The organism is Natronorubrum sediminis (genome assembly GCF_900108095.1).
Taxonomy (GTDB): Archaea; Halobacteriota; Halobacteria; order Halobacteriales; family Natrialbaceae; genus Natronorubrum; species Natronorubrum sediminis.
In genome coordinates this window covers 168748-224431 of sequence record NZ_FNWL01000002.1, presented here as the reverse complement: position 1 = coordinate 224431, position 55684 = coordinate 168748, and the positions used below count along the sequence as shown (strand labels likewise).

The window sequence follows — 55684 nt, the reverse complement described above, 5'->3', positions numbered from 1 at the left end:
CTTGGACGGGGAATTACACACCGAAGATCTACGGAGCAATTGATTAATGTATTCAAATCATCCTCTATCTAATCAGGCCCTCTCTACAGAGATTTAAATTATTAGAAGGTTAGGCCGAGTCCGAATTCTGATTATCTATTCGTCGAATTCTTCCTCGAATTCATGCGTTGTTAGCGTCGTTCCATCATCTCCGTCTTGCCAGATTATGGATATTTCGTCTCCTTCATCCACACTATCCTGAGTTCCACTAACCGTTATTGATTCACCCGCTCCAATTTCGTCATCTGATGCTTCATACGTTAGATCGTCAACATCACCTGTCGCATGGATACTGGAGTTGTCAAAGGAGTCTCCACTGTCAACACTAAACACGACAAGTTCATCATCCTCATAGTCCCCATCATTAAGAACCTCGTCAGAACTAAAACTAGTAGTTGGTGAATCGCTGCCCATATCGTCACCCATGTCCATCACGAATGCGGCGATTACAGCTGCGAGAATGACGGTGATGGCAACCATGAGCACAACGCCTATCACTGGCGATACAGCACGTTCTTCTTCCGATCCGACGAGTTTGTTACGGTATTTTTTCAAATCCATTGCTTGTCACGCACCCGTGAACGGCCAGGAAGGACGTATCGCAGGTTGAGGCCCACAATTGACGCTAGGAAAGACGACCCCACGCCGTCCCGCGCCATCAATCCGAAACCGTTTGAACTGGATGCTATCTGAGTGTGGAAACTATGGGTACAAATACATACAGGATAGTGATAATCACTAAATTAGTACAGTTATCAATATTGGTAATTAGGTTCCCATAGAAATAGCTCAATGCCCTCTTGAAAGAGTGTTTTACAGGTCGATCCGGCTATATCGTACCGAGAGAGAATTTGTTATCTATGACTCAGTAGTGTGGTGAACAACAACGTTGCTCCCAACTTCGTGAGTGGTCAAGGTTGAGCCGCTATCACCGGCGTCCCAAATGAGTGAAATTTCTTCCCCTTCAGTTAGTGCAGGAGTATCGGAGTTACTACCTTCTTCGTCATAAGCACCCCAACCACCAACATCTGTGTATGCGATCTCAACAGATCCCCCTGCAGAGATGTCTTCCCCGCTATCAACATCCAATTCGAGATTCTCAGTATCACCAGCTATCTCAAGATTCCCGGCATCGACTGATTCACCACTATCATGGTTGAATTCGAGAACAACTACATTTCCATCGCCATCGTATTCGATATCGTCAGAGGTAGACGCTTCCCAAGCCGCGTTTGGTGCATCACTACCGCCCATACTGTCACCCATATCCATCACAAACGCCGCAATGACTGCGGCGAGAATGACGGTGATGGCAACCATGAGCACAACCCCGATTACGGGGGAGACTGCACGTTCTTCTTCCGATCCAACGAGTTTGCTACGGTAGTATTTCAAATCCATTTTATTAGGCACGCTAAATTGGAACGGCAGTCAACACAAATCAAGAGGACGACTATTAACACTGAGTAAGACGTCCTTCGTTAATCATTGTGTCGGAACTTCTAACCGACTAATTTGGTGCTGAGAAACAGACTGTCTTACTAGGATATATATGTATCCAATAGTAACTGAGGAGTAAATTGTTGTCGTATAGATATTAATTTGGAGCGTTAATTAGAGGTAATCGCTATCAAGAAGAACCTGTTTCCACAATATCAATATCTTCATCAATTTCGTGAGTATCTAACGTGGTACCGCTACCATCACCTTCCCAAATTAGAGATATTTCTTCATTTTCCAAGTCTTCGCTAGCATCAAGATCCTCGTCATCGACTATAGTAACTTCAACAGTTTCACCGATACCCATTTCATAATCGCTTAATTCAAAGTCATTCTCTGCGGTAGTAGATACTCCCAAATTGTCTAATGAATCTCCACTATCTAGTGTGAACTCAACTACTGTGTTGTTGTCATCTTCATCAGTTTCCAGTTCACCCATTTCCGCAACAGAATCATTCAATTCGGAACTTAAGCTGGCTGTTGGCGCGTCGTCACCCATGTCATCACCCATATCCATCACGAACGCAGCGATGACTGCCGCGAGAATGACGGTGATGGCAACCATGAGCACGACTCCGATCACTGGCGATACAGCACGTTCCTCTTCCGATCCGACGAGCTTGTTACGGTATTTTTTTAAATCCATTGGTTGTCACGCATCGCCCAATGGCCGGAACGCTTTATATCGGCAGTGTCGAGGTACTACATGGCGCTGCAGTAAGACGACCCCACGCCGTCCCACGCCACCGATCCGATTCCATTGGTATTTGATGCTGGTTCTATCTGGAAATCATGGACACTAAAACATACGGGATAGTGAAATTCTTTAAATTTGATAAGGTTTTCAGACCTGATAATTAGGGGAGTGTAGAATACTTCCAACGACCCCTTGAACTCAACGATAGCACCGATTCTATCACTGTTCACAACAAAAGCGAGAACGGTTATATCGTCTCGACACAATCCCAAACCGATGCCAAACCGCGGCCCCGTCTCCGAACGTGCCCTCGCTCGAACCTACAGCAGTCCCTCATACAGCGACGCGTACGAAACGGTCGAAGAATACCGACGGGTAATGAGCTACGCGAGTCGGTATCCAAACAAGGGCTCGTCGGCCGTAGCCTCGAACTTTGATCTCCCACGGGGCCGCGTCCGCCCCTGGATCGAACACACCTCAATCCCAGACCCCGTTCGGGCGATCGACACTGCACGTGAGTACGGGTGGCTAGAGGCCGATCTCGGAAGCCCGACGTTCGGAGCGTTGAGCACACTCGTTGCGAACGTGTTCTCGGGCGGCTCAATCGCCGAATCCAACTATACCCCGACGTTCGCGTTGAACCACCGCGGCGAAGACTCACACGTGATCGACGCGCTCGACCTCGCTGGAATCGAATACGATGTTCTCGAGCGAGACGGACGGGCCGACGAAGCCCGGCCAACATCCGACGGGCGGGTTTTGGGACGGGTTCTCTCGGTCCTTGGTGCCCCTGTGGGCTCGAAAGCCGACCAGCATCTCACACTTCCATCGTATCTCGACAGTGCACCTCGAGACGTTCGCGAACAGTTTGCCCTCTCGTATCTCGAAAACCGAGCTGTGGAACACGAGCAGAAAGACACGCTGACGATTCGCGAGGCTCGAAACAGGCAGTATCTGACCGACCTCTCGAATCTCTTAGACTCGGTGATCGACGGCCGTGTTGAACTTGGCGAGGAGAATATCGTTATTTCGGCTGAGGCAGCACGGTCACTCGGAACAGTTCGCTAACGGACTCACCGCATGATATCGTCCATCAACTCGAGAGTCCATTCTCCGTCGTCGACGTGACGAATGTGGACGTGATGATCGCCTTTGAGTTCGCCGTTCTCGTCGATAAGCCCCTCAACGCGCATGTCGTCTTTGGGGAGCGTGATACCGACTGAATCGCTGTCCAACTCGCGAATTTTGTTCAGTGCCATATCTGGCGGGCAACCCCACTTCTCTTAAAACTTGGTGAACCTCTGAATCACCAAGGGATTCCCGAGGTATTCCTAGGTATTTTGTCAAATCGGGTGAAGCGGGTGGTCGTATGGCACTGACCCTACCACAGCAGTATGTCCCCGACACGATTCGTCGAGAGGACGGTATCGACCTGACAGACGCCTTTCTCGCGCCGGTGTTCGTACTGGCGTCGGTCGTGACGGCTGGCGTCTTCACAATCGAGATGCTGGCCCCCTTCACGATCGGGATGGACGACGCGCTCTATTCCGCGCACGGGACCGACATCACCTACTCGTTCATCATTGGGATGTCCGTGATCGTCGCAGCGTGGCTCACGAACGAACAGACACCTGAGGAGTGGACTGAAATCGAGACCGTCGTGATGTTGCTGGCGGTGATCCTCAACATCCTCGGCGAACTGGTGCCACTGGTTTCGATCACCATGGAGAGCTACTGGCCACTCGGCTGGATGCTGGTCATGCTCAACGGCGCAGCGTTCTACATCATCGCGTACAAGTAACGAGGTCAATTCATGGATTTCAACGTTTTCAGCGGTTCGAACGGTGGTATCGACTTCAGAACGTGTTGCGTCGCCAGTGGCGTGGGGGTGGTCTAAATGGCAGCTTCGGATAGCGGCCCAAAGCCCATGCCCACGGCCCACGAGGTCAAGTCCGGCTGCTCGCTTCCCGGTCGGCGTCGGTTCCTGAAGCAATCCGCTGGAGCGGTCGCCACGATCGCGACGGCCGGAGCTGCCTCGAGTACGGCACTCGCAGACGATGACGACGAAGGCGACGACCTGCCACAACCTGGCGTTGGGGGCTCAAGTCCGCGTCACGACCTCGGTGACATCACGTCTGGAATCTCCTCGCTCGTCGGTGGCATCTTCGGCGATGACACTGACGAAATCATGGAAGAAGAAGCGAACGAACTCCATGATGAGACCTACGCTTATGCTCTCGATCGAGAGCCTGATGATGAGGACGCACTCGACTCCATGCAAGCGAACGCCGATCTCCTCTCACAGGAGATTTACCGAAACGTCTCATTCGTCGTTGCAGAACAGGCCGAAATGGGAGAAGACGAAGACGACGTTCTCGATGCTGCGGAAGATGAAATCGCTGACACAGTCGCGAATTATCAAGAAAACCTAGCCCAACGTTGGGAAAGACATCTAACATCTATCGGAAATTACTACAGCTTAGTAGAAGACGAAGACGAGTTAGATCTTGAAGATGTCTTCACCGGATTAGACGAAGATGGTTCCAGTGTCAGCGGTGAAACCGTTGATGCTCTCGAAGAAGCAAGCCGAGACGACCCACGGACCGACGAAATAACATTCGTTAATGGCTCTCAAACAGATCTCCCGTTCGGCTACTCGAGCGGTTCTACTGCCTCGGATAGTAATACAACAATTCACATCAAGGAAGAAATATACGGAGACTATGAAAGCGGCGACGACGGTACAACTCAGGTAGGAGTCCGTAATCGCGAAGATGGCGGCTACGCAACCATCTTTGATTATGGGCATTACATGGACGTGTGGGAAGATCTCGAGGACCTCTACGAAGATGAACTCGAGCAAGCCGAAACGATCGTTGACCTGCTCTATGATGCCATCCAAGACGGCGAGGTCGACGCACACGACATCGCGTCGGGGCGCGACATCGCCGAAGCGGGCGAAGACATGGAACACGCAAACCACGCGGCTGCAACGTTCCGTGCGATCTCACTTCCCGAAGCCCAGGAACAAGTCGCAATAGAGGTAGGCGACACCACAGCCGAAGGATTCCTCTTCTGGTCTAACCCGTCCGACGACGGCTTGCCAGTCGGCGAGACGATCGACCCAGGCGACGAAATTGGCCAATTCCACGCGGGACTCGAGATCGTTGACTATCCCGACGTGGAAAACGGAGACGACAACGGCGATGATGACAACGGGAACGAGGTTGTCGTAACACAACTCTCAGACGAGTTCGAAATCATCGAGACCGAGGACGGTAGCGACACGGTCTACTTCGATGAGGCCGACCTCCTCGAGCCCGACGACGACGACAACCATGAGGCGTACATCGAAGACCTGCAGAATGCTTACGAAACCCGTGAGGAGACTCGAGAAGAACGCCAAGAGGTTATTATCGAAAGCCAAGGTGTCGATCTACCTGGAATGCCCGATGTCGGAGAAATGGGCGAAGGCGCTGGCTTGCTCGGACTCGGACTTATCGGCATCGTCGTTCTCGCTGTAATCGGCTTCGTGACCGACCTCATTCCTGGGCTGGGGAACTGACCATGCAGCGGATTTGTTTCGTGACTATCGTTGCAGCGGTCACGCTGGCGATGGGCATGGGCGTTATGGGCGGCACCGCGATTGCCGACGACAACACTAGCGACGACCTCGAGGGCGTCAATGCCAGCGAGGTAGAACAGACGGTCGACTCCGAGACCGTCATCACCGACTGGGAGTTTGACGACGACCAGAGGCAATTCACCGTCCAGTTCTACGCCGAAGACGAGACAGCGTTAACGGTCGCCGAATCGGGAAGCTTCGAGGAAGGCAGTGGTGACTTCGCGTACTACACGCGCGAGATCCCGGCCGGGGAATCCGTCGAGACCTTCCAGGTCACCGAGGCTGACGGTGCCGCACTCACGATGGCAACCCCACTGTCCCAAGAGGAAGAACGTGGCGCGGTCATCAGCACCGGCGCTGCAGAATCTGACGCCGAATCAGAGCCATTCCAGCACTTCGGCGGGGAGAGTGGACTGTTCTCGGGTGTCGCAATGACAGTCGGACTCGCCGGGCTCGGGACGGTAATCGTACTCCGACAAGAGGAAAGCGGAGTGATCGAAGCATGAGCAAGCGAAAGACGAGCGGTACGTTCGGCTCATGGTCGGACCGACTGACGTACATCGCCGCCGAGGGCCAGCTGGTCGTACTCGGTGCGATGGTCTCGCTCGGTGTGCTCTTAATCTGGATTCGACCGACGCTGCCGGGCGTTCCGCCAATCGTCTACGGCTGGTTCGCGGCACTCCTGCTCTTGGGGCCGCCACTCCTGGCGCTGTTCGTTACGGGTGCACGGAAACTCCGGAACCGCCACATGGTGATTGTCCACCACATCAACGGCGTCACTGATGAACGGGAGAAGTACTACGTCTCGCCTGAGGTGTGGTCCGAGAAGACGATCGAAGGACCATCACCGTACTCGGTCAACGACGGCGACGCCTTCGAAGTCCGCGAGTTCCGCTATCACGAGGAGACCGGCGACCTCGTGGTCAGAGGAACGTACTTCAGCCAAATGGCCGACTCGAAACTCGTGACCGTCCAGGCCATGCTCGAGGACATCCACGGCGACCTCGTGGACGCCTTCCTCGAGTACAACCGACTTCGGGGCCGGATCAGCAAAATGGGACTCGAGATTCAATCCGATGTAATCAACGAGGAGGCTGAAGCCGACGAACGCGGGTTGATGAACCCACGCACGGCCGTGAAAGATCGATTCGATGAGGCGAAACAGGACGCCGAAGACGCGGACATCGATCAAATACAGGACGTAACCGAGTACGTCGAGGACTACAGCGACGAACACGGTATCCAGACGACCGACGGACTCCCACAGACGCGCGCACAGGCTGCCGAACAAGCCGCTACAACCGATGGAGGAACTGAACGATGAGATACATCCACGACGGCGAACTTCGAGACAAGACGACCGATGTTCCGCCAGTGTTCGTTTTCGACGAGGCGAACACTCACGGAACCGGGCGAACAGACACGGCGCTCAGAACGGCGGCGGCACTCGGGCCGCAGTTGACCAAACTGCGAAAGACAGAGACAACGCCGCTGGTCATTGGTCACGGCGAGGACCGGTGGAGGTGGACCGATGAGTGACGAGCAGGACAACTACACCGTCGGCGGATTCACCGAGTACCAGCACGGAAACCTTGCTCGAGAGGCCGACAAGGTGCTCGAGCACACGGGGTTCGTACGGGACGAACAGATCGACCGGCAAATGACCGTGCGCGCGTTGCACCACGATCCCGACCGCTGGACCGGCAAGGCTGCAGCGACGTACATGGACGTGGGGAAGAACCGCCGAATCGTGCAGGGCGAAGGCAGCCACACTGCCCGTGACGCACTCGACAACGGCGATACGCTCACGCTCAAACACTACATCGGCGACCCGTCCCAAGAGGCCAGCCTGTCGGGTATCAAAGCGATCACCCGCCTACAGGAGATCGTCGCCGGACCCGCACCCGTGATTGTGATCCTCGGTGAGATGGGGGCGGGCAAAACGAACCTCGCGTGCCTGATTGCACAGCTGCGTGATCGGTGGGTCGACGGTGATCTACTCGTCGGGTCGAACATCCGCACGCTGCCGCGGAACGACGACTGGGTAACTCCTTCCGGCGACGTCGAGGACGGCTGGATTCCCCACTACCCGCTCCTCGAGGAGTGGGTCGGCAAGGACGGCGACCCCGTCGAGAATCCCCAGCAACCGAAGTTGTTCATCGGAGACGAGTTCTCGACGAACGCGAGCGGGACCGGCGAGGACGGCCAGAAAGTTCGAAAGTTGATGGGGCCGCTGGTGTTCAAAATCCGCAAATACAACGGCGCGTTGATCTACATCGGTCACGACGAGAGTTCGATCCATCCGATGCTCTGGCGTGTCGGGACGATTCTGAAAAAGCCGGACCGGAACGACCAGGGGAAGGCGATTAAGGCTGAACGAATCTCTGGCGGGAAGCTACAGGACATCGACCCGCGGCCGTTCACGGGGATTCCACCAGCCGACTGGGAACCGCATACGAACGACGAGGCCGACTGGTCGTGGAACGCACCGACAAGCGACGATACCGGGCCAGCAATCGCTGAAGACGAGGTGAAACAGGTTGCTGCCTGGACGATGGAAGCCTGCCGAGAGCAAGGAATGTCGGCCCGCGAAACCGCCGAATTCGTTCCGTACACGCACGCTACCGTCTCAAACTGGTGGAACGACATCGACGAAGGGGGCGAGAAGCGCGAATGGGTTAACACAGTCGAGCAGGTAATCGCATGACGGCGCTCCGATGTCAACGTGTAAAGCGCAACCTGCCCCCCTTTAGTATAGCGTCAGCCCAAAGCCCACCGCGCTCCCTCCAGGGAGGGAGCGACGCGAGCGATGGGCGAGCACGCACAGCAACAGCGGAGGTGTATATATTACCACGCGTGGGGCGCGTACATAGTGGCAAGAAACAGACATTTTTTGGAGTCGGTTTCAAAAAATCGCGACGCGCGCGAAGGGGGCGATCGGCGTGACGGTGACGCTCCAGTATCTGGCAGATGCCGTTCGGTTCACTCTCGTCGATCTCGCTCACGAACTCCGGCGAGACTACGAACGTGGGGTGTTCTCGAGACAAACCCTCGCAATGGTCGGTCTCTCAGGCGCTGGTGCGCTATTCTCACTGGGGCGTGGCCAGTGGGGTCTGTCGCTGTCGCTCGTTGGATTTGCCGCGCTAATCACCTACAGCCCCGCTCGAGCAGACCGACGCTGGCGAGACCGTCGGAGGAATGATCCATGAATCGATCGAAGCGAGCGAACCACTTCGGAACAGCCTGCGAAAAGCGAATGGCTCGGAAGCGCCGATTCGAACTCGAGCGGGCCAGTTGGCACGACGCGCGGTTTCAGAACGGGACGCCAGTGGAAATCAAATCGACGATGATCGAACACAGCAACGGCCAGCCGGGCAATTTCAAGGTCTACAAAGCCTATCACGAGAAGCTTCGCCGGGCGGACGGGTGGTACTGCTTCGTCGTGTACCGACCACACGGACGCTCGGGGTGCACGATCGTCACCGACAAGATGGTCAAAGCGTCGAATCTGCCACTGCTCCGGTGGCATGGTGGCGGCGACCACCGTGGAACCGAACAGGCAAAGATCGCTATCTCGGATATTTTCTAATCCCGGTCGACGGTCACCGACTGCTCAATTTCGAAGGTCGTTACTCTCGTCGAGAGTGTCTCGGCGATTTCTTGGCGTTGTTCGTGGGTAAGGTCATCGCGCTCGAGGACCTGGCGGGCAGCTGCAATCAGGTGGGGCACGTCGTCGCAGGCACTCACCACGGCTTTCGTCTTGTTACAGTCGTAGAAGCGGGCTGCGCGTTCAATAGCGTCCATTCGGTGTGCGTAATCACCGTCGGTTCGGATTCGCATACTCGTACACACGACCCCTCGAATCCTAGTTTTTTCGACTCACTCAACCGCGCCCATAGCCCATAATCGGGGGTCATCTGTCACGCAACCCGAGTGGTCGACGGGGCCGTCGGGCCGATCGGCGCGCAATATGCACACGGTGTTTCTGGTCTCGTGTGCATATTCGGGAAACGGGATTTGGCGACGTGCAACCCCAGGGGGATGAGAGATCTGAGAACCAACACCTAGAACATCGATGATTACCTCAGAGATTTGATTTCACTTTCTACATCACTTATCTCTCCTTCAATATCGTCCAGTTCGTCCACAATATCATCTAAATAGTCCTCTATTGTTTCATTACCTGGTGCCCAACCGGGTTGATTAGCGTGTTTTTGGAAGTCATAAGTGTCACTAATACTTTGTTCTTCACCAGTAACATCTTCACACGTTCCTTTGACAGTGATCTGACCAAATTCGTCAAATCGATCTTTCTCTAATTTCACCTCTTCAAAGGGTTCTGGGACAGGAATACTATTCCCCGGAGCTACATTGGGATATGTAATTGTCCGATTCTCCTTCTCAGACTGTAATTCAATATTCACTTCCACGTTTTGTGCCGGACCATTTCCAATATTCTTTAGCGCAATTCCATAATGACCTAAATAAAACCCCTTCAGTTCTAGTTTGAATACTGGCATTATTTCTTGTTGTCGGGCTCGCCGCTCTTCACTAAGAAGAACGAGGGTCAATGTTACCGACACTGCGGTTACTAACACTAATGCAGCGGTTGCAACTGCAGAAACGAGCATCGGTTCAACAATACCGGTATAGGAAGCATAAATGAATACTCCTAAAGATACTATAATAACTGCTAATATTCCACCAACGATCGCTTTGATCTTCTGCATACTTTCCAATGAGGTGTCAGCTTGAAGTGAATTTCCCTTATAGAGAATGAGAACCACCTCTATTTCATGTGCTTCAACTGGAGATTGGCGCACGAAGGCGGGGCGGTGTAATTTTTTGGCGCTGTCCCCTTGGGGACGCTATCTACTCGAGCTGACGAATTGCATCGCTTACTTCCAGTCCGTGTTGATCTGCAATCTCGGCCGCGAGGTTCAATGCCCAGTCTTCTTTCTCTGTTCCTTTGTGCTCCTGGGCGAGCAGTGACAGTGCGTAGACGATCAGTAGATCGTCTTGTGGGTGTCGCATTAGGTCACGTTTGGCTGCGGCTTCACTGATAAACCCTCGTAGGCATAATCATCTCGTGTGCATATTCGGGAAACAGATTCTGGTAACGTGTAACCAGGGGTGTGGGGAAGAGCAGTGTGAGTGACCGCAGGTATACAGGAAAGCTATCAGTAGTAGGTTTTTAATGGATGAGTTATATGAAATACTAGAGATGGGGAATGACGATGGATTTATCGTAGAGATTGATCCTGGTACAGTTGTAGAGGACAAAGTAATCATTGAGGAACCAGAGATAGGTAACAAAGACACAGACGAACTCCTCAATGAGTTCATATTATCTGGAAAAAACGTAGGTGAGTATGAGAAGGCAAGAGTCAACTACTATCGATTTAAAAACTGGTTTCCTATCATAGTAATTTTTGGATACTTACTATCTATAATTCTATATGCCTGGGGTGAGGAAGGTGGAATTCTGGAGATGTTTGCTCCGTTTTTACTCATTATCTCGCTGATTATTGGTGGACTTGTCTTTATACTCAGACATATATTCAAAAATAGAGCCGAGAACCAAGATATAACCCCCGAAGAAGCCACATATCATAGGTTAGCTACTGCGATAATGAAATACCGAGACGAAAGTAGTGATATAGATCAGGTGGAAAGCAATTTGAGATCTGTAAGAAATCTCCTAAGTCAAGGGCGGAACCAACCCTTCAATACACCTATGAATGATGACATGATATCATATTTAGAGAATATTGAGAAGTCTGAATCGGACGCTGTTCTAAGAAATTCATTTCCAGTACTTGCAAATAAAATGATCCGGTATCTGTCCGTATTACAAAAGGACCCAATTGACGAATTTCTTCAATCTTATTTAGAATCTGAAATACAGTCCGGAGAACCTACTACTAAGCGAATGGTCGAATCCTATTTCAGAGATTTGCTCGATAATCGCATTCTAAAAATATCATCTCCATTCATATTGTCGGCACCGTTACTATTGATGATCTATATTTATGTGGGACAAACGGCGGCTCAATTCGTATTATTAGCAGTTATTGCAATTTCCCAAATATACTATAACATCTCAGACGACTCTTAAGAACTCAATGTGAGCCAGACAACCCATCAAGATGAATAATATTAAGAAACCATTCCCATTCCGAAATAAGCATTAATTCTTTCCTTAAACTGTGGGGTGACTTTGATCGTTGTAGAAGACCAAGTAGCACTACTCAGATAGGTATCTTCCTAAGGCAGTTCAATTGATTTGCCGTATTAAACGCCCCCGTTTCCTGTCCATCAAGTGGAGACCGGCGAAAGCGGGGCGGAGGTCCACCGAATGCACTTCTCGGGTATCTGGCGGGTCTAAGGCCGCCGAATTTTCGGCGCAGCGGTGCTGTGCGGGGCGGTGTATATTTTGATTTTGTGTCGTTAGACACACTCGCTAAGGGGATGTTGGCAGCGGGCGGGAACGTCGACTGAGTTGCACCCTGCTGGTGCTGGAAGAAAGTAGTTCCACTCGAAACGCGTTCTCCACGAGAAAGGGTGCTTCGGGGTGAATATCACGGATACTTATAAAAGAACGAGACGAGACCGAGCGTTGCCACTATCGAACGGGCTTGTTCAGCCCGGCGCGTACTTCGAAATCAACAGCCGCGCTTTGTTCGCAACCGTGGTTCCCTCGGGATCGTCGAAGACAACCGTCGCATTCTCGAAGACAGCCGGATCACGGCCTGCTTTGATCCACGAGATTTTACCGTACTCGAGGATTTCACCGATGTTCTCGTACGAATCGGATTTGTATACAGAGAGGATCTCTCGAAGGCGAATTTTCGCGTTCTCGCTGGGTTGCTCACCGTCACGAACCAATTCGGCACCGTAGCGGGTCAGCCAGTTCTGCCAGGCACGACCCTGGCGCTCGAGGTCGCGTGGATCGACCCGAAGCGTGTCTTCTATAATTCGTGTGGTAGCTTCAACCGTCTCGTCGAGCTGGCTGACGAGTTCACGAACGCGATCGCGAATCTTCGCCGAGATGAACGAGACGTTTCCGTTCTCGTTCTCGAGCAGGTCGTCGAGTTTTCGAAGCGCTCGGTAAATCGTCGACGTCGACCACTCGGTTTCGGTCGCGATCTCGCCGACGTGCAGCCCGCCGTCCGTTCGTACGACTCGCTCGAGTACGTCGGTGTCCCGGTCGGAGAGACGGGTCAACGTCGAGATTAAGACCGATTCCTGACTGGCCTCCACTGCTGGCGTCGGATCTTCGAACAGTGCTACGTCTTGCTCCGATCGGCTGTTCGCGTCGAAGTGCCAATCCGAGATGAACGACGTTGAGCCCTTTGTCGGGATGTCCGCCCATTCGAGCACGTTGACCAGCGTCTCCTCGAGTTCCTGGGTTAGGTCGTCGATCTCGTGCCAGCGGATCGATTCGTCGTTGAGCCCCTTCTTGAACAACGCACCGAGTTTCGGGTGGTACAGCGGGTCTGTCTCCCCGTCGTCGGTTTTCTCGTCTTTCCGAACGTGCTCGGGGTGGTAGTGTTTCAGCTGCATTCCGTGGCGCGTGCCGTCCGGAAACATATCGGAAACCGCGCGAGTCGGTAGCTGCAACTGGTGGTTGTATCCAACGACATCCCGATTGTCGGCTGAGAAGACGATCTTCGAGCCTTCCTGGTCGGCGAGTAGATGGAACAGTCGGTGAAAGATTCCGTCGCTGTTGACGATCTTCCGCCCGAATTCGCGCATCACGCGAAGGTAGCGCTCGTACTGTGTGACGGACGAATACTCGTGCGGTGTGCCGGTGAAATAGTTCGGGTGCCAGTCGACACCCGCCTTCTCGGCGATCAACCGCAACACACGCGGGATGAGGTCTTCAATCTCCGCGGGCTCGAGGTTCACGCACTGCTCGAGTTTGACGTTCGTCGCGAGCCCAAGGTCGGCCGGGACCGACTGGGGGCGGCGTTCGGCGTCCCAGTCGAGTCGGGGCTGAATCAACAGTGGTAGTTTGCGCTCCTCCTCGCCGTGTGCGGTGACGCGGTACTCGCGAAGGTTCCCGTCGATCGGATCGGACGGGCGGGGCTCGAGGCCACCGTTCTGGTAGCCAACCGAGACGACCCACCGTTCACCGTCGAGCTCGAGGTTGATGTCTTTCCGGCCGCCGTCGAATGCGGCGACGACCTTTCCCCACTGCCAGTACGGCGAATCGCCGTAGTCGCTGTAGGTGAGATAGCCGCGAATCTCGTGTGCCGCGGTCGCCGGGTGATCGGCGTTCACTCTTGCTCACCCCCTTCGGACTCGAGCAGTCCGGTCAGGACCGCAACCGGATTCCACCACGTCGCGCTCTGACAGCGGTGGCAGACGTGCTTGAACGACGTGAGGTCACTCGCCTCGAGGTCGGTCGGATCGACGTGAACCGGCTGATCCATCTCCGCGGGACGAGCGCGTTTGACGCGCGTCCGCCCACAGCCCACGCAAATCGCGTCGACAGGGATACCGACCTGTCCAGCGGACGCGCTCGCTAACTCACCCTCGAGATTCCGGTCGGCGTCGGTACTCACGGCGACCACCCGACGGTGACCGACGGATCAACGCCGGTCGGATCGATCACGTGCGACCAGGCGAGTTTCGCAACCTCCTGCTCGGAACGTGAGCCGCCGACCGCGTACCACCGTCCGGCCAGCAACTCGTCGACCAGGCTCGCCGGCACCAGTGCTCGCGCGACCTGAGGGAGTCCCGGCCGCGGGAGGTAGACGACGAACAGGTACATCCCGGCCGCCTCGAGCAGTTGCTCGTGTGCCTCGCGCTTGACGTAGAAGCGGCCGCGTGTCGATCGGTCGCCGTTGCTCGTTTCGATCTGGCAGCCTTTGATTTCGATCGGCGTCTCGGGCTCGACGAGCACGATCCCGTAGAACGGGAGCGCCCGACTCGCGTCGAGGACAGCTGTTGTCCTCGCGTCGTGCCAGGTGGCCGTTCGATCACCGACGTACTCGAGGCCGTCGACGACCTGGACCAACTCGGCTTCGAGGAATTCGCCGCTCGCTTTCGAACTCTCGAGTTCCGACGTGCGTGAACTCACAGCGGACCACCTCGAGCACGGCGGACCTCTCGAGCACAGTCACTGCACAGGCGATGGGTGGCGTCGACCGTCGCGTCACACCGCTCGCACTCGTCGGACTCGACGACTCGAGTCATTGTTCACCCCGCTGGCGGTCAGCATCCGTGCCGTGTGTGCGATTGCACTCGGGGCAAACCAGCCCGTTCACGAGGTTCACTTCAAACGACTCGCCACAGTCGCAATAGACGGACTGCAGTTCTAACGGGAGTTGGCCGAGACTGTAACCGAGTTCGCGGTTGATGATCGACTCGAGTTCTTCAACACGCTCCTCGAGTTCGTCGCATCGGCAAGTATCGCGCTCAGACACCGCCGACCACCACGATTAGACTCAAAACCGCAGCTGCGCCAGCGCACGCACCGGCAAGAAACACGTAGCCGTGATGAACCCCACACGGGGTGTCCCAGCGATTAGTATCCCTCGAGTCGGTGCCACCGTCGGTACAGACCTCCCGATCTCCTTCGGCCTCGAGCGCACGCTTCACGTCGGCGTCGGTCGCTTGATGGGCTGGATGGGCTATGGGCGTCCCACTCTCGACATGATAGAGTTCGCTGGCCGGGACGAAGTGGGTCATCGTGAACCACCGTCCTCGGTCGTCAGGGCCTCTTTTGCAGCCGTGAGACGCTGGAATTCAGCCGAACTCCCGCCGTTGTCGGGATGGGCGTCTTTGACCTGCTCGCGGAAGGCACGCCGAACCTCGGAAGCACTCGCGTTCGAATCGACGTCCAAAATTTCGTGTGGTGGTTCGCGAGCCGCAATCGGTTCGTCGTCGGCCGGTGGGAGTCGCGCGTTCGCGAACTCGGACTCGCCGGTGACGACTGGCCGCTGTTCCATCTTACGCTTCTCGCGGACGTACAGCCCGACGGTGCGCACGTTGTCGCGGAGCCGCGAGAACCGGTCACAGGCAACGGCGTACTGCTCGCCGCTCATACTCCAGCGAAGCACAAACGCAGGACTGTCGGGGTTCGCTCGCGAGTACGGCCGCTGGTCGCTCTTTCGCTGGTTGGCGTCGAACGAGTAGCGGAAACTGTCGACCTCGAGGCGCGAGAGTTCCGCCTCGAGATCGTCGAACGCCTGCGACAGCGAGACATCGAAGTTCCGATTCCGTGTTTGGTCGTCCGTCGGCGTTCGCTCGAATCCGGCAGGCCACTCGAGGCGCTCAGACATCCGACCCACCCCCGTGGTGGCCGGGTGTCGTCTCTGGATCTGGAACGCCGACCGCTATCCCAGCTGCAGAGCCGCGCTGGATGCGCCGGTAGGAATCGCAGTGGCGACAGCGGTGAACGCGATCGTCGCCGTCACCGAACACACGGCCGAATTGGTCGGTGACGTACGACCCGCAATGGCGGCACGTCGACTCAGTTCCAGTCGACGGCCAGGGCGCGGTCGTCACGCAGACCACCCGCTAAGGAAGAAGTGTCGAAATGGCGAGAGAGAACGGCTCTCGCCTTTTATTTCACATGGGGTCGGAGGGATTTGAACCCCCGATCGACTGATATCTCCGGTGCGCCTCGGAACTCCAGAGGGTCATCACACGGACACTGATCAGGTGTCCGATCAGTATATCAGTTCTGGAGTGTCGTCCCGGGCGCCGTAGCCTCTGGAGTCAGTCGCCATCCCTGGCTTGGCCACGACCCCTCGAGTCTCAGTTGGGCTATCCTGCCTAAAGTGGTTTCGATTCGATTAGAGCCACGGGGCGCGCCCGTTGGTGTCGGTCGAGTCGTCTCCGGGGTAGGGGCCGGGGTCCGAGTCACCGTCGTCCTCGTTCGCTTCCGTCTCGAGATCGAACTCCGAATCCGAGTCGCCGCCGTCGGTGAGCGCACCCAGACTCGAGGTCGGTGAATCACCGTCGGTGGCATCGTTCGCGTCGTCGCTCGAGTCGAGTGGGAGGTCGATGGCGAATACGCCCGCGACGATGAGGGCGGCCAGCGGGGCCTGTCCGAAGGCCATCCCGAGCATCGAGAGGGGGAGCAAGCCGAGTGCGACGGCGCTACCGAAGCGGAAGCGATCGATGTCCATGCACTCGCGCAGGTACGGGCCGCTGAGGGCGATGGCGAGTGCGAACGCCACGCCGACGACCGCAGCGAGGGTGGCGTTTGCGACGAGTGCAGGGTCGTCCATGACGGTGAATGCGGCCCCGTTTGGATCGATACTGGCGACGAGTCCGAGGCCGATGATGACCATCGGGTTCGGGAGGTAGTCACCGATCGTCGCGCTCGCCGTCTTGGCTGCGATGGCGACGATGACGAGTGCTGCGAATCGCTCGAAGATGACGATGTCGAGGACGCTTCCGATCGCCGGCGCGAGGGCCGCCTGTATTGCCGCGAGCACGATGAGTGGGATGCCCACCAGCAGGACGATCATCGCTTGCTCGCGGGGTCCGCCGGTCATCTCGGCGAGAATGACGGCGACCGTTGCACTTCCGCCGAAGATCAACAGACCGACCTGGACGGCTCCTAACGGATCGTCGAGTGCACCCGCAAGGATTAACGCCGGAAACACCCCGTCGATGAGCGGGAGCATCATTACGAGCGCTAATAAGCGGGTGTCACCACCGACGAATCCCTCGAGGCGAAGGGCAACCGGGTGTCGTGAGGTACTCATTGGTCAGGGCTGGTGGCCATGACCCGAGGCCGGCGGGTAATAGGGGAGTCGGTCCCGTACGGACTGGTGTGGAAGGAACCAGCGCACTGGATTAGGGCCTCGTGCTGTGAGTTTTGGTGTAAATTTACCGAACTGGAATTTGGCGGCGTCACAGTCGACGCTCGTCAGGCCAGCGGTTCGGTTTTCACTGAAACTCACAGTGTACATACTGGATCGGACGACCGGATTCTCAATAAACGTTGTGTGAGAACCCGTTTCACAACCCGTCACTATCTCACCACTGGGGTGCAGACCCGGAGCAGAATGCACACATCTGGGATTTACTTTGTGTACTAAATCGACGGTATTTTAGACAAATCGGAACTTGGCCACACTATCGGACACCCTCTCCCTCACAGCGCGAGGCGAGTGCAGACTCGAGGGCGACCGAATCGTTCAGGGCAGCCATCTCGCAACGTTTTTGCGTCGCGGCTTCCGACGGTTTACATGGCGAACGACATCCCTGAGCAGGAGCCTTATTCTGAAAAATTACGGGTACCGGAGGCGCTAACGTTCGACGATGTCCTCTTGCGGCCCAAAGAGAGTCGTGTCGAACCAGACGACGCGGACCTCACCGCACACGTTTCGAGGAACGTCGAGGTGTCGGTGCCGATTCTCTCGGCGGCCATGGACACCGTCACGGAAAGTGGCATGGCCATCGCGATGGCTCGACACGGCGGACTCGGCGTCCTCCACCGGAACATGAACGTCGACCAGATGGTCGAAGAGATCGAGCGCGTCAAGAGCGCGGATGAACTCATCATCCCCCTCGATTCGGTCGTCACCGCGGACCCAGAGATGACGGTCCGTGAAGTCGACGAACGGATGGCACGAGAGGGCGTCGGCGGCGCACCGGTCGTGAACACGAACGGCGAAGTGTTGGGAATCATCTCGAGTACGGACATCCGGCCCCACCTCGAGGTCAACGAGGACGACGAAGTCACGGCGGCGATGACCGACGAGGTCATCACGGCGTCTGACGATATCGATCCACGCGACGCGTTCGACCTGATGTACGAACACAAGATCGAGCGCGTCCCAGTCGTCGACGACGAGAACCTTCTCGTCGGCCTCGTGACGATGCAGGGAATCCTCCAGCGCCGGGAGTACCAGGAAGCGGTCCGCGACGACGACGGCCGACTCCGCTGTGGCGTCGCCGTCAGTCCCTTCGAGCACGAACGGGCGACCGCCGCGGACGAGGCGGGTGCGGACGTGTTGTTCATCGACACTGCCCATGCGCACAACCTGAACGTCATCGACGGCGCTCGAGAGATCAAGGAGTCCGTCGACGCGGACGTCGTCGTCGGGAACGTCGGGACGCGCGAAGCGGCGGCGGACCTCGTCGACTTCGCGGACGGAATCAAAGTCGGCATCGGACCGGGGTCGATCTGTACGACGCGAGTCGTCTCCGGTTCGGGGATGCCCCAGATCACGGCGGTCGCACAGGTCGCAGACGTGGCGAGTGAACACGACATTCCGGTGATCGCCGACGGCGGTATCCGCTACTCCGGCGACGCCATTAAAGCGATTGCCGCCGGCGCGAACGCCGTCATGCTCGGCTCGTACTTCGCGGGGACCGACGAGGCCCCTGGACGCGTCGTGACGATGAACGGCAAGAAGTACAAACAGTACCGCGGCATGGGCAGCGTCGGCGCGATGAAATCCGGCGACAGCGACCGATACCTCAAGGACGAACCGGACGAAGACGACGAGTACGTGCCGGAGGGTGTCGAGGCCGCGACGCCGTACAAGGGCACGCTCAAGTCCGAACTCCACCAACTTGCAGGCGGGATGCAATCGGGTATGGGTTACGTTGGTGCGGCGACGATTCCCGAGTTCAAACAACGCAGCGAGTTCGTCCGCGTCTCCTCGGCCGGGCAGGCCGAGAGCCACGCCCACGACGTCGTTATCACCGACGAAGCCCCGAACTACTCGCCCGACAGCGACTGATCGGGCCAACTCGAGTTTCGCGTTTTCGTTCCGATTCCATCTTCCGAACTCGTGGGTTCACCTCGTTCGTTGGCAAAACTCACGGGTTCACGTTCTTCGGTAGCCGACCTCACGGGTTCGCGCCCTCGGGTAGCGGGCCTCACGGATTCACGTCCGGCGTCGAAAATGCCCCTTCGTCGGCATCCGGATCGTACTCTTCGATCGCCGTCCGGACGAGTTCGAAGACGCCGCGTTTACTCCAGCGCGCCGTGTTGATGTTGAGATCGTAGAGTTCGCGGTCGTCGATATCGATTTCGTAGTACGACTGATACCGGCCGGCTTCGCTGACCTCGCGTACCCGCATCTCGGCTTCGGTTTCGACGCGGTCGGCGATTCGCTCGAGGCGAACCGCTTCTGGTGCGTCGAGCCAGATGCGGAGGTCGGCGCGTTCGCCGGCGAGCCAGCCCGCGAGGCGGGACTCGAGGATGAACGGTTTGTTCGCCATGCCCCACTTTTCGGCGATCTGCTGGAGGCGCTGATCGATCGCGCGGTCGATGTCCGCGGAGGTGTCGGCCTGGGCCGTCAACTGGTTGAGGCTCAGCTCCCGATCGTCCGCGAGTTCGCGGAAGATATCGCCGCCGGAGACGTACGGACAGCCCATCGCGTCCGCGAGACGCTCACAGAGCGTCGTCGCGCCACACCCCGGCGGCCCAGAGACCGTGATGAAGAGTGTCGTCTCGATCTCGTCCGAGGTGGATGTATCCGTGGCCATACGTGCCCGGTCATCGCTCAGCGTGAAAAACCGTCTGGCCGAGGCGCGTCAGCGAAGCGACCACCGGTGGTCGGCGAGATCGATCGTAACGTCCTTGAGTCGCGGATCGTCCGCGAGGTCGGCAACGACGTCCCGCTGTGACTCGGCGGCACTGGTGCTGACGAGCGTCAGATCCCCATCGTAGCCGGTCGGGTCGCCGTCGGATTCCGTCCACTCGAGTTCGAGACGGGCGCGGCGAAATCGGGTCCCTTCGACGTGGCGGATCGACTCGAGGGCCTCGAGTGACACCGAGAAGTTCTGGTCGGCGAGTGACTCGAGGTCCTCGATCGGGGCGTCCGCGACGGTGGCGCGCTCGCGTTCGCCCATGTCCGCACGCAGTAGCATCGAGCGATACGACTGGCCGACGTAACAACAGACGAGTCGCTCGTCGGTAACCACGAGTTCCCAGAACTCGATGGAGTTCGGGCGCTGGCGAAGCCATCTCGTGAGTCTGGCGATCGGTTCGTCCGTTGTGGTCATCAGCATCGTCATCGTTCGAAGAGTGCGTGAAGGTCGTCCGGAAGCTGTCGTTCGGGCTCCGTGAACTGCTGTGCGAGTATCGAGACGAAGATGAAGACGGGCATCGCGACGAGCAACGAGATCGCTTCGGCCGGGACCTCCGGCGGGAACGGGTAGGTCGCCATGACCACGTTCTCGTTGAGCCACACGATGAACCCACCGCCAATGATGTCTGCCGCCTCCGGAATCACGTTGTAGACGACGTTAAACAGCATACCGACGACGAGCGCGGCGATCGCACCCCACTTCGAAGCCCCCTTCCAATTGAGCCCTAACACGACGATTGGGACGAACGCGGCCGCGAAGAACCCCCAGCTAATCGCGCCGAGAATGCCAACCAGCGCGTCGGAGAAGTAGACGACGACCGTCGAGAGGACCGTCAGCCCGGCCAACGCCCCCTGCGTGACTCTGAGTTCGGTCTTGCTGTCGGTGATCGGCCGTCCGAGTGCGCGGGGAATGTCCCTCGAGATGGCCGCCGCGCCGATGTTGAGGAACGAGTCGCTCGTCGACATGATCGCCGCGAGCAACGCGGCAAGGATCAGTCCGGCGATAACGCTTGGCGTGTACTCGAGGACGAAGACGGGGCCGACCTCACTGGCGCTGAAGAACGTCTCGACCTCGCCGGCTTCGACCATGGCTCGCATCGAGAGGCCCGCCGAAAAGGCGATCAGGCTCGAGATCGCGTAGGAAATCGCGGCGATCGGGGCTCCCCATTTGAGAATCGTCATGTCCCGACTCATGTAGAACTTCGTGATGAGGTGAGGTTGTCCGGCCGCGCCGACGGAGAACAGGACCCACCACGCGATGGCGACGAGAACGGCGGTCTCTGCGCCACCCATCGCGCCGAACGGCGAGACGAGTGCGGGATCCGTACTCGCGAGATTCTGCGAGATGTTCTCCATGCCACCGCCGAAGGAGAGCGCGTACGCGAAGACGAATCCGGCACCGACGATCATCGTGATCGCCTGCAGGAAGTCGGTCCAGACGCCGGCGATCATCCCGCCGAGCATGCTGTAGAGCAACAGGATGAGGGCCCCGCCGAGCAGGCCCCAGATAACTGGAATACCGAAAATCGCTCGCATCACGAACTGGAGTGCGGCCAGATTGACGGCGAGGTAGGCGACCACGCCGAGGGCAACGGCGACGCCGCTTAGCCCGCGCACCCACTCGCTCTCGTAGCGAACGTACATCGCGTCTGGGAGCGTCAACACGTTTCGAATGTCCGCGAGCAATCGCATTCGTTTCCCGAGCACGATCCACGTGATCAGGAAGCCAAGCGGTGCGGTGAAGAAGATCCACAGCGCAGTCGTCCCGAACTCGTAGACCAGTTCGGGGCCGCCGACGAAGCCGAACCCGGACTGAATCACCGAGAACGCGGTCAACGCGAGCACCCACGTCCCAATACTCTTGCCCGTGATCAGGAAGTCTTTCGTCGAGTCCGTCTGCATCCACCCCCAGACACCGATCGCGAGAACGATGAGCAGGTACGCTGCCCCGAACGCGATGATGACGGGATCGTCAGCGATGGGGATTCCCTCCTCCTGTAACGGCAGTGGTGTGAGCGCGAGTGGCGACTTCATTTGGTCTCACCTCCATCAGCCATGCCGGTGGCGTCGACCACTTCACTCTCACCGTCCGCGTCGCTCGCCTGTCGTGGCTGCTTGGGTGCCAATGGAAACGATTCCTCGCGCTGTCTCGCTCGAGCGGACTCAAGGATGTCGTCGACGATCTCGTCGCTCGCGATTCGATCGAAGATCAACGAGTAGTAGATTGCGGCGGTCAGCGGTAACAACCAGATGAACCCGAAGTAGATCAGCGTTGGCACCGGCACGCCGAGGACGTAATTGTACTCCGTAACGGAGGGATCCCACGTGAGCCAGATCCCACCGAGTCCGAGGAAGAAGAACACCGCGAGGCCCGCGATTAACCCCGTGTAGGGTGCAAACGCCGGATCGCTGTCGCTTCGTTCGATCGTCGCGGAGGCGATCACCGCGAGGATAATCATTGCTCCGACGATCGAGAACGCTCGATACCACCCGAAACTCGCCGTTGCGAGCGCGATCAGTGATAATGCACCAATCGCACCCATCGTCGTATTTCGTGCCATAGTGTGTGCTTTCCCGCATCGATCGTGTGTCATCGCCCGCTGAACCGTCCCTGTCGTCCCCATCCTGACGGAACACCTCGAGGCCGGTGACGGCTGTTGGGACGGAGTGACAGCGGACGTTGGGTCGCGATCGCTGTGGATCTCTGCCACGGTAGTATTTACCACGAACTAGACTCCCGAGAATGTACTTGTTAACATGTCAATAGTCCGCGCGTGAGCGTCCCCGTCTTCGGGTTGAACGCACGGACGACATCAAACGGACTCGAAAAGAGACACGTCGGAGATTCAGTTGGCCGTGAACGCGTTGTCACAGTCCGTACAACGCATTTCGAACGCCCCCGCATCCGTGAGGTTTACGCCGTGAGCGACGGTTTCCTCACACGCTCTGCAGTACACCATCGATTCGATCTCGTCCCAGTCGTGTTTCGCACCCGGTGCACCGAAGGCGAATCCGACGACCGTCTCGTCACCGTCGTTGTAGCCGTGCTGGAACTCGCCCGGTCCAAAGCGGATCACTTCGCCGGCCCCGACGGCGACGTCGCCGTCTTCCGTCTCGAACGTCGCCTCACCGTCCTCGACGTAGAACACTTCCTCCTGATCGTAGTGGGTGTGGTACCCACCGGAAAACGATTCGTCTGGCTCGAGTTCGAAGTAGTTCATCGCGAAGTCACTGAACTCGAGAGCCTGTGAAATCGGTCGTCGAATCGAGTGGACGTCCATCGGATTCGGTTGGGTGTCGACCTCGTCAATCGCAACTTTCTCCATATGAGTGTGTGTCTGTTCGACACGACATAAATACACACGGTTGCGAAAGCCACGCTATCGGCGGCTGGCTCCCAAACAGTAACGCCTACGGTCGTCGGTTCCCGACAATAGCGTGTGAACCGCCGTACGTTACTCCAGTCCGCCGGCGTCGCCGCCACTGTCGGGCTCGCAGGTTGTGTCGACGGCGTCCGCGAGCACTTCGGGTTACAGGGAATCGTCCCGATCGAAATTCACAGCGAGGCCGAGGAGAGCCGAAGCATCGTCCTCGAGGCTCGAGAGCGAGAGACCGGCCGTGAGAGCTACGACCAGAGCATCACCGTCGGTCCGAACGAAACCGTCGGCCCGCCGAATCTCAATCGAAACGAACAGAGCTTACGCATCGCCGAAATCCACGATGACGAGGAAGGCGAGGTCCTCGAGGCGTCGATCACGGAAGACTCCCAACTCGTCGTCATCGAAATCACCGACGACGAGATGACGGTGGAAGTCGACGAAGGCGATGATGCCGATAACCACACCGTCGAAGACGACTCGAATGGGGTGGACGATTCGGACGAAGACGACGATTCAGACGACTCCGAGACCACCGACGAAGACGACGCCGACGACTAACCAACCCCGAACGACGTATACGGAAAATCACGCCCGTGTGAGAGTCCGTGCGCTTGTGTTCTGGCGATGACGTCTTAGATTACGGATACGGATGATACTCCCGCTCGAGTCGCGACTCGAAGCCCAGATCCGCCGGAACGGTCTCCGCGCGTTCACCGAAGAACGGGTCACCGGTAAACAGTGGCTGTGCACCCGGCACGACGACGCGAACGGCCTCGAAGCCGATCTGAGAGACGTCCCGCGTCGTCACTCGCGTCGCATACGGCGTGAGTCCGACATCGGTCGTTCGCGAGACGAGTTCCTCGAGGGCGACACGGCCCGTCGGTGGTGAGTCGGGACCGACGCTGTCGGCGGGAATCGTCCGATCGACGTCGACGAACGACTGAACCACCTCGGGAAGCGCCGCGTACGCTCCGATCGATCCGGAGGCGTCGTCGGCGTCTTCGGGGCCGAGCCCGCGTAGTTCCATCCAGTTTTGCAGCGCCTCCTCGAGCGCCGAGCGTGCAACAGCGGTTGCGTCGAGTCCCGCGGCCGAGCCGACGGCGAACGCGGGCCACTCCTCCCCCTGGGGATCGACCGGCGTCTCGAGGGCGTCTGGATCGCGGTGGACGGCGACGGCGACGACGGGAACGTCGATATCCTGCGTGACGAGCAACGGCGTGACGGTCAACCCCTCACTTCGTGCGCGACGCTCGAGGACGTCGTACGTCTCGTCGTCGACGGCCAGTCCTAACGGGTCGAACGTCGAGTACCACCCGAGCATGGTCGCGTCGCGTTCGATGACCTCCGTGAGCCCCGACAGCAGGGCGTCGACGGTCGACGAGCCGAGTCCCAGTCCTGTGGTGATCGGCGGAAAGAGTCGCTCTCCGGGCTGTGGAAAGTGAACGGCACTCGCGTGTACGTTCGCGTTCGCTCCCGTCTCGAGGTTCTCGCCGGGAACCCACCGCGAGTCCGCACTCGAGTCGAACGCCGGCGCGTCGTCCGGGCGAACGAGGTCGGTCGGCGAGACGACATCGTCGAGGTCGTCTTCGCTCGCGTGGACGAAATCTTCCTCTCGATAGACGCCAGCACAGTAACGCTCGAGGCCCTCACCGACGGCTTTCATCAGGGCCTCGTTCCAATCGTCGGCGACCCCGGCCGCCTGCGATGGCGCGCTCGCGTCGCTGAAGTGAGACGTTTCCGCCGCCGTGGCGAGGTAGTACGGCGCGGGAAACGACGACACTTCGCCGATGTTCTTGATAATCCCGACCCGGCCGTCGATAGCCGCTTCCGCGTGTTCGACCGCCACGTCGAGTGATAGCGAATCGTCGTCGCGCTCGAGCGTCCGATTCCGTTCTTCCTGCTGGCATCCACATCCCGGAACTGGCAGGAATCGACGCCGATTGTAGGGGAGTTCGACGGCGTGGCCGATCACCGATTGCTCCTCACCCGAGAGCACGCGAACACACTCCCGTCCCGCGTGCGCACCCGCCAGTCGGGCGGCGCTCCGATCGCCGCTCGCTCGTTCGCTGACGGCGTCCTCCTCGAGGTTCGCGGCGACACGGTGGCGGAGACAGTCGAAACAGCCGGTTGCGGACGCAAAGCCCGAGACGGCCGCGTCGACGCCCTCGAGTGGGTGTCCGCCGATGCCGCCGATTTCGACGGCGATCCACGGCGTCCCGCCCGCCTGGGCTGCATCGCTCGCGTGGCTGAACGTCGCTGCGCCGGCGACGTCGCTGACGATGCCAAACCGCGCGTCCTCGAGATCATCTGGTTCGGCGTCGACGACGCTGACGTCGACATCACCGAGTGCGGCGACGACGGCTGACCGAACCGGATCGTCACCGACGAGATGGATATCCATACGTACACGCTCACAGGCCGGCATCAAAAGCGCCGCGCTCGCCAACTACTGACCGGGGGCCGATCGCAGTCTCTGCTCACTCACTGAACCGTCGTCATCCGGTGGAACCCGACGGCTGCAAGCATCGAGCGTTTTCCGTTCGTCTCCGTTGGCTCGAACCGCCATGGCTTCGACTCAGACGCAATCCGACCGACTGAATCGACTGAAAAATGCGAGCGTCATCACGACGGCGATCGACGCCACCGTCGAGATCGCGAAGGGACGACGGAAAACCGGACTGTTGTTACTCGCTGCGGCCGCACTCTCCTCGAGAGTTCCGGGCGTCGGGACGGCGGCATCGGTGCTTTTGCGGATCTACCGTCGGCTCCGGTAGTCCGCATCCGAGACGGTCGTCTCCGTAATAACCGTAAAAAACCTCGACGAAATCGCTAACGGCCGTTTCGAGACAGCGACTATTCGTCTCGAAGCCGCTCGAGCACTTCTTCGGCGTTCTCGACGGCCTGTGCTTTCTTCGCGGGATAGGCTTCCACCTTGGCGCGGACGGTGATGCCATCGCCCAGACGGACGTCCCCTTCGAACGCGGCCTGCTTGTCGAGGCGCAAGAACAGTTCCGTGTTGTCGGTGACCCGCTCGTCGAGTTCGTCGATCAGCGTCTCGAAGGACTCGAGGTCGGCTAATCTCGAGAGGGCGTGTCGGACGTCGTCCGCTCGCTCGAGGCGAGCCGAGAGGACGAGAATGCGGTCGCCGTAGTGGCCCTCACTCTCTGCACGCTGGATTTCGAACTCTTCGGGGAGGAACGTTCGGAGTGCCTCATCGACGCGTTTCTCGTCCTCAGTGGCGTAACAGAACGTGCGAATATCGACGTAATGAAGCGGGATCTGTGGCATCTGATCTCGGTAAGTTGTGTGAATTCTGCGTCTCTCGAGACGCCAGGTAGTCGGTTATTCGTCGTCGACGTCTTCGGCGTCGTCGTCCTCTTCGTCAGCTTCCTCGAGGGCGTCTTCGGGAACCCCGGTTTCCTGACCGTCTTCGAAGCTGATCGTGTACGTGACGTCGCCGAACATCGACTCCATCGTCTGGGTGATGGTGCCGGTCTCTCCGTCGAACTCGCTGTGCTCGTCGTGCAGGACGACGCGGTCGTCTTCGTCGAAGCTCATGCCCCTGAATTCCCCGCCATCGCGTAAAAAGGGACTGATTTGGATGTCCAGTTCTTGAAGACTTCAAGAAGATACAGGTCCAATTCAGACTAATCTACGGCGTTCTCCCAAAAGATTCTATCGAAGAACTCACACCCGCGAGGAGCAAGGTCTTCGAGGCGCAGGGTTAGGGAAAGTCAAGCGAGTATCCCTCTCCAAAATCTCTGCGCTCGAGAGATCAAATGCTATCAATATCAATTGCTCGAGACGATTCGGTGATGGGGAAGCGATGTATCGGTGGAAACAGATGCGATGCTGAGGAGCGGAAGTCCATGTGAGATATGGAAGGTCCAGATTCAATGACGGAAGTGACTACGCCCCCTGAGAAGATCCCGCATACACCTATTAGAGTCTAAGGCATTCAAGAGTAGTACGCTTTTTAAAATACGCGATAGTTTTGAGCTTAAGAAGTCTCAGGCACACCAGTTTTAGATATAGCTCAGATTTGACGAAACATTAGGTCCATTGACATCTCTGGACTACTTTTAGCCCCGTTTTAATATGAAAACACGCACACTACAGATGCGAACTGACCGCCGATCGATCTACCAGTTACGATAGATTCCCCTAGCACTGTGCATCTTGCACAGTGCGTGTCATCAAGATTCATCAGCGTACTGCTGAACGACGAAGTCGCTCGAGCGTTCGGGACTCACACCGTGGAGTAGGGGTTCGAAATCACCGGCCTCATCCGGGTTTTCCAAAACCTCCTCCATCATCGCGTCTTCAACATCGTGCAGCGGGTGTGTCGAGGCATGCCGAGCGTTGACGAGTTGCTCCATTGATTCTGCTTCGAGGTACCAGACGAAGTAGTCTCCATCTTCGGTGTGTTCGATGAACAACGAAATTGTATGGAGGCTTTCGGCTTCCCAGATGTCCTGAACCCCTTTGCTGTCAGCTTCGGTTTCATCCACCATCTCTGCAATCCATTCACGGAGACGCTCAGTCTTACCGGGACGAATTTTTTGCTTTCGGATGAAAGTTTCTGCCATCAAGAAATGAATTCATTCAATAGTCTGATAACAATTGCGAAAGACTACACAGATACTCTGTATGATTGCGGGCCGTGCTTGACATGAAGCGAAGAGTCCGGTGAGTTGAACGGTATGTGTGTATACTGTACTTACCGTGAGGGAGGCCAATATATCATCTACTGTGAATCCCAACAAAGCAGATTTTTATTAATAAGAGGCCCACCAGCGACTCGAAGCAGAGGCAATCCCGACTCCAATTGTGATAGCATGTGAATAGAAGAACTCCGTGAGAGTCTGAGCCAGATACGCCTCGTCCAGTGGCCATGGTAGTAGCTTAGCTAAATAGAAGTCGAACAAGAAACCCATAGCCTGATCAAAATTCCCAGTAGATGCAAGTCCAAACAAAAATGTGAAGAAGCTTAGAACCGCTCCTCCGTGAATATACATATTGATTGGATTGCCGGATGCTGATCCAACTGCGTAATTCACAGCCCCGGTGTTTCTCCCCATGTCGTCCTACATGAGAATACGGGAAACTGATATATGTGGGTGTCGCTGGTTTGATTGAAAATTGCGTGGTTTGCTTTTGGTCTGAGAGGGTTCATTTCTCCTTTTGCTCGTCGCCTACTGCGAGATTGATTTGCGTTCTTTCGGCAATTTTTATAACAATAATATGATATGTGGGGCGCAGCTATATAGGTATTTTCAAGAATCGAATATGATAATGGGACTGATTCGACTGTCCCTGATCCGATGTTCGTCCGATTCGACGTTCACAGGGTGGGTGGGACGAACTGACGCCTGGGTGGGACCAACTGACGCTTAGCTCTCCGGGGGATGACTCGAGTCTCCCACAGCGAGTTACTGCATGCTATCGAGGGCGACGGCAGTATCGGACATGAGCCACGCGTCGTCACTGGAGGCGTCTTCGATGCTGAGCGCGTAAAACGACTCGCGTCCATCGTCGACGGTAATACGGTAGCTGTGACTCTCTAACGGTTCGGGCTGAACGGGGACGTTCGATTCGGCGGGGGCCACATACGTCTTCAGGAATCTGCGTGTATAACGCACTCGGTCTCGAGGTGCTCTCCTCGACGATGAGAGTCCCCGGAATCTGTGAGTGTGTTAGCCGTTCAGTGGGTGTATTCCGATTCACCGACGGTGATCGATCTACCTCCGACTTTGATTCCACGCCCGCTGCAACTGTCGTATCGTCTGGAAGAATCCGCTCGCTGATGTATCCCACCTGTTGTGAATCGAGGTGAGACTGGATTCGCTCGAGGGCAATCGTACACTCGCTGGGCGAGTTCCCGTGGAGGTGGTATCGCGCCCAAATTCTCGCGGCTTACAGATCCCGACAGTAGTGTCCGTCACAGGGGATCGACTCGACTCGAAAATCTAATCAGTTCGTTCGATTATCGTGTTTCGCGGAGATGGTCACGATGGGGAGTCGGGTTCGAATCGACTAAAGGGGGACCAGCGAACGAATGGGCTCTTCCGATGGGGTGACCGCGGGCACCTCGATGGTACGGTCACACTCTTCTCAGGCTCGTACTGACGAGCGCATATGGTAACTTGCCACCGTCGCCGTTCCCCTGATTTCACCTCGTCTCGACCTGTATCGTGAGCCTACCGGTCCGTGTCGGGGGCAGTTGCAAACGCCTACTAATGGGAGACAATACCAAGCATACGAACTCGTGAACGCGACCAGACGATCCGTTCTCACGGTGCTCGGTTCGGTGGGAACGATGGGTTCTCTCACACTCGGATCTAACCAGCACTTGGAGGCGTCGAGGGACGATCGATCCGCTCCAATCGAGCCGATCTTTAGTTATCCAACAGTCGGTGCATCCGACGACGTACACGAGCGGACGGTACGCGACTTGCTCATACAGGCTGTTCCGGGAACTGCGGTCCATCTCACCACGTTCACGTTTACGCGTCCTCCGCTGGCAAGGGCATGTATCGCTGCTGCAGACCGCGGCGTCGACATCCACCTTCTACTCGACGACAACTCCGTCGGCGCTGATGCGACTCAGTTGTTACGCGAGCAACTGGACAGCCGAGTGTCGATCACCGAAGACGGAGCAATTGGGCACAACAATAATCACAACAAGTTCCTCCTGGTAGAGCAACTGACGACGGGGGAGTCGAACGTCGTCTGGCAGTCCACGTCAAACTTCACGAGAAAGCAGTTGTACCGTCACAATACGTCGGTGGTGTTTCGAGAGGACGACACGCTGTACGACATCTACCGACACTACTGGAACGAGTTGGCCGCTGGAAACACCGACCTCGACTACAATCGAATTGAAGAAACCGATTCGGCGACCGTCTACTTTTCGCCGCGATCAGACATCGACACCCACCTCGAAGCACTCAGAAACGTCGTCCCGGGCCCAGATACGACGATACGATTCATGAACTCGATCTGGAACACGAATCGTCTCACGGTCGTCGACCGTCTCGCCGAACTCATCGAACAGGAGTGTCGTGTCGAGGTAATCCTCAACGAATCGGAGAGTACCGTCGGCCCGAACCTGCGAGCCGCAGGCGCAGCGGTACTCGAATATCCGGATATCTCCCTGTCGGACGGAACGGGGTCCGAAATTCCACCCAACGTCCATTCGAAGAACATGCTGATCGACGCGGATTTCGACATCGGGAGGGGAAAGACCGAACGGAGAAAACTCGTCTTCACGGGATCCCAGAATCTGAGCGGACCGGGATTATCCGATAACGACGAGACCTTCCTGCAAATCGAAAACGACGACGTATACTGTAAGTTTCTCACCGACTGGAAACTCGTTCACGAGCAGGGGACCCGCCTGTCTAACGGAGGGGCCACGGCATTCACTCGACCCAGAACAGAGCACGTCGTCGAGTCCGTCGAGTGTGCATCGTCGACATCCCGGCGTCCCTAACTGGGTGCTCGAGTACCGTGACCACCTTCACGAGTGTGGGGCAGTTCCCCGCCGAGTATCAACGCCGCCAGGGACACCCGCGAGCCGTGAGCCGTCGTGCGAGCGAGGCTACTCGTGTGGAGGAGCGGGTTTCAACAGAGCCAACGCTGCCTCCCCTTTCGAAAATACTCGTAACCGATTGAATCGTGAACGGGCGTCGAGTCCTTTTGAGCGCGTCTGGGGAGGGCTCCGAACCGACGAGAGAGCAAAGCACTTGCGTGCCCTCGAGTGTGAGTGTAGAGAACGATCGAGGACCGACGGGTTCGTCGCCTCGTTCTGGCACTGACTTTCAGACTCGTTACTCACTCGTTCGTGACATCGTGTAGAAAGCCAGTGCCCGGGGAGGGCTCCGAACCCTCGATCTCCGCATGTCCCAGGTTCGAGGCTCGGCAGTCCTCTGGTGGGACACGGAGGCTTCCAAGGCGAAACCGCACCGAATCTCTGAACCCTATGAGTGCGGCGCTATGTCCAGCTAAGCCACCCGGGCTCACTAATCGGTAGTGCGGTGTGTTTCTTTAACCTTCTTATTCGACCTGAGCGTGCAACGTTGACCCACGGATTTATCACACGGCCTTTCTAACTACCCGCGCATGAGCGTTCCCGGCATCGTCCAATCTACTCTCGACGGCGAGGAAATCGCCGCTCGAGTCTCCCTCGGCGGCGAAGACGAACTGTTCGTCACTCCCTCGAAAACCCTCGTCTATAGCTCCGAAGGCCTCTTGAGCGACGAATCGACGACCGAGTACTCCCACGACGCAGACCGACTCACACTCGCTGAAGGTCGCCGAAAGACGAAATTCTCCCTCGAGTATCCCCTCGAGGGGACGAAGGAGTTCACCATCCCAACGGGAAAAACTGGGGCGGTCTTGCACCCAGTGCTGGCCGGTGTGTTGAACGGAAACGGGATCACCGACGCCGGTGAGACGGTCGTACAGACCTATCGGTTCAGCGAACTTACGTTGATCATCACGAGCGATCGACTCGTCAAGCACATCGGCGGCGCAGTATGGGACGACGACTACGAAGAGTACCACTTTAGCGACGTGACGAACCTGTCGTTCGAAGACGGTAGCGTTGCAACGCAGATCGTCCTCACCGTCGGCGGCCGCCCACAGCGGATCAAAGCACCCAACGAGGAGGCGAACGACCTTCGCGAACGCCTCCAGCGAGCGCTCTTTGCCTACCACGACGTCGGCTCGCTCGAGGAACTCAACGAGCGTCTGGGCGACGACGAGGCCGAGCAGGACCGACAGTCCTCGTCGGTCGACTTCGGCGAGAGCGTCGAACCGCTCGGTGCAAATCCACCCGAACCGGACGAACACGAGACGGCCAAGAGCACCGCTGCACGGGCCCACGAGCTGGACCAGTCGAACGACCAATCTCGAAGCGATGCCGACGAGACGAGTACGGAGGCCGCTCAGGAAGAACGCACCCAGCAGACACAACACGTTCGCCAGTCCACACAGCGCCAACAGCAATCGACCGAGCCAGATTCACCAGCAGCGAACGCGGCCGAAACGGAGAGCCAACAGCAAGACCCAACGCGCCACCGCCAGCGACCAGACGCCGACGAAGCGGAGTCGACGGCCGACGTATCGAGTGACTCGCCGCCCGTCGACGAGCGCGCCACGGCTGTCGACTCCGACACGACGAACACCGAATCAGCGGCGACTGAACAGCGAACAGCCCCGCTCGAGGAATCGACGTCGCTCCTCGGCGCTGCGGACACGGACGACACCAATTCCACGAGTGAAACGACCGCTACCGGTACTGGCACTGAAACCGAAACCGGAACCGAAACTGAGACCGGAACCGACGACCCGACAACCACCGAATTGCTCGAGCGCGTCGAGTCACTCGAGGATGCGGTCGATCGACAGAACACGCTTCTCGAGCGCCAACAGCAGACGATCGAACAGCTCATTTCCGAACTTCGTGCGAGCCGATAACCGTGATATTGCGGTTTTTAGCGTGATGCAAGTGACCCTGCAGTGCGATCCAGTCGACCGTCTCCTCAGGAGCGGATCAACCGTCTCGTCCCGTCACTTTTCGAATGCACGAAGAGCCAAACGGCCCAATCTCCCCCGCGTCGAGTGAGATGAAATAGCCCGTCGTCACGCCGGTGCCACACCGTTTGCACGAGAAATCCCCTTCCTTCGTAATGACGTCCTGTTCGTATCGGACGTACTGGCGGCTCTTCGGGCGGATGATCCCGTCTTCGCGCTCGATGATCCCCCGGAGTTCCGCTTCGTCGAGGATGGTTCGCGTGACGGCAGGATCGGTCGTCACCGTCTCGATCCGGTCGATCACGTTGGGCAACTCGAGTGACTCGTGCTCGAGTCGCTGGAGCAGCGCTAATCCGAGTGACACGCGGTCGTCCTCGGCGTCGACGGAAGCGACGGGGTCGCGTTCGTCTCGATCCATCGGTGGCAATCGGTCTGTGATGTCGTGCCCGCGCGAATAAACGTTGTGTCGTCGCTCGTGGCCCACGTTGGTGATCGATTCGTCGGAAGATAAGACGAGTCACAAAGGATTCAATACTCGACTGACAACGTCGATCGATGACCGGGTCGTCGGTGGCCGCTCGCGCGCTCGTCGGTGCGATCAGCATCATCGCGATCGTTACCGCAGGAGTGCTCGCTTCACCGACATCGATGCTCGAGTCTGCTGATTCGGTGTCAACCGAACCCGTGGTGTTCGGCCTCCTCGTGCTCGGACTCTACCTCGTCCGACCGCTGTTCGTCTTGCCGACGACACCCCTCGCAATCGTCGTTGGCTACGGGTACGGCATCTCGGTCGGGGTTCCAGTCGCACTGGTCGGTGTGGCGATTACGGTGACGCCGGTGTTCTTCGGTGCACGCTGGGTGGCTGGCACTGAAAGCGATCCGTCAGCCGGCGGTTCGACACCCGACCGACCGTCGACCGACCACTCGAGCGACGACACAGGAACGACCGTTCCGAGCGGTCCGATTGCGACGGTCTTCTCTGAATTCCGCGACCGTGTGCTGGTTCGCTCGAGGTCGGTCGTCTCTCGATATTACGACACGGCGGGACCAATTCGGGGTGTCGTGGCGTCGCGACTCGTCCCGATACCGTCCGACATCTCGACGTGTGCTGCAGCGGTGAGCGGGGTCAAATACCACCAGTTCATCCTGGGGACGATTGCTGGTGAACTCCCGTGGACGATCGCTGCGGTCGTCGTCGGATCGTCTGCGGCGACGATCACGACTGCCGGCCTCGGAGAACTCAGTCTCACGCTCACCGTCGCGTGTATTCTCGCTGCAATGGTACTCCTCGCCGGGCCGATCTATCGGTTCGTCCAGAGACGACTTCGGACTCGACCTGACGGGAAGCCGACAGATCGGTAGCATAGTGGGTTCAGACCGTCCTCAACGCGGCTAGTGTCATATCGACCCGTCGTCAATCAGCAAATCACAGAATACCGTGAAGACGTTCTCGGTTCCTTGTACGGGTCGATATTTCCCATTCATTTGAGACGACATTCACTCCTGTCACTATTCTATTCGAGAGTACAGCGGCTTAGACCAAAAGAAGTTCAAACAATGTTCTGGACAGAATTGGAAGTATTCTGGTGAAACGAAACCCAGCCGTCTATGAACAGAACTCGATTTGTTCTATGGCGAGTGGGGGAAATTGTAAATATCTTAATACAGTCATGAAATACACCTGTATATGTATGATGTGGTTATCTTAGCGTTCATCGTGACAGCAATTACTCAGGCACTCCTAGCCATTCTCGTTCACATTGATGCAAAGCAATTGGGAGTCGAACGGCCAATGCTGTGGGAATTTGGTGTAGTGACACCCGCTGCTGGATTTCTCGTCGCTGCGTACTATTTCTCTCAGCGACGTGAACTCGCGACGACCTCAAACTAGTTACACCTATCTAACGTCGGTTTTCTGTTGATCGCAAGCGGTCAATCTAATCAGCTCATTTCTGAACGATCGGATCGCTATCTCACTACCAGAACGTATCAGCACAGTCGAACACGACGCCGTGTTGGGGACAGACGTACTTGCAGTGGCGCTTGAACAGTTCGCTCTCACAGCGAGGACATCTCGGCCCACCGCTCGAGTTACTCCCCACCGCTGGCTTGTCCGCTCTCGGTTCGTTTCCCTCTTCGCCAGCAACCATGTTACTTCGATTGGAGTGTCGCGGCTAAGTTCTGGTGGTTACACACAGGAGTCAGGTTCTCCGTCGAAATCAAAAATAACCGATATTGTCAATAACCGCTGCTATTGCTCCTCAACACTCGCTCCAGCCACAAGACTCGCAGGTCTTGCAGCCTTCGGAGAAGTACAGCGAGAGCGCCCCACAGGAGGGACACTCCGGCGATTCACCGGCGTCGATGAGGTCCTGGGTGGCGTCGTCCGCGTCGGATCCACCCTTCGCGGCGGCAGCGCCGCCGTCGGTCTGTGGGCCGTCGAATTCGGCTTCAGTACCGGCGTCGGCCGCATCCTCGAGCGTCTGCTGAGTCGGATACGGCTTGTCGATCTCGTTCTCGAGGTAGCGTCGCATCGCGGTGCCGATGGCGTCCGGGATCGACTGAATCTGTTCGCCTTTGTCCCAGGCAACCTTTGGACTGCGAGTCCCACAGAGTTCGTCGACGATCTCCTCGGGGTCGACTCCCGAGCGCAGCGAGGTCGAGATGACCTTCGCGAGCGCCTCGGTGAAGGAGTTCGTGAACCCACCCGAGTGGCCGATGTTCGCGAACAGTTCGAACGGCTGGCCGGTCTCGGGATCTTCGTTGATCGTCACGTAGACCTTGCCGTAACCGGTGTCGATGCGCTGGCTGACGCCCTGGAGCGCGTCTGGTCGCTCGCGTTTCTCGGTGAAATCGACCTGCACGGACTCCTGGCTGTCGCCGAGGAGTTCGTCGATGTCCTCCTCGAGCACCGCTTGGACGTCTTCGCTCTCGAGGAAGGCCTCGAGGCCGCCGAAAATTTCGCCGATCTGGTCGACGAGCGTCTCGGCCGCTTCGGTCTCGTCGGCGAAGTCGGCGTTGTCCGCGCGCGTAGTGAGCACCTGTTTCGAGCGGGTGCCGTCGCGGTAGTAGGTGACGCCCTTGCCACCGTTCTCGTAGACCCACTCGAAGACCTCTTTTGCGTCCTCGAGCGTGGAGTCGTTCGGTGCGTTGACCGTCTTCGAGATGGCGGAGTCGACGCCATTCTGTGAGGCACACTGGACGGCGGCGTGTTGTTTCGCCGAGAGGTCACTCGTGATGACGAACAGTTCACCGATGGCGTCGGGGACGGTGGAGAGCCCTTCGACACCGTCGAACTGGTTCGTCGCCATCTGCTCTTGGGCTTCTTCCTTGACGGCGTCGACGTCGATGTCGTTCGCCTCAAGGGTGCGCAGGAAGTAATCGTCGAACTCGACTAACATCTCGTCGCCTTGCACGTCGTCGGTGACGTTCTTGTAGTAGGCGACGTTGTAAATCGGTTCGCAGCCACCCGTGGTGTTGCCGACCATCGAGGTGGTTCCCGTCGGCGCGATGGTGGTCACGTTGTGGTTGCGAATCGGGAAGCCGCCGTCCCAGTCGTCTGCACTCTCGCCGGTCTGGTGTTCGAACCACTCGCGATACGCGGTCGGGTCGGCGTACTTGGAGTCGTTCCAGTCGGCGAAAGAACCGCGTTCGATCGCGAGTTGGTGACTCGTCGCCTTCGCGCCGTGGTTGATGTGGGTCATCAGCTGGCGGGCGACCTCGTTGCCCTCTTCGCTGCCGTACTTGATGCCAAGCTGAATGTACAGCTGAGCGAGACCCATGACGCCGAGACCGATCTTTCGCATGTCCCGTACCTTCTCCTCGATCTCCTCGACCGGGAAGTCGGACATCGTGACGACGTTCTCGAGGAATCGCGTGCCGTACTTGATGCGCTCGTTGAACGCCGAGACGTCGATCGCTTCCTCGAGGAAGGCGTCGACCGCTTCGGCCTGGGTGTCGTACTCGTCCGCGTGCTCTTCGGACCAGACGCGCCAGTCCGGGGCGTTCGTCGCCGCGAGCGTCGAGAGGTTGATGTGGCCGAGGTTGCAGGCCTCGTGTTCCTCGAGTGGCTGCTCGCCACACGGATTCGTCGCCAGAATACGGTGATCTGGCTCTTCCTCGACGTCGAAGGAGTGTTGTTTGTTCACTCGCTCGAGGTAGATGACGCCGGGTTCGCCGTTTTCGTGTGCGCCTTCGACGATGCGCTCGAAGATGAGTTCGGCGGGAATCGACAACGGTTCGCCGACCTCGACGTGTTCGGCGAGGTCGTAGCGGCCGTACATCTCCTTCGTCTCTTCGGTCGCGATGTGGGGTTCTTCCGTACGCGGATTCGTGAAGGTGAACTCCTCGCCGTTCTGGACGGCTTCCATGAACGCGTCCGTGACGCCGACGGAGATGTTGAAGTTAGAGAGATGGCCTTCGACGGCGTTGCGGAGGTGTTTCGGAACGCGACCGTCCTCGTCGATCAGGTCGCGAGCTTCCTCGAGTGCTTCGGAGAACGTGGTGTAGGTGTAGTCGTCGGGATCGTTGAGTCGCAGCGTGTGAGCCAGCGAGACGTCCTTGTTCTTGGCGTGGATGAATTCGATGACGTCGGGGTGTGAGACGCGCATGATCCCCATCTGGGCACCGCGGCGGGTGCCTCCCTGAGCGATGGTCTCACAGAGCTGGTCGTACGTGCGCATAAACGTGATTGGACCCGAGGCGATACCGCCCGTCGAACCCACTGAATCGCCGTACGGTCGCAGTTGCCAGAACCCGTATCCGACACCGCCGCCGGACTGGAAGACCTCCGCGGCCTTCTTCGCGGTCTCGTGGATGTCCGAGAGGTCGTCGTCGGGGCTCATGACGAAACACGCAGAAAGCTGTTGGAGTTCGTCACCGGCGTTCATCAGCGTCGGCGAGTTCGGCATGAACGACAGCGTTTCCATGCCTTCGGTAAACGTCTCGGCGACGTCCTCGACGTGCTCGCGGATATCCGATGGGAGCTCCGGAACGACCGTCTCGTAGGCGAATTTGTTGACGTTGCGCTCGGTCAGTGCGGTTTCGGCGTACTCGTCCGCCGAAATGCCCTCTCCAAAGACCTCCTCGGCGAGTTCGTCGCGACGCGGGTGGTCCGGTTTGAGCTGATCCGGCGTGACGATAATTTCGCTGTCTCGTTTTTCGGCCTCGTAGACGACCTCAGCAAGTGCGATGTTCTTCCCGACACGCTTGAAGAGATCTTCCTGCGTCTCGACGAGTTCGCCGTCTGCATCCTTACGCAGGTAACGTGCGGGGAGGATGTTCTGGTAGGCGTTGTCGGTCATTCGCTCCTCGAGCGTGTCGCCTTCGGTTCGCTTGATCGGGAGCGTTAGTTCTGCAGCTGAAAGTTCCGATTCACTCATGCGCGGGTCACCTCGCGGTAATCCCGCCGCAGGGTGGCGATTCTGTCGTGGGTCCGGGTCCTGAATTTCATTGTTCGTGACGAAGGTTCGGTAGTCATCGGTCCATCTTAAAACCGGGTGTTGTTGTCCTACTTTTCTTGTAGTAGGGCAATTTGAGTTGGATAGATTTCTCTGTACGCTATTCGAGTTGTGTCCGACCACGACCGCTGAAACGGGCGTGATCAGGGCTATGCGTAGCTACGGCGTCAACGGTCTTAACGATTTTCAGACCGGACTGAAAGTAGTGTTGAGGGCGACACTCCACACTGGTGGCTGATCAATTCAGCTCTGTCCCGTCCGCTACTGTGGGTTTTCCAACTGTCGCGTGCGGGACAGTGTCACCCTCCCGTCGACAGTCACAGCCAGATTTTTGTCACTATTTCCAGAAAGATTACGTCGGTGTAGCCGAGCAACGTGTATATGGTCGAACCACTAACGTCGTCGACCGTCCTGCTCGTGCTCGCCGGACTGGTCGCGTTGGCCGTTGCGATCGTCGCTATTCGTATCGCGATCAAACTGGCAATTCGAATCGGAATCGTCGCCGCAGTGGTCCTCGCGGGCCTCTACACGGTCGGCTACGTCGGATAAGAACGCGTTCTGATTCCACCCCCCAACACCGATCGACTCGCCCACTACTGCGGCATCGAGCACTCGGCGATCCGCGGATCTGCACTCGGACTACCGAAGCGACTCGAGGAAATTTTCGATGACGTCGTGACCTGCAGCCGTGAGCACGCTCTCCGGATGGAACTGGACGGCTTCGATCGGGTACTCGCGGTGTCGAACGCCCATCACGAGCGTCTCGCTATCGTGGTCAGCGGTCGCTGAAATTTCGAAGCACTCGGGTACCGCCGTCGCGACCAGCGAGTGATAGCGCCCGGCACGAAAGCCCTGTGGCAGGCCGGCAAAGACGCCCTCCCCGTCGTGTTCGACGGCGGAGGCCTTCCCGTGGATCGGTGCGGGTGCTCGCCCAACGGTACCGCCGAACTCGTAGACGGCAGCCTCGAGTCCCAGACAGACGCCGAGTGTCGGTATCTCGGGACTGAGTTCCCGAAGCACTGCCATCGTGACGCCAACATCACGGTCGTTCTTCGGGTGACCGGGGCCCGGACTGATGATGATCGCGTCCGGATCGACGTTCCGAATGTCCTCGAGCGAGGCGGTGTTTTTCACGACTTCTGTCTCGGTGTCCGCTTGCTGGCTCACGTACTCGACGAGGTTGTAGGTGAACGAGTCGTAGTTATCGACGAACAGAACGGTTACCGCTTCGTCAGTAGCGTTCTCGTCAGCCGGCTTCACCGACTCGCCTCGAGTGTTGGCGTGCTCGCTCATCGGCTCACCTCCGCGGTCTCGTGGCCATCGCGCCTGTCGGAGGTGCCACCATTACCGTCATTACCGTCATTCCCATCATTCCCATCAGTATCACCAGCACCATCGCCGTCAGAATCAACACTATCGCTCGATCTTTCCTCGATGTTCTCGAGTGCGGCGAGTACGCCGCCCATCTTTTTCTCAGTCTCCACGTACTCGGCCTCGGGATCACTGTCGGCGACCAATCCTGCACCCGCACGGACGGTGATCCGGTCTCGCGTTCCTTCGTCTTCGACGGTCGCCGTTCGGATCACGATGGCAAAGTCGGCGTCGCCACACCAGGAGTAGTAGCCGACGCCGCCACCGTAGAGGCCTCGCGGTTCGGCCTCGAGGTCGTCGATAATTTCCATCGCGCGGATCTTCGGCGCGCCAGAGAGCGTTCCGGCGGGGAACGACGCGCGGGTCGCGTCGAAGGCGTCAGCATCCCCAGCTAACTCGCCCGTGACGGTCGATTCGATGTGCTGGACGTGGCTGTACTTGAGGACGTTCATGAACTCGTCGACGCGAACCGAACCGGCCTCGGCAACCCGTCGAACGTCGTTGCGAGCCAGGTCGACCAGCATGGTGTGCTCGGCGCGTTCTTTCTCGTCGGCCAGCATCTCGCCGGCGAGTCGGCGATCCTCGACGGGACCGGTTCCCCGGTCACAGGTTCCGGCGATGGGATTCGACATGATCTCGCGCCCGCGGACGGAGACCAACGTTTCCGGACTCGCGCCGACAACGGTCAGGTCGTCGTGCTCGAGTACGTACATGTACGGCGAGGGGTTCACGTCTCGCATCGCCTCGTAAAACCCGAGCGGATCGACATCGCCGTAGAGCTCTCGCGTCCGGGAGACGACGCCCTGATAGATGTCGCCGTCGAGGACGTGTTCTTTGGCTCGGTCGACGCTCTCCTCGTAGGCGTCTTTCGGACCAGCCACCTCGTCCGTCCGGGTGAAGCCACTCGTCTCCAACGTATCGGCGTCGCGTATCGTCTTTGCAACTTCTTGGGCTTCGGCGAGCACGTCGTCGTAGACGGCGTCCGGATCGTCGTCGGCCTCGAGAATCGGCGTACAGACCAACGAGACGGTCCCGTTTCGTTCGTCGAACGCGAGCGTCTTCGTCGTCAACACGAACTGGGCGTCCGGGAACCGCGAGTCGGGACGCTCGAGACCGACGTCCTCGAGCCAGAGGTCGTAGACTGCGTCGTAAGCGAGAAAGCCAACGAGGCCGCCGGTGAGGTGCTGTCGGTCGTGCTCGGGTGCGTTCGCGAATCGAACGTCCGGCAGTGCGGCGCGAAGAGCATCGACGGTGTCACCGTCGTCGGTCGTTTCGATGAGGTCCATCGGGGCGTTCGGAGACAACGCTTCGACAGCGGTTCCGTCCGATTCGACCGTGATGACGGCGTCCGGATCGTAGCCGACGTAGGAGTACCGTGCGTGGCGATCAGTCTGTGCCGAACTCGGCCGAAACGCGCCGTCGGGATCGCTCGAAGCGGTCTTCTCCGCACTCTCGAGTAAGAACGCGTAGGGCGAGCGCTCGCGGTCGTTCGATGCCGTTCGACCGGTGAGGGCACCGTAGGCCGCGAGTGGCGTCGTGTCGACGTCGAGCGTCACGACGGTTCGGACGACGACCGGCCGTTCGGTGCTATCGCTCGCGTGTTCGCGAAACGTTTCGCGATCGATATCGGGTGTCGGTGAGGTGGGTGTATCACTCATACTGAGAAATCACGGCTGTACTGGTCGACCCGCGTCTTTCGCTCGATCGACGAACGATCTGACCGCAGTTGGGTCCTTGACGCCGCCAGTTTCCTCGACACCGCTCGCGACATCGACGGCAAACGGCTCGACCGTCGAAATCGCGTCCGGGACGTTCTCGGGCGTCAATCCGCCGGCGAGGATCACCGGTGACTCGAGGCCGTCGGTGGCTTTGCGGGTTCGGGCCCAATCGTGCGTGGTCCCGGTGCCGCCACCGCCGTCTTCGCCGGGCGTATCGACGAGCAAGCCGTCGACGACATCGTCGTACGTATGAGCCGTCTGGGCGTCGTCTGCGTCGACGGCGAGGAGAAGCTGAGAGTCGACCTTCGCGCGCACGTACGAAAGGTCACCTACGCCGATCGAGCCGTGGAATTGGAGCGCGTCCGGTTCGATGGCGTCGACCAGTTCGATCGCCTGATCCGGCCCTTCCGGCATCGTCACGAGGACGGTCGTGACGAACGGCGGCGCGGCCTCGACTAGCTCCCGGGCCCGTACGCGGGAGACCTCCCGGGGCGTGTCGACGGGAACGTCACAGATGATGCCGACCGCGTCGGCTCCAGCCGCGATGGCCATCTCGAGGTCGTCCGTCGTCGTCAGTCCACAGATTTTGACGCGCGTCATTGCTGTACCCGCGTCGTCGCTCCCTCACAGAGTTGGGCGAGTTTCCGGGCTGCGCCCCCGGAGTCGATCGCGTCCCGGGCGACGTCGACGCCGGCCTCGAGCGAGTTGGCTTCGCCGGCGATGTAAATCGCCGCCCCCGCGTTCGCGAGGATGACGTCTCGCTTTGCGCCCGTAACCTCCCCCTCGACGATTCCGCGCATGGCTGCCGCGTTTTCCTCGGGAGAGCCGCCCGAAATGGCTTCGATGTCGTGGGACTCGAGTCCGAGGTCGGCTGGCTCGAGGGAGTACTGTTCGACGTCGGATCCATCGACTTCCGCGGCGATGGTTTCGCCGTGAATCGCGATTTCGTCGGTGCCCGCGCCGTGGACGACGAGCGCCCGCTCGACGGCCATCCGAGAGAGGGCGTCCGCGAGAATCGGAACGAGGTCGGGATCGTAGACGCCGACGACCTGGGCGTCCGCCCCGGCGGGGTTGGTCAGGGGCCCGAGGACGTTGAAGATCGTTCGCATGCCGAGTTCCTTTCGCGGGCCGATGACGGCTTTCATCGCGGGGTGGAACACCGGCGCGAGCATGAAGCCGATGCCGTCGCGTTCGATGGCGTCCTCGACAGCGGGCGGTTCGGCTTCGACCGAGACGCCGACTTCCTCGAGGACGTCCGCGCTTCCAGAGGAAGAAGAGACCGAGTAGTTACCGTGTTTGGCGACGGGGACGCCAGCGCCGGCGGTGACGATTGCGCTCGTCGTGGAGACGTTGATCGTATCGTAGTCGTCCCCACCCGTCCCGCAAGTGTCGACCAGTGGCTCACGATCAGGGGTAATCGTCCGGGCGGCCTCGCGCATACCTTGTGCGAAGCCGGCGATTTCGGCTTCCGTTTCGCCTTTCGCCCGTAGTGCGGCCAGTAGCGCGCCGATCTGTGCCTCCGTTGCGTCTTCGAAGACGGACGTAGAGGCCGCTCGAGCGTCTGCTTGCGTCAGATTCTCGCCCTCCGTAACCCGCTCGACGTATTCCTGCATAGTGAACACCAATGTACGTAGTTGTCTTACAATGTCCAAATGAGTACATCAACTTAAGCATGTCGGAGGGATCGTGGGTGCGACTCGCGTACGGCTCCCGATTCGAAACCTTCAATTACGGTGGCGGGCAACGAACGAGTGCAGACAACGTGGCGATAGACGCCACGGAGGAAGCCAGGCGGGTTGGTGGTCTAGTCTGGTTATGACACCTCCTTGACATGGAGGAGGCCGGCAGTTCAAATCTGCCCCAACCCATTTCTGACGGAACAAAACTGACGAGCGAAGCGAGTCATCCGTTCCGTCAGAAATTGTTACGGGAGATTTGAATCAGGGAGTGAAGCGAACGGAGTGAGCGGAACGACCGTGGTTCAAATCTGCCTCAACCCACTATTTCTGTCGCGAACAACTTCGCGAGCGACAGGTTCGTGACGTGAGGCAGTTTGAATGAGACGAGGCGCGCACAGCGCAGGCGAGCACGTCTCGGTGTCGCTCAAATCTACCCAATCTGTCTATCCAGTGCCAACCGCTGGACTCGAGTCTCCCTGATTTCGTTCCACAACCCCTTCACTTCGAGCGAGCCATCTCTACCGCTTAGTCGTCCGCGACGGCGGCGTCCGGGCGATAGGTCTCGCTGATGGCTTTCCACTTGTCGGTGCGGAATCGCCAGTAGTTGATCGCGGCGGGGACGCTCGTTTCGGCGACGAACGCGAGGTAGAGTCCCCAGTAGCCGAGGCTCGTCGTCGCGCCGAGGTACGCGAGCGGGATCGAGACGAGAAACATCCCGACGAACTGGCTCGCGAAGGGCACTACCGTGTCGCCACTGGCGTCGAGCGGGCCAGCGGCTGCACCGGCGACGCCCTGGAAGACCACCGCGACGCAAGAGGCGTAGACGAGTGTGACCGCGATCGGAATCTCGCCGCTCGCCGGATCGTCAGCGAAGAGGACGACGATCTGCTCGGCGAAGAGTGCGATGAGGATCGCGCTTACGATGTACGTCGCCACGGCGAAGCGGATGATGTCTCGGCCGTACGCTTTCGCCGTTTGCTCGTCGTTTTGCCCGAGCGCCTGTCCGACCAGACTCGAGGAGGCGAGACCGAAGCCCCACCCGGGCGTGTTCATCAGCCCCCAGATGCGCCGAGCGATGACGAACGCGGCGACGGTGTTCTCGCCGAATATACCGAGGACCCAGAGCATGGGGAACTCGGCGACCGTCCAGACGAGGTTTCGGCCGCCGACGGGGAGCCCGATCGTGACGATGTCGTGAATCGTGCCCGGATCGAAGTACGACCCCAGTGGGTCGACCTGTATCGGTAGTTGGCCGATGACGGGGAGCCAGCCTGCGGTGATGCCGACCGCGAACGTCGCCGTCACGGCCACGTTTGCGAACACCGTCCCGAGTGCCGCTCCGACCACGCCCAAGTCGAGTCCGAAGATGAACACGGCGTTGAGTCCGATATTGATGACCGCGCCGGCAGCGCGGATCTGCATCGCGATGAAGGAGTCGTCCGCACCGACGAGGGTTCGGCTCCCGACCAGATTGAGACCGGCGAAGGGAATTCCCAGGGCGACGACCTGCAGGTACGTCGCACCGTAGTCGATCGCCGCCTGATTGTCGGTGAGTACCGAGATGAACTGCTCCGGAAAGAGCCAGAACGTCGCCGAGACCGGCACGGAGAGTGCGATGACCAACACCGTACTCGAGCGAACCGCCAACCCCAACTCGTCGTAGGCATCGGCGCCGAAGCGCTGTGAGACGAGGGCGATCGTTCCGCCGGCGACGCCGCCGCCGATCGCGAAGGCGAGCCCCCAGAACGGACTCGCGTAGCCGACGCCCGCGACGGCCGACGTTCCGACGGCGACGCCGACCATCGCGACGTCGACGGCGCTCTTCGACATGCGTGCGATGCCGGTGACGATCCGCGGCCACGCGAGGACCGTCGTCTCGACAGCGCGCTCACGGTCGATCAAGCCGAGACGGGCGAGTGCGAGTCCGATATAGAGGATCGTAAGACGTAGTGGATTTGGAATCCGACTCACGGAGGTAGCTGTCTATTATCGAAGACGTTCAAAGGAGTTCGTTAGCCGGCAAGCCACGTGGCCGTTCTGGACCCTCTCGCCACGAATTTGAGCAGTGTCACCCCATCACACTACGACGATTAACCGTGCACTAGAAGGAGCCGAGTCGACTCGAGACCGCTATGGAAGTGCTCGGCCGGTTGCTGGCGTTGCTCGTCGTCTTGGTGCTCGGCGCGGGACTGCGAGCGTCGGGATTCCTCGGTGCGAGCCGGACGAGTCGATTGAACGCGGTTGCGTACTATCTTGCGTTGCCGGCACTCATCTTCGTCTCGACGTACGACCAGGCGATCGGTCGGCTGCTCTCGATCGAACTGGTTGCGGGCTTACTCGTCGTACTGCTCGTCACGGCGAGTCTCGCGTGGATCGTCCATCGAAATCGGGACTCGAGGGGACGCCAGAGCGTCGCAATCGTCCAGTCGTATCACTCGAATTTGGGCTATCTCGGGCTTCCGCTGGTGGCGGCGACGTTCGACGCGGAGGTCACCGCAATTGCGAGTGTCGTCCTCGGCGTGATTACGCTGGTGCAACTCCCGCTGTCGCTGATCCTGTTGTCGACGCTCAACGGTGCGAGTGCGGCGATCGCCGACGAGTTGCGTGGGCTCGCGACCAATCCGGTGTTGCTCTCGTTGCTCGCCGGACTCTCCGTCGGGTCTCTTGGCGTAACGGTGCCCACGAACGCCGCGACCGGACTGGACGTGCTCGGTTCGATTGCCCTCCCGCTGGCGTTGCTCTGTGTCGGAGCGTCGTTACAGATCGATGTTCCCACGATGGATTTCGGTGCAACGGGAGCCGTCGTCGGCCTCAAAATCGTCTGCATGCCCGCACTCGCGTGGCTCGTCTTCTCGACGCTGTCCGTCGACGCGCCAACGCTGACGGCGACGGTCGTGATGTTCGCGACGCCCACTGCCGTCTCGACGTACGTCTTCGCCGCCGAACTCGGCGGGGACTCCGAGTTCGCGTCACTGAACGTCTTCGCGACGACGCTCGTCTCGATGGCGACGCTGTTCGTCGTAATCTCGCTCGTCCCATGAGGCCTCATACGCACAAAAACCGATCTGTCAGCCGCCGAAAAAGCGTTTGATCCGTCCAAGGAATCCAGCGGATTCGGACTTCTCATCGTCACTCGAGTCCGCGCTATTGGGGTTGATTGAACCAGCGAGCGGCCCGTCGTCGGCCGCTGAATCGGTGCTCGCCGTCGGCGACGCACCAGATGTCGCTTGCGTCGACTCGAGGTCGTCCATGGAGAGGTCGATCTCACCGACGTCGCGCGTCGACTCGCGCCCGTCACCGGCTTCTGCGGCGCGAACGTCGGAGCCGGTGACGTCACCGCGTTCGATTCGCGCGGCGAGATCGTCGATCGAGGTGTCTTCGTTCACGCTCTCGACCGATCCCGTTTGGGACAGCGCGGTGCTCGAGTCGGAGCGTTCGTCATCGTCGGTGTCATCGCTCCCAGCGTCGCTGTCAGTGGAATCACCGTCGCTACTGTTCTCACCATCGTCGCTACTCTCGTTCTCGCTGCGTTGCGTTCCGTTGGTGTCGTCATCGTTGCTGGCGTTGTCACCGCCGTCGCCGCCGTTGTTATCGCTGACGTCATTACCGTCGTCGCCGTCGCTATCGTTGTTGGAAGGCTCGCTGCTCGAGGCGTCGGTATCTGATGAGTCGCCAGCAGCCGTCGATTCATCAGTCTGTTCGTCCCCCTCCAGTGGCGTTTCGTCGGATTTCTGTGGATTGTCTGCGGTCGACGCTGTGACGTCGTCTTCGATAGGTGTGTCGTCGATATCGCTCGAGTCGGCCGGTTCGTCGGCTGGCTCGCTAAGAGAATCGAGAATATCGTCGACGCTTTGCTCGGAGACGACGCGTTGTGGCCCGCCGCCGGGACCGTCTGCGCTACTCGAGGTGTCAGTGGGCGATTCCTGAGACTGGTCGTCGCTCATTATGGAGGTCTGTCTGTGCCGAGACCATAACCTTTCCCCAGCGCGATTGTTAGATGAATGAACGCCGAAACACGATCGGGAGAGAGAATTACTCCACGGGCGAGTGGTCGGCGAGCACGACGTTGACGACGGCTCCAAGGAGGATGAGGATGCCGGCGAAGTAGAGCCAGGTGACGAAGAGGATAACCACGCCCACAGCACCGTAGGCCTCGTACTGGCTGGCATTGGCCGCGTAGAGCTGGAATCCACCCTGGAGACCCGTCCAGCCGACGGCGGCGACGACGGCGCCGGGAAGGATTTCGGTGACTTCGACGGGAACTGGTGGCAACACGTAGTACATCGGGAGGAAGACCAGGATCAGTCCGATCAGCAAAGAGAGCCAGCTAAGCCACCCTCCGAACGGAAGTGCGTCCGCTGCGAGGCCGAGGACCGTTCCGATCAGGATCATCAACGCGAGCGCGCCAACGCCGGCGAAGATCACGACGAGGCCATCTTTGAGCTGATCGACGATCGTCACCTCGACGGCTTCGTCGTAGATTCGCTCGAACGCGAGACTGAGTCCACGAAAGACCTTGAGCGCACCCCACGTCGAGACGACGAGTGCGACGGCAGTCGCCTGAGACCGGCCGGACTCCGTCGTCAATGCCTCGACGACGAGTGCTTCGCCTGCTTCCGGCAGGAAGTCCCCGGCAACCAGAATCAGCCGTTCGGCGGTCGCTTCGCCCCCGAGCAACGAGCCGACGACGAGCGCGAGGAGGACGAGCGGGATCACCGAAACGAACGCGTAGTAGGCGAACCCAGCCGCGAGAAATGTGAGGTCGCGATCACTCGCTGTCCGGTATATCGACACGAGTGTCTCAGAGATATTCATATCGACTACGAGGATTTACTCCCTAACAAAGTGCGCGTCGATTAGCACCCGCTGGAAGTGCTCGAGGCCGTCCCGATTGGTGCCATCCGTTTCATCGCCGTCGGCCGTCACCACTGCCGACAGAAGTTGTGCGACGCGTAGACTTCCCCGTCGTCAGTCACGTAAACGCCGACGCCACCGCGATCCCACTCCGGAACGCCATCTTCCTCGAGGATCGCTTCTCGGTGAGACGTCGAGTTCATCCACTGATCGACGAGTCCGGTGGCGAGTTGCTCTGCGGTCTGGTGCTCGCTGGTTTCGCCGGTGTCCGTATTTTCGACTGGGCGGTCGATGTACGTCAGGGCGATGTTCTCGCCGTAGCCCCGACAGTAGTCGTCGACGTCGGTAAAGCGCTCCATCGGCTCCTGTCCGTCGGGATTCGTGTGGTCGAAGTACTCCTGGTCGGCCATATCGTAACTGTGGGCACGCGCGACGGAGGCGACCGTTCCGTCCCACTCGAGGTCGTCGACGTCGTGGTCGTCCCGACGGTCGTTGACCTCCGCGTGGACGAAGTCTTCGACGGTCTCGGTGTCGATCGTCTCGACGTTGGATTCGTACGTCGACTCACCTGGGTCGTCGGGGTCGGTCGTGTCGGGATCACGCTCACCAGCAGGTGGTGGCTCGGAACTCGGAGAGGGCTGTGGACCCATATCGACGCCGTTCGGTCCTTCGAAGCCGTCGATCCCGTCGATGTCGTCAATAACGGCGGGTGCGATAGTGGCCGCGCCGACGACGAGTGCGCCGATGAGCACGACGGTTCCGAAGAGCCGCAAGATCCCTCGGATCACGGCTCGATCGCTGGCATTTTCGGGACCCGAAGTGGACGGCTGATGGCGATCTCCCATCGGACCAACGGTCGTGAAACCACCATATGATTGTCGTGGTCGGTTGCACGCATTGATAGTCAATTCCTTCGTGTACGTGATGGTTACTCGGTCCCAAAGATCGTCTCGTGAAACCCAACGACGAGTCCCGGAACGACCACCATGAACAGGTGTTCCTCGAGTGGGATGCCGGCGATATCGATCCCGGTTCGGAGTTTGATGTCGAATATGCCGACGGCGAGGGTGTATCGGTCCCAGAGATACGCGATTGGATACAGTGCAAGGATCGTAACCCCTGCCTTTCTGAGTGCGTTTGTACGGTACAGTAAGACGGCGGCGACTGCACCCCAGAAGAGTTCAGTCGCGAGATAGGTGTACCGCCCGAGGACACTAATATCGAGTGTCATACTGCCCGTTCTACACGCAGGCGCAAAATGGTGCGTCTTCGTCCCACCCGGCTAAAACGGGCGGTATGTTCAAAAGCCCTGAGACAGTATATCATTGCGTAACGATGAATATCGCTGATATCGCCACCCGAGATTTCATCGAAGTCGACGTTGGCACACGTATGGGGAAAGTCCGTTCGACCTTCGAGGATGGCAACCCCAAAGGAATTATCGTCACCGACGACGGGGAGTACGAGGGCGTCATCAGCGAACGGGAGGTGCTCCAATCCCACGTCGAGGACGACGCGAAGGTAGCCGCACTCACCAAACCGAGTCGCAACTCGCCGGCACCGAAGGTCGCTCGAGACGAAGACGTTCGAGAGACTGCGCGCGTGCTCGTCGAGAGCAACTCCAAAGTCGCGCCCGTTTTCGAACACGACGACCTCTGGGGCGTCATCACGGACGACGCGATTCTCGAGGCCGTTCTCGAGAACCTCGACGCGCTTACCGTCGACGATATCTTCACCGACGATCCGGTCACGCTGTCCGAGGACGACGGCGTCGGGAAGGCGATCAACCACCTGCGAGAACATGGCATCTCGCGTCTGCCCGTCCTCAACGAGAACGGCTACCTCTCCGGTGTCGTCACGACCCACGACATCGCCGACTTCGTCATCAGAGAGAATCACACCACGACGACGGGTGATCGCGTCGGCGACTCCCAGCGATTGCTCGATGTTCCCATCTACGATATCATGACCAGTCCCGTCGAGACGACGACGCTCGACGCCACCGCGAAAGCGGCCGTCGAGCAGATGCTCGAACTCGATTACGCGGGGCTCATGGTTACGCCCGAGGACGACGACCGAACCGTCATCGGCGTCATCACCAAGACGGACGTCCTCCGTGCACTCACCTTCACCGAAGAGGAGTACATGGACGTCCAGATTACCAACATCTCGATGCTCGACACCATCACTCGAGAGTCGATCGTCCAGAGTATCGAGGGAGTCTCCGATAAGTACGCGGACATGCAGGTAATGCACGCACACGTGCGCTTCCACGAACACAACGAGAAGCTCCGTGGCACGCCACTCGTCCAGTGTCAGGTTCGACTCCGAACCAACAAAGGACAGGTCGCCGGCACCGGCGAAGGATACGGGGCCGAGAACGCCTTCCGCGTCGCCGTCGACAAACTCGAGCGAAACGTTCTCGAGATCAAAGGAATCACGAGCGACGAGGAGTACCGCGGTCAACTCCTGCGAAAGCTCAACGAAATCTAGTAATTCGGCTCCAAATCTAACGGCTCGGCTACCCGAATCGAGCCGTCACTGACGAACCGACCATTTTCGTTCTGTCAGAGCCGGGACGACTCGTCGCCACCCTCGAGTCCGTTGTCCGTAATTCGAAACTGCGTCGACTCGCCGACGGCTTTCGAGCGGTGTTTCTCGAGCGTCGCCCGCCGGTTCCCTCCCCGGAATCGCTCGAGGCGGAGGACGACGCCGGTCCAGTGCTCGAGCGTGTTCCCGCCGAGTCCACGCGTTCGGTCGGCCTCGGGGTCGCTGAAGACCTGATTCGTGAGAACGACCGCGAGGTCGTGCTTTCGGGCGAGCGAGAGGAGGTGCGTCACCTGCCGAGTGACCTTCCGCAGCGCCTGCCCGCCGTCGTTATCGCCGGTTCGCTCGAGGCGGTAGAATCCGGTCGCGCTGTCGAGGACGATCAGATCGGCGCGTTCGGCGAACTCTTCTGCGTCGCGGACGGCTTCTGCCTGTTCGTCGAAGTCGAGGGCGTCTTCGATGACGATTCGCGAGGCGACGTCCTCGACGTCTTCGTCGGCAACGGACGCCGTTAGAAGCTGCTGGAATCGATCTACCGAGACGCCCTCGGTGTCGATGTAGACCGCCGTCCCACCGGCGGCGGCCGTGTCGACGGCGGCCGACAGCGCGAGGTTCGTCTTGCCCGCGGCCGGCGGGCCGTACAACTGCGTGACGGTCCCGCGTTCGAATCCCCCACCGAGTAACTCGTCGACCGGGTCACAGCCGGTCGGGATCGCCTCGTCGTTCACGAGTCGAGTTTGGTGGTTGCGGGCAAAAAGGCCCCGGAACCGGCCTGAAGACAGGGTCATCGAGACGAAGCGCCAGCCGTGGATAGGCCGACTAATTCACACGAGATGGAGAGCTAATGCGCGTACGTTTATTCCGCTCGGTCGCCAACGTGCGCTCGTGATCGTCGTCGCCACCGCAGACTTCGAACTCTACCACGGCGTCGTCAACGAGCTTCGTGAACGGGGCTCCGAGTTTACGACCATCGAACCCGACGACGAACTCCCCGAGCGCGTCGCAGTCGTCGTCACCGGTCCCGAGCACGCCGATTCGTTTCCCGACGTGACGACCATCGTCGCCGATCCGGACGACCCTCGGCGAGCGGTCGATCAGGCGCTCACCGCCGTCCGGGGCGACGGTGGCCGGGTGATCATCGGCGTCGACCCGGGGCGGAAACCCGGCATCGCCGTGCTCGCGGGCGACGTCGTTGTCGCGGCGTTCCAGGTCCCACTCTCGGATGCCGTCGACGTAATTCAGCGCGAGGCCAACGAAGCGACGGCTCCGATCGTCCGCATCGGTGACGGTTCCCGCCTCCAGAGCGCGTCGCTCGTCAACGACCTCGAGGACGTAACGGTCGAACTGGTCGACGAAACCGGGACGACGCCGTATCTGGGTACCGGCTCGAGGGGTATGGGTGACGTCCTCGCGGCCGCCAATATCGCCAGGCTCGAGGGAGAGGTCGTCGAGACGCGACAGATCGACCCGACCGCAGGCGAGTTGCAGGTGATCAAGGACCGATCACGCGAACAGAGCGATGGGAATCGTGCGATCGACGACCTTCTCGCACGTCGCGTCGCCGCCGGCGAGTTGTCGATCGAAGAAGCGCTCTCAGAACACCGGACGGCGGGATCGGGTGGAGACTCGAGTGGAGCGAACGGGGAGTTAGACCAACCCGATGAAGCCGAGGACGGCCACGGCAGCGATCGGGCGCAGTAGACGTTCTCTTCCAGTGAACGAGTGAAACGCGACGTCACCCTCGCGGAGACGTCCTCGCGCGTATCGAACATCCGTCGGCCGGAGACGTTCGTCGAGTGGTCGCGGTGGCGCTGGTCGTCGGATTCGTCAGGTATCGTCGGCTGCGTTCTTTCGAGTGCGGCTCCACTCGAGCCAACGGCTCACGAGGTGAACGCGCCAAGAAAAAGCTGTGAGTCGAAATCGGTTCTACGAGGCGACGCCGACGTTCGACGCGGAGACGCCACCGGTCTGGATATTCTCGTTCTCCTGCATCGATATCTGCACGGAGTTTGCTTCGCCTTCGTCTTCGGCGATCGCGATCGATGCGTGTTGTTCGTCGTAGTTGCCCTGCGTCACCAGTTGGGACTGCTCGAGTGCGGCAGTTGCATCCTGGGTGACGTCGCTCGTCTGTTCGGCGCTCGTGTCGAAGTCATAGGACATGCCCGGTGCGTCCTCGACGTCTTCGCCGCCGACGGTGACGGTCGAACTCGAGGTCTGGCCGTCGGTGTCGAAGACGAGACCTGGGCCTGCGTAGACGTTGAGCGCTTCGGCGAAGCCGACTTGCGCGTTGTAATTTTGCTGATGGGCCAACTGGACGGCAGTGGCTTCGCTGTTGTCGGTCGCGATTGCAACCGCGGAGTTCTGCATGTTGACGTTCAGCTGTTCGACCGACTGCTCTTGGTCGACGCTGGACGTTGCAGTCTGCGTGTCGCTCTTGTCGTCTTTCTTGTCGTCTTCAGGCATTTCCGTGTCGACGACACTACTTTCGGCCTCACCGCCAGCCGTTGCGACGTTCATTCCGCCCATCGAGGCGAAGATGTTTTCGGCGTCGGCGGACGCAACCTGCTCGTTGAGGTTGGTCTGGTCGGATATCTGGATCGACGTTGCAGTGGAGTTTTCACCGACGGCGATGGCGACTGCACCGCTTTGCTCGTTGATGTTCGCCTGTTCAACGGATTGCTCCTGATCGATCAGTTCTTCTTCGCTCTGGTCGGCGTACTCGCCGCCGCCAGCGTAGATGTTCGCTGCGTTCGCAGCTCCCTCTTGGAGGTTTTCGTTGTGCTGGTCGGTCTGTTGGAGTGCAGTTGCGTCACTCTCGTTTTCGGCGATCGCAAGCGCGGTACTCTGTTCGTTGACGTTCGCCTGTGCGACGTCTTGGCTCTGGGTTACGCTCGCTTCGGCCGACTGCGTGACCGTCTCTTTGTCGTCTTTCTCGCCAGCGACTCCCCAGCCATCGTACTGCTGGTTGTCGCCGTTACCCATCAGGAGGTAGACGTCACCGACGTCTTCGAACTGCGTTTCTTCGGTGTCTGCAGCTTCGTTCTCACTGGATGCGTCACCCGTCTGGGCGTTGGCGTTCATCTGATTCGACTCCTGAACGGCCGTCGCTTCGCCACCGTCGATCGAAATGGAGACCGCCTGACCCTGTTCATTGATATTCACCTGGTTGACATCCTGGTGTTGAATGACTTCCGTCGCGTCGTCCGCGTCTTCAGGGTTGTCGACCGCGTGTTCCTCGACGTACTCTTCGAGCGACTGATCTTCGAGATCAGCGCCGAAGACCAAGTAGAGGTCTTCACCGTTCTCGAGTGCGTGTACGTTGTCTGCACCGCCACTGTCACCAGCCATTGCCGCGGGTGCGCCTCCGGCGAGCATCGCTATGGAAACGATACAGGCCAGGAAAGCTGCTGTATATCGTGATCGTCTCGTGTCTGTGTCTGTCATGATGTTTTCCGTTGCGTCTGTGAGTGTCGTTCGTTGCTGAAATTCTGCGACGCAAACCATCGTATCCTGATGAGTACCTTTGTTATCTACAAATTTCCAAAGAGATGAACCGGGCTACCAGCTAGAATAATTCCTCTTCTCGAGAGAAAGCGACTGCTTCGATCGTCGCCGCTCAGCACCGAATCCGACATGTGTTCGATTAACTATCAAAAGGAAGGAACGAAAATCGTTCTCTCAACAGCCCGTTACTGGTACGAACACCGACCATTTTACGATAGAGGCTCCGATTACCTGCCAACATATTACATTGTAGACTGTTTCTCGAGTGCAATCCATTACTTTGGTGCAGACGGGATGCGATGAACTGGTTTAATGGGGTAAATTTTGGCCGTAACAACTGAACTGTTGTGCAATGAACTAACGTTCAGACTCAAAATATGAGTACTAGCTCTAGAACAGTTTAGGATCGATTAGTAGTTAATAATCCCTCATAATCGATAAGCACACCCATAGACTCTTCTAGACCACTCGTTCGGAGTGAAACAGTTGCCCGGGTTCAAATGGCTCCCAGTAACAGAATCGACCGGGCAACGCACCAGGAGGACACGCACAATGGCGGGAGTCGCGAGAACCGACCGCGTCGCTCGAGCGGTTACTCGAGTAGTGTGTCCACTGGTGGCGTTTGCGTGCCCGATCAGTACGCAACAATCCCACCACAGACACGGTGACCAACGAAAATGAAACGCATACTTGCAGCCTTGATGACGATCGCAATGGTCGGCAGCCTCATGTTCATGGGGTTCGCCGGAACAGCAGCCGCACAGGACGTAGATGTTGACATCGGCGGAGACGGCGGCGACGGCGGCGATGCGGGTAACTACGCCGAAGTGAACCAACAGAACAACAACGCTCAGATCGGTATCTCTGAGGCGACTGCCGCGGGCGGTGCGGCAGATGACGGCCCTAACGACAATGTCGAATGCGGCGGTCAGTGCGACGATTACAACAATGACGATGCTGCTGACAGCACGTCAGCTACGTCGTCCGTTGACCAGGCCCAGGACGTGACGCAGTCCAACGATGCCAGTGTCGACCAGAACGCTGAAGCTGGTGACGGCGGCGACGGCGGTGCCGTCGATGTCGAACTCGGTGTTGGCGACGACGCACCTGTAGAAGACGATCCTGAAGAAGACAACGGTGACGACGCTGACAACGGTGACGACGCTGACAACGGCGACGACGCTGACAACGGCGACGA

61 protein-coding genes and 3 tRNA genes (1 of these 64 cut by a window edge) are annotated in these 55684 nt (G+C 58.8%); 22 read left to right on the top strand and 42 right to left on the bottom strand.

Features of this window, described 5'->3' with window-relative positions; all coding sequences use genetic code 11:
- On the top strand, positions 1 to 43 hold the 3' end of the coding sequence (locus tag BLW62_RS08380) for a transcriptional regulator (protein WP_090506654.1). The gene continues 239 nt to the left of window position 1, outside the view; 43 of the gene's 282 nt are visible here — the last part of the coding sequence; its start codon lies beyond the left edge, outside the window; the stop codon is at positions 41 to 43.
- Positions 44 to 135: 92 nt separating this feature from the next.
- On the opposite strand, the gene BLW62_RS18970 is transcribed toward BLW62_RS08380, so the two are convergent.
- The 3 genes from BLW62_RS18970 to BLW62_RS08365 all read right to left on the bottom strand — a co-directional run bounded on the left by BLW62_RS18970 (position 136) and on the right by BLW62_RS08365 (position 2185).
- The gene (locus BLW62_RS18970; protein ID WP_245726695.1) at positions 136 to 600 is read right to left on the bottom strand and encodes a type IV pilin domain-containing protein; all 465 of its coding nucleotides are present in this window, start codon (positions 598 to 600) and stop codon (positions 136 to 138) included.
- 297 nt (positions 601 to 897) lie between these two features.
- Entirely contained in the window at positions 898 to 1440 is a 543-nt protein-coding gene (locus BLW62_RS08370) for a type IV pilin domain-containing protein (protein ID WP_090506653.1), read from the bottom strand.
- 229 nt (positions 1441 to 1669) lie between these two features.
- The gene (locus tag BLW62_RS08365; protein ID WP_090506652.1) at positions 1670 to 2185 is read right to left on the bottom strand and encodes a type IV pilin domain-containing protein; all 516 of its coding nucleotides are present in this window, start codon (positions 2183 to 2185) and stop codon (positions 1670 to 1672) included.
- 327 nt (positions 2186 to 2512) lie between these two features.
- Between BLW62_RS08365 and BLW62_RS08360 the strand changes: the two genes are divergently transcribed.
- Entirely contained in the window at positions 2513 to 3304 is a 792-nt protein-coding gene (locus tag BLW62_RS08360; RefSeq protein ID WP_090506651.1) for a hypothetical protein, read from the top strand.
- A 5-nt stretch (positions 3305 to 3309) separates the two neighbouring features.
- Here the strand turns inward: BLW62_RS08360 and BLW62_RS08355 are convergent, their stop codons facing one another.
- Complete coding sequence (locus BLW62_RS08355) at positions 3310 to 3495, bottom strand: DUF8053 family protein (protein WP_090506650.1); 186 nt, start codon at positions 3493 to 3495, stop codon at positions 3310 to 3312.
- Between the two features lie 110 nt (positions 3496 to 3605).
- On the opposite strand from BLW62_RS08355, the gene BLW62_RS08350 reads away from it, so the two are divergent.
- The 7 genes from BLW62_RS08350 (at position 3606) to BLW62_RS08315 (ending at position 9450) form a co-directional block, all read left to right on the top strand.
- Positions 3606 to 4037 carry a DUF8023 family protein gene (locus BLW62_RS08350; RefSeq protein ID WP_090506649.1) on the top strand — a complete coding sequence of 144 codons (432 nt, stop codon included), beginning with the start codon at positions 3606 to 3608 and terminating at the stop codon, positions 4035 to 4037.
- 96 nt (positions 4038 to 4133) lie between these two features.
- Positions 4134 to 5801, top strand: a complete 1668-nt coding sequence (locus BLW62_RS08345; RefSeq protein WP_139305392.1) for an Env/VP5 family phage fusion protein — start codon at positions 4134 to 4136, stop codon at positions 5799 to 5801.
- A 20-nt stretch (positions 5802 to 5821) separates the two neighbouring features.
- The gene (locus BLW62_RS08340; protein ID WP_139305391.1) at positions 5822 to 6367 is read left to right on the top strand and encodes a DUF8063 family protein; all 546 of its coding nucleotides are present in this window, start codon (positions 5822 to 5824) and stop codon (positions 6365 to 6367) included.
- A complete protein-coding gene (locus BLW62_RS08335) occupies positions 6364 to 7185 on the top strand; it encodes a hypothetical protein (RefSeq protein ID WP_090506646.1) in 822 nt (273 codons plus the stop codon). Before BLW62_RS08340 ends, BLW62_RS08335 begins: the two co-directional genes overlap by 4 nt.
- Positions 7182 to 7400 (top strand): hypothetical protein, encoded by a 219-nt coding sequence (locus BLW62_RS08330; protein ID WP_090506645.1) that lies wholly within the window; start codon positions 7182 to 7184, stop codon positions 7398 to 7400. Before BLW62_RS08335 ends, BLW62_RS08330 begins: the two co-directional genes overlap by 4 nt.
- Positions 7393 to 8568 carry a hypothetical protein gene (locus BLW62_RS08325; RefSeq protein ID WP_090506644.1) on the top strand — a complete coding sequence of 392 codons (1176 nt, stop codon included), beginning with the start codon at positions 7393 to 7395 and terminating at the stop codon, positions 8566 to 8568. Before BLW62_RS08330 ends, BLW62_RS08325 begins: the two co-directional genes overlap by 8 nt.
- Before the next feature lie 498 nt (positions 8569 to 9066).
- The gene (locus BLW62_RS08315) at positions 9067 to 9450 is read left to right on the top strand and encodes a PD-(D/E)XK family putative nuclease (protein ID WP_090506642.1); all 384 of its coding nucleotides are present in this window, start codon (positions 9067 to 9069) and stop codon (positions 9448 to 9450) included.
- Here BLW62_RS08315 and BLW62_RS08310 read toward each other — a convergent pair.
- From BLW62_RS08310 to BLW62_RS18640, 3 genes are all read right to left on the bottom strand, one after another.
- A complete protein-coding gene (locus tag BLW62_RS08310; RefSeq protein ID WP_090506641.1) occupies positions 9447 to 9701 on the bottom strand; it encodes a DUF7692 domain-containing protein in 255 nt (84 codons plus the stop codon). The genes BLW62_RS08315 and BLW62_RS08310 overlap by 4 nt on opposite strands.
- Positions 9702 to 9940: 239 nt before the next feature.
- Positions 9941 to 10591, bottom strand: a complete 651-nt coding sequence (locus BLW62_RS18290; protein WP_139305390.1) for a hypothetical protein — start codon at positions 10589 to 10591, stop codon at positions 9941 to 9943.
- A 142-nt stretch (positions 10592 to 10733) separates the two neighbouring features.
- Positions 10734 to 10895 (bottom strand): hypothetical protein, encoded by a 162-nt coding sequence (locus BLW62_RS18640; protein WP_175459714.1) that lies wholly within the window; start codon positions 10893 to 10895, stop codon positions 10734 to 10736.
- A gap of 190 nt (positions 10896 to 11085) precedes the next feature.
- Between BLW62_RS18640 and BLW62_RS08305 the strand changes: the two genes are divergently transcribed.
- A complete protein-coding gene (locus BLW62_RS08305; RefSeq protein ID WP_139305389.1) occupies positions 11086 to 11979 on the top strand; it encodes a hypothetical protein in 894 nt (297 codons plus the stop codon).
- Positions 11980 to 12503: 524 nt separating this feature from the next.
- Here the strand turns inward: BLW62_RS08305 and BLW62_RS08300 are convergent.
- The 9 genes from BLW62_RS08300 to BLW62_RS08260 all read right to left on the bottom strand — a co-directional run bounded on the left by BLW62_RS08300 (position 12504) and on the right by BLW62_RS08260 (position 17590).
- Complete coding sequence (locus BLW62_RS08300; RefSeq protein ID WP_175459713.1) at positions 12504 to 14147, bottom strand: DUF7845 domain-containing protein; 1644 nt, start codon at positions 14145 to 14147, stop codon at positions 12504 to 12506.
- Complete coding sequence (locus BLW62_RS08295; protein WP_090507543.1) at positions 14144 to 14431, bottom strand: hypothetical protein; 288 nt, start codon at positions 14429 to 14431, stop codon at positions 14144 to 14146. Before BLW62_RS08295 ends, BLW62_RS08300 begins: the two co-directional genes overlap by 4 nt.
- On the bottom strand, positions 14428 to 14949 hold the full coding sequence (locus tag BLW62_RS08290; protein ID WP_090506639.1) for a PD-(D/E)XK family putative nuclease: 522 nt from the start codon (positions 14947 to 14949) through the stop codon (positions 14428 to 14430). The genes BLW62_RS08295 and BLW62_RS08290 overlap by 4 nt, the downstream gene beginning before the upstream one ends.
- Before the next feature lie 112 nt (positions 14950 to 15061).
- Positions 15062 to 15295, bottom strand: coding sequence for a hypothetical protein (locus BLW62_RS08285; RefSeq protein ID WP_090506638.1), 234 nt, complete (start codon positions 15293 to 15295; stop codon positions 15062 to 15064).
- On the bottom strand, positions 15288 to 15560 hold the full coding sequence (locus tag BLW62_RS08280; RefSeq protein WP_090506637.1) for a hypothetical protein: 273 nt from the start codon (positions 15558 to 15560) through the stop codon (positions 15288 to 15290). Before BLW62_RS08280 ends, BLW62_RS08285 begins: the two co-directional genes overlap by 8 nt.
- A complete protein-coding gene (locus BLW62_RS08275) occupies positions 15557 to 16153 on the bottom strand; it encodes a J domain-containing protein (protein ID WP_090506636.1) in 597 nt (198 codons plus the stop codon). The genes BLW62_RS08280 and BLW62_RS08275 overlap by 4 nt, the downstream gene beginning before the upstream one ends.
- Positions 16146 to 16388: a DUF7563 family protein gene (locus BLW62_RS18965; protein ID WP_090506635.1), complete on the bottom strand. Its 243-nt coding sequence runs from the start codon at positions 16386 to 16388 to the stop codon at positions 16146 to 16148. Before BLW62_RS18965 ends, BLW62_RS08275 begins: the two co-directional genes overlap by 8 nt.
- A gap of 59 nt (positions 16389 to 16447) precedes the next feature.
- Positions 16448 to 16624, bottom strand: a tRNA-Trp gene (locus tag BLW62_RS08265).
- A gap of 45 nt (positions 16625 to 16669) precedes the next feature.
- Positions 16670 to 17590 (bottom strand): DUF5794 domain-containing protein, encoded by a 921-nt coding sequence (locus BLW62_RS08260; protein WP_090506634.1) that lies wholly within the window; start codon positions 17588 to 17590, stop codon positions 16670 to 16672.
- Between the two features lie 486 nt (positions 17591 to 18076).
- Between BLW62_RS08260 and guaB the strand changes: the two genes are divergently transcribed.
- Positions 18077 to 19579, top strand: coding sequence for an IMP dehydrogenase (gene guaB, locus BLW62_RS08255; RefSeq protein WP_090506633.1), 1503 nt, complete (start codon positions 18077 to 18079; stop codon positions 19577 to 19579).
- 139 nt (positions 19580 to 19718) lie between these two features.
- Here the strand turns inward: guaB and cmk are convergent, their stop codons facing one another.
- From cmk to BLW62_RS08230, 5 genes are all read right to left on the bottom strand, one after another.
- Positions 19719 to 20330: a (d)CMP kinase gene (cmk, locus tag BLW62_RS08250; RefSeq protein WP_090506632.1), complete on the bottom strand. Its 612-nt coding sequence runs from the start codon at positions 20328 to 20330 to the stop codon at positions 19719 to 19721.
- Positions 20331 to 20378: 48 nt separating this feature from the next.
- Complete coding sequence (locus tag BLW62_RS08245) at positions 20379 to 20849, bottom strand: hypothetical protein (protein WP_175459712.1); 471 nt, start codon at positions 20847 to 20849, stop codon at positions 20379 to 20381.
- Between the two features lie 8 nt (positions 20850 to 20857).
- Positions 20858 to 22468, bottom strand: a complete 1611-nt coding sequence (locus BLW62_RS08240) for a sodium/proline symporter (RefSeq protein WP_090506631.1) — start codon at positions 22466 to 22468, stop codon at positions 20858 to 20860.
- Positions 22465 to 22995, bottom strand: coding sequence for a hypothetical protein (locus tag BLW62_RS08235; protein WP_090506630.1), 531 nt, complete (start codon positions 22993 to 22995; stop codon positions 22465 to 22467). The genes BLW62_RS08240 and BLW62_RS08235 overlap by 4 nt, the downstream gene beginning before the upstream one ends.
- Before the next feature lie 285 nt (positions 22996 to 23280).
- Positions 23281 to 23760 carry a cupin domain-containing protein gene (locus tag BLW62_RS08230; RefSeq protein ID WP_090506629.1) on the bottom strand — a complete coding sequence of 160 codons (480 nt, stop codon included), beginning with the start codon at positions 23758 to 23760 and terminating at the stop codon, positions 23281 to 23283.
- Between the two features lie 114 nt (positions 23761 to 23874).
- Between BLW62_RS08230 and BLW62_RS08225 the strand changes: the two genes are divergently transcribed.
- A complete protein-coding gene (locus BLW62_RS08225) occupies positions 23875 to 24372 on the top strand; it encodes a twin-arginine translocation signal domain-containing protein (RefSeq protein ID WP_090506628.1) in 498 nt (165 codons plus the stop codon).
- A 79-nt stretch (positions 24373 to 24451) separates the two neighbouring features.
- Here BLW62_RS08225 and BLW62_RS08220 read toward each other — a convergent pair whose 3' ends face one another.
- Positions 24452 to 26215, bottom strand: coding sequence for a YcaO-like family protein (locus BLW62_RS08220; protein WP_090506627.1), 1764 nt, complete (start codon positions 26213 to 26215; stop codon positions 24452 to 24454).
- A 163-nt stretch (positions 26216 to 26378) separates the two neighbouring features.
- Here BLW62_RS08220 and BLW62_RS08215 point away from each other — a divergent pair, with 163 nt between their 5' ends.
- Positions 26379 to 26588: a hypothetical protein gene (locus BLW62_RS08215; protein ID WP_090506626.1), complete on the top strand. Its 210-nt coding sequence runs from the start codon at positions 26379 to 26381 to the stop codon at positions 26586 to 26588.
- Between the two features lie 79 nt (positions 26589 to 26667).
- Here BLW62_RS08215 and BLW62_RS08210 read toward each other — a convergent pair whose 3' ends face one another.
- The 5 genes from BLW62_RS08210 to BLW62_RS18635 all read right to left on the bottom strand — a co-directional run bounded on the left by BLW62_RS08210 (position 26668) and on the right by BLW62_RS18635 (position 29423).
- Positions 26668 to 27102 (bottom strand): RNA-binding protein, encoded by a 435-nt coding sequence (locus tag BLW62_RS08210; RefSeq protein WP_090506625.1) that lies wholly within the window; start codon positions 27100 to 27102, stop codon positions 26668 to 26670.
- A 54-nt stretch (positions 27103 to 27156) separates the two neighbouring features.
- Positions 27157 to 27372 (bottom strand): DUF1918 domain-containing protein, encoded by a 216-nt coding sequence (locus tag BLW62_RS08205; RefSeq protein ID WP_090506624.1) that lies wholly within the window; start codon positions 27370 to 27372, stop codon positions 27157 to 27159.
- A 638-nt stretch (positions 27373 to 28010) separates the two neighbouring features.
- A complete protein-coding gene (locus BLW62_RS08200) occupies positions 28011 to 28403 on the bottom strand; it encodes a DUF6176 family protein (protein ID WP_139305388.1) in 393 nt (130 codons plus the stop codon).
- A gap of 189 nt (positions 28404 to 28592) precedes the next feature.
- Complete coding sequence (locus BLW62_RS18285; RefSeq protein WP_139305387.1) at positions 28593 to 28895, bottom strand: hypothetical protein; 303 nt, start codon at positions 28893 to 28895, stop codon at positions 28593 to 28595.
- A gap of 351 nt (positions 28896 to 29246) precedes the next feature.
- Positions 29247 to 29423, bottom strand: coding sequence for a hypothetical protein (locus tag BLW62_RS18635; protein WP_168170933.1), 177 nt, complete (start codon positions 29421 to 29423; stop codon positions 29247 to 29249).
- Between the two features lie 710 nt (positions 29424 to 30133).
- Here BLW62_RS18635 and BLW62_RS08195 point away from each other — a divergent pair.
- Positions 30134 to 31309, top strand: a complete 1176-nt coding sequence (locus BLW62_RS08195; RefSeq protein ID WP_139305386.1) for a phospholipase D-like domain-containing protein — start codon at positions 30134 to 30136, stop codon at positions 31307 to 31309.
- A 373-nt stretch (positions 31310 to 31682) separates the two neighbouring features.
- On the opposite strand, the gene BLW62_RS18630 is transcribed toward BLW62_RS08195, so the two are convergent.
- A tRNA-Met gene (locus BLW62_RS18630) sits at positions 31683 to 31835 on the bottom strand.
- 103 nt (positions 31836 to 31938) lie between these two features.
- Between BLW62_RS18630 and BLW62_RS08190 the strand changes: the two genes are divergently transcribed.
- On the top strand, positions 31939 to 33297 hold the full coding sequence (locus tag BLW62_RS08190) for a DUF7115 domain-containing protein (RefSeq protein WP_090506621.1): 1359 nt from the start codon (positions 31939 to 31941) through the stop codon (positions 33295 to 33297).
- A 76-nt stretch (positions 33298 to 33373) separates the two neighbouring features.
- Here BLW62_RS08190 and BLW62_RS08185 read toward each other — a convergent pair whose 3' ends face one another.
- Complete coding sequence (locus tag BLW62_RS08185; RefSeq protein WP_090507541.1) at positions 33374 to 33772, bottom strand: DUF5830 family protein; 399 nt, start codon at positions 33770 to 33772, stop codon at positions 33374 to 33376.
- A 137-nt stretch (positions 33773 to 33909) separates the two neighbouring features.
- Between BLW62_RS08185 and BLW62_RS08180 the strand changes: the two genes are divergently transcribed.
- Entirely contained in the window at positions 33910 to 34716 is an 807-nt protein-coding gene (locus tag BLW62_RS08180; protein ID WP_090506620.1) for a TVP38/TMEM64 family protein, read from the top strand.
- 614 nt (positions 34717 to 35330) lie between these two features.
- On the opposite strand, the gene BLW62_RS18625 is transcribed toward BLW62_RS08180, so the two are convergent.
- Together BLW62_RS18625 and BLW62_RS08175 are read right to left on the bottom strand one after the other, a co-directional pair.
- Positions 35331 to 35504 carry an HVO_2523 family zinc finger protein gene (locus tag BLW62_RS18625; protein WP_175459700.1) on the bottom strand — a complete coding sequence of 58 codons (174 nt, stop codon included), beginning with the start codon at positions 35502 to 35504 and terminating at the stop codon, positions 35331 to 35333.
- Positions 35505 to 35615: 111 nt separating this feature from the next.
- Positions 35616 to 38735, bottom strand: coding sequence for an adenosylcobalamin-dependent ribonucleoside-diphosphate reductase (locus BLW62_RS08175; RefSeq protein WP_090506619.1), 3120 nt, complete (start codon positions 38733 to 38735; stop codon positions 35616 to 35618).
- A 459-nt stretch (positions 38736 to 39194) separates the two neighbouring features.
- Here BLW62_RS08175 and BLW62_RS18620 point away from each other — a divergent pair, with 459 nt between their 5' ends.
- A complete protein-coding gene (locus tag BLW62_RS18620) occupies positions 39195 to 39362 on the top strand; it encodes a DUF8029 family protein (RefSeq protein WP_175459711.1) in 168 nt (55 codons plus the stop codon).
- 90 nt (positions 39363 to 39452) lie between these two features.
- On the opposite strand, the gene trpG is transcribed toward BLW62_RS18620, so the two are convergent.
- Genes trpG through trpD form a run of 4 tightly spaced genes read right to left on the bottom strand, consistent with a single transcriptional unit; the run spans position 39453 to position 43515 of the window.
- Complete coding sequence (gene trpG / locus BLW62_RS08170; RefSeq protein WP_090506618.1) at positions 39453 to 40106, bottom strand: anthranilate synthase component II; 654 nt, start codon at positions 40104 to 40106, stop codon at positions 39453 to 39455.
- The gene (gene trpE, locus BLW62_RS08165; RefSeq protein WP_090506617.1) at positions 40103 to 41842 is read right to left on the bottom strand and encodes an anthranilate synthase component I; all 1740 of its coding nucleotides are present in this window, start codon (positions 41840 to 41842) and stop codon (positions 40103 to 40105) included. Before trpE ends, trpG begins: the two co-directional genes overlap by 4 nt.
- A 9-nt stretch (positions 41843 to 41851) precedes the next feature.
- Positions 41852 to 42502, bottom strand: a complete 651-nt coding sequence (locus BLW62_RS08160; protein WP_090506616.1) for a phosphoribosylanthranilate isomerase — start codon at positions 42500 to 42502, stop codon at positions 41852 to 41854.
- Complete coding sequence (trpD, locus tag BLW62_RS08155; protein WP_090506615.1) at positions 42499 to 43515, bottom strand: anthranilate phosphoribosyltransferase; 1017 nt, start codon at positions 43513 to 43515, stop codon at positions 42499 to 42501. The genes BLW62_RS08160 and trpD overlap by 4 nt, the downstream gene beginning before the upstream one ends.
- A gap of 180 nt (positions 43516 to 43695) precedes the next feature.
- Between trpD and BLW62_RS08150 the strand changes: the two genes are divergently transcribed.
- Positions 43696 to 43770 (top strand) — tRNA-Val (locus BLW62_RS08150).
- Positions 43771 to 44106: 336 nt separating this feature from the next.
- Here the strand turns inward: BLW62_RS08150 and BLW62_RS08145 are convergent.
- On the bottom strand, positions 44107 to 45552 hold the full coding sequence (locus BLW62_RS08145; protein WP_090506614.1) for an MATE family efflux transporter: 1446 nt from the start codon (positions 45550 to 45552) through the stop codon (positions 44107 to 44109).
- A gap of 161 nt (positions 45553 to 45713) precedes the next feature.
- Here BLW62_RS08145 and BLW62_RS08140 point away from each other — a divergent pair, with 161 nt between their 5' ends.
- Positions 45714 to 46622 carry an AEC family transporter gene (locus tag BLW62_RS08140; RefSeq protein WP_090506613.1) on the top strand — a complete coding sequence of 303 codons (909 nt, stop codon included), beginning with the start codon at positions 45714 to 45716 and terminating at the stop codon, positions 46620 to 46622.
- Positions 46623 to 46649: 27 nt separating this feature from the next.
- Here BLW62_RS08140 and BLW62_RS08135 read toward each other — a convergent pair whose 3' ends face one another.
- From BLW62_RS08135 to BLW62_RS08120, 4 genes are all read right to left on the bottom strand, one after another.
- A complete protein-coding gene (locus tag BLW62_RS08135) occupies positions 46650 to 47525 on the bottom strand; it encodes a hypothetical protein (RefSeq protein ID WP_090506612.1) in 876 nt (291 codons plus the stop codon).
- A gap of 88 nt (positions 47526 to 47613) precedes the next feature.
- Positions 47614 to 48396: a YihY/virulence factor BrkB family protein gene (locus BLW62_RS08130; RefSeq protein ID WP_090506611.1), complete on the bottom strand. Its 783-nt coding sequence runs from the start codon at positions 48394 to 48396 to the stop codon at positions 47614 to 47616.
- Between the two features lie 107 nt (positions 48397 to 48503).
- Entirely contained in the window at positions 48504 to 49280 is a 777-nt protein-coding gene (locus tag BLW62_RS08125) for a CAP domain-containing protein (protein ID WP_090506610.1), read from the bottom strand.
- Between the two features lie 83 nt (positions 49281 to 49363).
- Positions 49364 to 49666 carry a lycopene cyclase domain-containing protein gene (locus BLW62_RS08120; protein ID WP_090506609.1) on the bottom strand — a complete coding sequence of 101 codons (303 nt, stop codon included), beginning with the start codon at positions 49664 to 49666 and terminating at the stop codon, positions 49364 to 49366.
- Positions 49667 to 49770: 104 nt separating this feature from the next.
- Between BLW62_RS08120 and BLW62_RS08115 the strand changes: the two genes are divergently transcribed.
- Positions 49771 to 50928, top strand: coding sequence for a CBS domain-containing protein (locus BLW62_RS08115; RefSeq protein ID WP_090506608.1), 1158 nt, complete (start codon positions 49771 to 49773; stop codon positions 50926 to 50928).
- A gap of 74 nt (positions 50929 to 51002) precedes the next feature.
- Here BLW62_RS08115 and radB read toward each other — a convergent pair whose 3' ends face one another.
- On the bottom strand, positions 51003 to 51710 hold the full coding sequence (gene radB, locus BLW62_RS08110; protein ID WP_090506607.1) for a DNA repair and recombination protein RadB: 708 nt from the start codon (positions 51708 to 51710) through the stop codon (positions 51003 to 51005).
- A 157-nt stretch (positions 51711 to 51867) separates the two neighbouring features.
- Here radB and BLW62_RS08105 point away from each other — a divergent pair, with 157 nt between their 5' ends.
- The gene (locus BLW62_RS08105; RefSeq protein WP_090506606.1) at positions 51868 to 52683 is read left to right on the top strand and encodes a hypothetical protein; all 816 of its coding nucleotides are present in this window, start codon (positions 51868 to 51870) and stop codon (positions 52681 to 52683) included.
- Positions 52684 to 52908: 225 nt separating this feature from the next.
- Here the strand turns inward: BLW62_RS08105 and BLW62_RS08100 are convergent, their stop codons facing one another.
- Positions 52909 to 54357, bottom strand: a complete 1449-nt coding sequence (locus tag BLW62_RS08100) for a hypothetical protein (protein WP_175459710.1) — start codon at positions 54355 to 54357, stop codon at positions 52909 to 52911.
- 806 nt (positions 54358 to 55163) lie between these two features.
- Here BLW62_RS08100 and BLW62_RS18615 point away from each other — a divergent pair.
- A partial coding sequence (locus BLW62_RS18615) for a hypothetical protein (RefSeq protein WP_175459709.1) occupies positions 55164 to 55684 on the top strand: 521 nt, incomplete at its 3' end.

Excerpts from the sequence above, each read along its gene's own strand:
- BLW62_RS08240 (WP_090506631.1), bottom strand. The coding sequence starts at position 22,468 with ATGAAGTCGCCACTCGCGCTCACACCACTGCCGTTACAGGAGGAGGGA.
- BLW62_RS08160 (WP_090506616.1), bottom strand. The coding sequence starts at position 42,502 with ATGACGCGCGTCAAAATCTGTGGACTGACGACGACGGACGACCTCGAG.
- guaB (WP_090506633.1), top strand. The coding sequence starts at position 18,077 with ATGGCGAACGACATCCCTGAGCAGGAGCCTTATTCTGAAAAATTACGG.
- BLW62_RS08360 (WP_090506651.1), top strand. The coding sequence starts at position 2,513 with ATGCCAAACCGCGGCCCCGTCTCCGAACGTGCCCTCGCTCGAACCTAC.
- BLW62_RS08200 (WP_139305388.1), bottom strand. The coding sequence starts at position 28,403 with ATGGCAGAAACTTTCATCCGAAAGCAAAAAATTCGTCCCGGTAAGACT.
- BLW62_RS08215 (WP_090506626.1), top strand. The coding sequence starts at position 26,379 with ATGGCTTCGACTCAGACGCAATCCGACCGACTGAATCGACTGAAAAAT.
- BLW62_RS08175 (WP_090506619.1), bottom strand. The coding sequence starts at position 38,735 with ATGAGTGAATCGGAACTTTCAGCTGCAGAACTAACGCTCCCGATCAAG.
- BLW62_RS08370 (WP_090506653.1), bottom strand. The coding sequence starts at position 1,440 with ATGGATTTGAAATACTACCGTAGCAAACTCGTTGGATCGGAAGAAGAA.
- BLW62_RS08310 (WP_090506641.1), bottom strand. The coding sequence starts at position 9,701 with ATGCGAATCCGAACCGACGGTGATTACGCACACCGAATGGACGCTATT.
- BLW62_RS08315 (WP_090506642.1), top strand. The coding sequence starts at position 9,067 with ATGAATCGATCGAAGCGAGCGAACCACTTCGGAACAGCCTGCGAAAAG.
- trpG (WP_090506618.1), bottom strand. The coding sequence starts at position 40,106 with ATGAGCGAGCACGCCAACACTCGAGGCGAGTCGGTGAAGCCGGCTGAC.
- BLW62_RS08260 (WP_090506634.1), bottom strand. The coding sequence starts at position 17,590 with ATGAGTACCTCACGACACCCGGTTGCCCTTCGCCTCGAGGGATTCGTC.
- BLW62_RS08345 (WP_139305392.1), top strand. The coding sequence starts at position 4,134 with ATGGCAGCTTCGGATAGCGGCCCAAAGCCCATGCCCACGGCCCACGAG.
- BLW62_RS08125 (WP_090506610.1), bottom strand. The coding sequence starts at position 49,280 with ATGGGAGATCGCCATCAGCCGTCCACTTCGGGTCCCGAAAATGCCAGC.
- BLW62_RS08115 (WP_090506608.1), top strand. The coding sequence starts at position 49,771 with ATGAATATCGCTGATATCGCCACCCGAGATTTCATCGAAGTCGACGTT.
- BLW62_RS18290 (WP_139305390.1), bottom strand. The coding sequence starts at position 10,591 with ATGCAGAAGATCAAAGCGATCGTTGGTGGAATATTAGCAGTTATTATA.
- BLW62_RS08220 (WP_090506627.1), bottom strand. The coding sequence starts at position 26,215 with ATGGATATCCATCTCGTCGGTGACGATCCGGTTCGGTCAGCCGTCGTC.
- BLW62_RS08325 (WP_090506644.1), top strand. The coding sequence starts at position 7,393 with ATGAGTGACGAGCAGGACAACTACACCGTCGGCGGATTCACCGAGTAC.
- BLW62_RS08130 (WP_090506611.1), bottom strand. The coding sequence starts at position 48,396 with ATGAATATCTCTGAGACACTCGTGTCGATATACCGGACAGCGAGTGAT.
- trpE (WP_090506617.1), bottom strand. The coding sequence starts at position 41,842 with ATGAGTGATACACCCACCTCACCGACACCCGATATCGATCGCGAAACG.
- BLW62_RS08335 (WP_090506646.1), top strand. The coding sequence starts at position 6,364 with ATGAGCAAGCGAAAGACGAGCGGTACGTTCGGCTCATGGTCGGACCGA.
- BLW62_RS08330 (WP_090506645.1), top strand. The coding sequence starts at position 7,182 with ATGAGATACATCCACGACGGCGAACTTCGAGACAAGACGACCGATGTT.
- BLW62_RS08180 (WP_090506620.1), top strand. The coding sequence starts at position 33,910 with ATGACCGGGTCGTCGGTGGCCGCTCGCGCGCTCGTCGGTGCGATCAGC.
- BLW62_RS08120 (WP_090506609.1), bottom strand. The coding sequence starts at position 49,666 with ATGACACTCGATATTAGTGTCCTCGGGCGGTACACCTATCTCGCGACT.
- BLW62_RS18285 (WP_139305387.1), bottom strand. The coding sequence starts at position 28,895 with ATGGGGAGAAACACCGGGGCTGTGAATTACGCAGTTGGATCAGCATCC.
- BLW62_RS08280 (WP_090506637.1), bottom strand. The coding sequence starts at position 15,560 with ATGACCCACTTCGTCCCGGCCAGCGAACTCTATCATGTCGAGAGTGGG.
- BLW62_RS08210 (WP_090506625.1), bottom strand. The coding sequence starts at position 27,102 with ATGCCACAGATCCCGCTTCATTACGTCGATATTCGCACGTTCTGTTAC.
- BLW62_RS08205 (WP_090506624.1), bottom strand. The coding sequence starts at position 27,372 with ATGAGCTTCGACGAAGACGACCGCGTCGTCCTGCACGACGAGCACAGC.
- BLW62_RS08135 (WP_090506612.1), bottom strand. The coding sequence starts at position 47,525 with ATGAGCGACGACCAGTCTCAGGAATCGCCCACTGACACCTCGAGTAGC.
- BLW62_RS18640 (WP_175459714.1), bottom strand. The coding sequence starts at position 10,895 with ATGCGACACCCACAAGACGATCTACTGATCGTCTACGCACTGTCACTG.
- BLW62_RS08190 (WP_090506621.1), top strand. The coding sequence starts at position 31,939 with ATGAGCGTTCCCGGCATCGTCCAATCTACTCTCGACGGCGAGGAAATC.
- BLW62_RS08245 (WP_175459712.1), bottom strand. The coding sequence starts at position 20,849 with ATGACCACAACGGACGAACCGATCGCCAGACTCACGAGATGGCTTCGC.
- BLW62_RS08305 (WP_139305389.1), top strand. The coding sequence starts at position 11,086 with ATGGGGAATGACGATGGATTTATCGTAGAGATTGATCCTGGTACAGTT.
- BLW62_RS08195 (WP_139305386.1), top strand. The coding sequence starts at position 30,134 with ATGGGTTCTCTCACACTCGGATCTAACCAGCACTTGGAGGCGTCGAGG.
- trpD (WP_090506615.1), bottom strand. The coding sequence starts at position 43,515 with ATGCAGGAATACGTCGAGCGGGTTACGGAGGGCGAGAATCTGACGCAA.
- BLW62_RS18625 (WP_175459700.1), bottom strand. The coding sequence starts at position 35,504 with ATGGTTGCTGGCGAAGAGGGAAACGAACCGAGAGCGGACAAGCCAGCG.
- BLW62_RS08230 (WP_090506629.1), bottom strand. The coding sequence starts at position 23,760 with ATGGAGAAAGTTGCGATTGACGAGGTCGACACCCAACCGAATCCGATG.
- BLW62_RS08355 (WP_090506650.1), bottom strand. The coding sequence starts at position 3,495 with ATGGCACTGAACAAAATTCGCGAGTTGGACAGCGATTCAGTCGGTATC.
- BLW62_RS08100 (WP_175459710.1), bottom strand. The coding sequence starts at position 54,357 with ATGCTCGCCGGAGGCGCACCCGCGGCAATGGCTGGTGACAGTGGCGGT.
- BLW62_RS08185 (WP_090507541.1), bottom strand. The coding sequence starts at position 33,772 with ATGGATCGAGACGAACGCGACCCCGTCGCTTCCGTCGACGCCGAGGAC.
- BLW62_RS08350 (WP_090506649.1), top strand. The coding sequence starts at position 3,606 with ATGGCACTGACCCTACCACAGCAGTATGTCCCCGACACGATTCGTCGA.
- cmk (WP_090506632.1), bottom strand. The coding sequence starts at position 20,330 with ATGGCCACGGATACATCCACCTCGGACGAGATCGAGACGACACTCTTC.
- BLW62_RS08365 (WP_090506652.1), bottom strand. The coding sequence starts at position 2,185 with ATGGATTTAAAAAAATACCGTAACAAGCTCGTCGGATCGGAAGAGGAA.
- BLW62_RS08140 (WP_090506613.1), top strand. The coding sequence starts at position 45,714 with ATGGAAGTGCTCGGCCGGTTGCTGGCGTTGCTCGTCGTCTTGGTGCTC.
- BLW62_RS08235 (WP_090506630.1), bottom strand. The coding sequence starts at position 22,995 with ATGGCACGAAATACGACGATGGGTGCGATTGGTGCATTATCACTGATC.
- BLW62_RS18620 (WP_175459711.1), top strand. The coding sequence starts at position 39,195 with ATGGTCGAACCACTAACGTCGTCGACCGTCCTGCTCGTGCTCGCCGGA.
- BLW62_RS08275 (WP_090506636.1), bottom strand. The coding sequence starts at position 16,153 with ATGTCTGAGCGCCTCGAGTGGCCTGCCGGATTCGAGCGAACGCCGACG.
- BLW62_RS18970 (WP_245726695.1), bottom strand. The coding sequence starts at position 600 with ATGGATTTGAAAAAATACCGTAACAAACTCGTCGGATCGGAAGAAGAA.